Below are 57,671 nucleotides of genomic sequence, written 5' to 3'. Positions count from 1 at the left end.
CTCCTACAATCATTAACATACTTATGATCGCTACACCAATACACACAATTTTTTTAATGGATAATTGTTCCCGAAGTACAAAGGGAGAAAGAATCATCACAAACACAGGTGCAAAGTAATAACCTAGCGTTGCATTGGCAATTGTCGTATGGTCATACGATTGATAAAGAAAAATCCAATTTCCTCCCAATGCAATACCTGAAAGAATCAAAAATAAAGCATTAGATTTAACTAAATTCCATGATATTTTTTTCTTAATCATGAAGAATATTAGCAGTAAAAATAAGCATCCTAGAAAACTGCTTAGTAAAGCTCTTTCGCTCGATGATAGATCAATGTATCGAACAACTAAACCAATTGTACCGAAAATAATCATTGATAATATAAACTGAATTTTAGATTTCATCGTCTACTCCTCATTTCAATCACAGTCGGAATGTGCTTTGCGTAGACCCTTTCTTGTATCGGAGACTTATAGCTGTCTGGTACTTTTTCCATAATCTCACTCACAAAAAACATCTTTACATACCTTTTCCTTTCCTAACTTGAATTTTTAATAGTAAAAACATATCATGTTTACAAGTATTACAAAAACGAATATTTCTCATGATGTGTATGGTGAAATCAGATGTAAGGGGCAAGAGATATGAATATCCAAAAATATATGGCATTTGTCAAAGTAGCAGAATTTGGCAGCTTTACAAAAGCTGCCGAAGCATTGGACTATACACAGTCTGGGATCAGCCGTATGATTAACGATTTAGAAACGGAATGGAGGGTTTTCCTTTTCGAAAGAGGACGTGCCGGTATCAGTTTAACCTCGGATGGCTTAAAGTTACTGCCCCAATTAAAGCGAATCTGTAATGAGCATGAAATCTTAATGACGCAGATCGAAGACTTACACGATATGCAGTCTGGGATGATTCGTATTGGGACATTTTCCAGCGTAGCAACCCATTGGCTCCCTAACATTATTAGAATTTTTAAGAAGGATTACCCAAAGATAGATTTTGAACTTCTGCTTGGTGATTATACAGAAATTGAAAGCTGGATTCTAAATGGTCGTGTTGACTTCGGATTTGTGCGGCTGCCGTCAAAAGCAGAACTAGAAACGATCTTTTTGGAGCAAGACCGTTTGCTGGTAGTAATTCCGCAAAATCACCCGCTTGCTAATTGCGAAAAGTTTCCAATCAACGACTTACTGAACAGTCCGTTTATGCTATTAGAAAAGGGAGCAAAAGCAGAAATCTCTGAAATTTTTGAGAAGCATCGTATTTCACCGCAAGTTAATTTTACAACATGGGATGACTATGCCATTATGTCTATGGTGGAAAACGGGCTAGGAATCAGTATATTACCGGAATTGATTTTACAGCGTATTCCTCACAAAATTATAGCGAAAGAGCTTGAAATTCCTGCTTTTAGAAATATTGGTATTGCTATGAGAGAGCAAAAATCACTTTCTCTTGCGTCCAAGAGATTTTTAGAATATTTATCATATAGGAACAGGGAATGAAAAAGTGTCTTGCACTAATCTGCACCGTTTGTTCAATAAGCGCAACAACTCCCATTCTTAAACGTAAGCCCCCTTAGTTTAGGTGCAACTCTTCATACTAAATGAAACAAACGTAACGATTCCATTAAGAAAAATGACAGCCTAACAGGGTTTCAGCGTCTTTATAAAATAATAGTCTAAATGAAATAAGAACAAGTGAAGGAAGGTCGGGAGGGTTGTATATGTTTTCTAATCTACAATTACGAGATTTAATTGCAGGGAAAATAGTTGGTAACAAGTTCCCATATGATACAGATAATGAGCAAGAAATTGAAGCTCATATACGACGATTATTTTATCGAATTAATCGTATTCCCAATTTAATATGTGAAGCTGAGTGGAATCATTTTGGAAGCGGCTATGCCTCTTTTGTTGAATTCTTTTGCTATCTGAAAGAAGATGTGACAGTCGTTGAAGAAAAGTACGGTCGTCGAGAGGAAAAGACGGAAGGCATTATTATTGACATCTGCCGTTTAGCACCTGTAGCGATAATGGGCGAAGATGACAGATATAAAACAATTCGTATCGAAACAAATGAAGAAGTTGGTGGGGCTTATGGTTCCTTACTTGATGGCCCAAAACGATTGTATATAAGCGAGAAATTCCAAACAATTGCGGAAAAATTGAAACAAGCATTAAAAGAGTTTGATTATGAACTCTTAGAAGTAGAAAGAATTAATAAACTTTTGCCCTTTCAAGCGAAAATTCCAACGTTTTATCGTGAACCGGGAGATTATTTAATAATGGATGCTATTTTTTATTGGGAGGATTAATTTAATGATTTTAATACAGTTTCCGTATGGAGCTATTCTACCCTTTAATTGAGGAAGAAAAAAGACCGGCTTGAACAGCAGCCGGTTCTTAAACTCTTGCCCCCGTTAGTTAAAGAATATTAAAATTGAGTTCCGTCACACCCGCACTCATATTCCTTGAAGTTATATTCTTTGTACAGTCTAAAATCTTTAAAATCACTTGTATCCGATTCGTAAACCTTAACCAAAGGGGCAACATCTACCTTTGCCAATTCCCTTATTTGTTTATCCAAGTCCTTAGTTGAGTCTATATTATATTCGTTCATATCCAAATAAATATTATTGTGTTCACAAACCTCGTACGTCACTGCAAAATAATTTTTTTTCATAAGTCTACTCCCTAAATTTTTTGTAGCCCTATTATACCTAATTCTTGTTGAACTATCCTGCACCGTTTGTTCAATAAGAAAAGGAGGTGCCGCAGCTACCCCCATTTTTCACCTCAAGCCCCCGTTAGTTCAATAACCATTTCTTCTAAAGGTGTAATTTTAATCCTTCATGCGATGCCTTAAAACCTAACTTTTCATAGAACTGAAGTGCTTCGGGCCTCTTTTTATCTGTTGTTAGTTGAACCATATGACATCCACGCTCTTTGGCACGTTGAATTGCCCATCTAATTAACATAGATCCTACACCTTTCCCACGTACTAAAGATGCAGTACGAACACCTTCAATTGTGGCTCTCCATCCTCCTTGATGAGTAATGTATGGAGCAAACGTAATCTGTTGAACACCTACTACCTCTTCACCATAACAAGCCACAATCAATTCATTGTTTGGGTCAGAATTAATAGATTGAAATGCTTTTAAGTAGCTTTCTGGCAAAGGCTGTTTATAAAGCTCTCTTTTGCTTCCTAAAACATCATCTGAAAGCATATACACAATCCTGTCGAGGTCTTGTATTGTTGCTTCCCTAAATGTAACTTGATTTATATTCATTAGAATCTCCCCTCCAATGTAACCACGATAAGTTTTTGTTCCATTAGACAGTCGAGATATTAAACAAAAGCCCCATTAGTCTAAGTGTGCGTACTCAAACACTTTAGTATTTCATTCTTAATCTAATGGGAACTGAATTATTTAAAATACCATTTTAAAGCGTTTGTATACAAGATTTTATCAGCAGCTTTTTCATCAAACAGATGCTGAATCAATTCAATATCTTCATATTCAAAAGGTCTTTTCGCTCTTGTTGACGGCAAATCTGTACCAAACATAAGTGCATCAGGATTTGTTTCGTATATGGATTTTAAAGCGTTTTCAACGTTGAGTTCCACACGCCCAAAACCTGTTGCTTTTACATGTATACCTTTATCCACTAATTTTAACAAATGCGTTAGTCCTTCTTCGGACAATCCTAAATGGTCAATTGAAACAGCAGGTAATTTTTCAATCGTCGATGCAATTTCAGGCAACTCTTTTGCATCAATATAAAGTTCACTATGCCACCCGGCCAAATCATAAACTCTTCTTGCAAAGTAATCGAGCTTTGATAAATCCTCTGAACCGCCTCGTTTGATATTAAATCGCAATGCTCTTACCCCATTGTGATGTAAGCTTACAATTTCATCATCCGTCACGGTAAAGGGCAATTGCGTCACACCGCAAAATGCTGGACCCATTTGTTTAAGTGCCTTTAATAAGTATTCCTGGTCAAATCCTTGAAAAGACCCAGACACAATCGCCCCGCCTAATACATTCAAATCAGCAGTTTCATTTTGATAATCTGTTACCACATAGCTCGGTGGTGTATATCCCTGGTTTTCGATAATCGGAAAATTAAAATCAATAATATGGAAGTGTGCATCAAACATTCTCATGATCATTCCCCTTTCTTTTCTTTAACATATCAAATAGGATACATAAGTGGAATTATGAATTATCAATTAAAACTCATAACTATATCTTATTGATTAAACTACTTTTTTAGTTGAGGAAGAAAAAAGACCGGCTCTGCTGTTCCAGCCGGTTCTTAAACTCTTGCCCCCGATAGTTCAAGTGTAATTTTTCACAATCTTGTAAGGGAATAAAAAAGGGAAACGACTATTTTGAGAATCAGCTCGTTAAGCAAAGACATTAAGCGTGAGATTCGGCTTTAGAGGAAACTTTAACTTTTAATGAAAGCATAGCCCCTAATAAACCGGCAACCAGCATAATTAAGAAAACCCCTTTAAAGTGAATATACTCAACTAGAGAACTTAAGACAGATAGTCCAATAGTTCCTCCAGTAAAAGTTAACATATTAAAAATTCCCACTCCGACATTTAACAAGTTTTTTGGTAACACCATTGTCACCGCAGCCATTGATGATGACTGCATCATGGCAAATCCAATCCCTAACAGAATAAGATTAATTGTCATATTTATACTCCAAATTGATCCCGGTATTAATACCAATCCAAGAGAACCTAGAGATGTAAAAGACATTCCAAGTATCATGAAAATTTTGCTCCCGAGCCGGTCAATAAAACTACCTACAATTGGAGAAACAATCATCATAGTAATTGGAAGTAAAAATAACGCCAAACCTGTTTCTTTTGGACTTAAGCTATACAATTTACTCCAATATAAAGGAATTAAAAATAATGAACCATATAACATTGCCATCTGTAACGCCCTACTTATGGAAGTGCTATTAAAAGAAACATTTTGAAACAACTGCAAGGGTATGAAAGGAGCATCTACTCGTTTTTCTGTGAAAATAAAAGCAGCAAAGGTTACAATACATAACAATGCCAAAATACCATTAGATATGGAAAAAATTCCATACTTGCCTGCATTTGAGATAAGGAGCATTAAAAAGATTGTAAATGCCGAAAAGTAAATAGCTCCTTTTAGATCGAAGGACGCTTTATTCCTTGTAAGTTCTTCATCTTTCGGTATAACGTACAAACTAAAAAGGAAACCCAGAATAGAAACAGGAGCAACAATATAAAAGATTGAATGCCAGCCTAAATAGTCAGTCAGAATGCCCCCTAAAGGCGCACCTATTGCTGTTGAACTGGCTACAACCATCCCTAAAATCCCCATCGCTTTTCCTCGTTCTTTTGCAGGAAAGTGTTGAGAAATAATGACCATCGCACATGGAAGACAAGCAGAAATGGAAATCCCTTGAAAAGCTCTAAATATAATAAGCCATGTTAAGTTATATGTAAGTCCGCATAAAATAGAAAAAACTGAAAAGAGCGCTAAACTCCATATATACAGTTTGCGGTTACCGATTATCCCGCCAATTTTGCTAGAGAGTGGCATGAATGTCGCAAACAATAGTGTGTATATTGTAAGAATCCAAGTGGAAATCTCTACAGAAGTTCCAAGACTTTGAGTGATAACACTCACTGCAGTATTTGGCAATGCAGCTTCTAAATTTCCAACAAAAGCGCCGATAACAACAGTAAATAAAATTAAATATTTATTATTCATTATTTAACCTACTTTCTAATAAAACCATTAGTTCTCTTTCAAATGTATAACTAGCCGGCCAAGTAACTCGTTTAAAACCATTATTTCTTGGTCATTGTAAATACTGTAAGTTTTGTCATTGAAATCATTGCGTGATGATTTCAATTGTTCGTAAACACGGCGTCCTTCCTCTGTAACCTTCACCCGAATTCGTCTTTTATCTTCGGAATCTGGATACAAAATAACTAAATTTGATTCCTGAAGACGGTTAATCATCCCCGTCATATTTTGTTTTGTTACAAGAGTTTCTTCCTTTAATTCACCAATTGAAATATCTCCTCTATTAATGATTGTTCTAAGGATAACCCATTGCTGAATGCTATTAAGCCCAACATCCGCAACCATCTTTGCCCCATATCTACTTAAAAGATTGGAGATTTTAAAGAAGTCTAAAGTAATGTCTGTTTTTAAATTTTCCATATAACCCTCCTGATTTAGTCAACTAGTTGACCATTTATACAATTGTAACCTAGAACCCAATTACAATATTAGAGGGTTCAATAAATTTAGTCAAGTTGTTGACTAAATTTATTGAATGATTATTTTCTTGTTGAGCTAAACTGCCCCGTTGGTTTAGGAAGACACATTACAATAATAATTGCATTTATGTCGCATTTTATTTCACTGCTCAACGGTAGACCTATACTGTTAAGTTATGAATACTAAAACTGAAAAGGGTCATAATTACGCACGAAGTAATCATGACCCTTTTTCTTATTTATTTTAGCTACTGGTCAATGCATATCTCTAACTTTTTTCTTTGTGTAAAAAGCGAGTGAGAAGGGGATTAAGGGAACAAGAGTAAGTAACTTAAACCAATTCTCGGCACCCCGAAAATAAAGCATTGGTAATAGAAAAGCTATTACGCTAATAATTAGAGACTGCCAAGATTTCTTGCACAATCCATAAGAATAGAAGCTCATTTGATTACCTCCTATTTTCAACTTAAAGGCGTTTTATTTGCCTCACTCTATGGGATCAGTCCCTAAGCGCTCTTTTTGAATTGATTTTTTGCTGATTTGTAGTTAGTCAGATATTCTCATTCAAATAACTTACGATCAGAGCTTTTCTGCTTGCTTCATCTACTGATGGCTCACCAGTTCTTTTATCATACTGGATCGTTGCTTCCAACTTCTCAATGTATGCTCCCGTAGTAAACCCAATATTATCAGCTACGGCATATATAACTTTTTTTAAAGTCTCGTGATACTTTTTTTCATCACCTTCACATAAACTTTCAACGCCAATATAATCAATCAACGCCTTTATTCCAGATAACAAAATATCTATTTCTTCGGTCTCTTTACTTTTAATTTTAACTTGGACATTATATTGTCCATCCTCTTGAATATGAGTTTCAAGTTGCATTTCGTTGTACTTGGCCATTTAATTTCCTCCAGTGCATTTTTTATTTCTTATCTTAGATAGTAGTTGAGCGAAACTGTTAAGTAAAAAGCTTTTTCGGTAACCGGGTTAAAGAAAAGCTCGTCAAAGGATACTGTAGATTTTTACGTTAAACTGTTGGGCAGGTAAGTTGAACAAGAAGTAGTTAATACTAACTGCGACAAATTATAATTTTGGGTGTGTTAGTAAGTGCTTTTGGAAGGAGAATAAAAAATGCCTGTTATTGAGCATCAGCAGTTTATTAAAGCACCTGCCGAAGTATGTTTTGACCTTGCAAGAAATGTGGATATCCATACCCAAACGACCTTTAAAACAAAGGAAAGAGTCGTTGGTGGAGTGACAGAAGGGTTATTAGAACAGGGAGATACTGTTACCTGGGAAGCCATTCACTTTGGTATTAAACAAAGACTGACAGCCAAAGTGACATTAATGGAAAAGCCTCATAAGTTTGTAGATATTATGGTGAAGGGAGCTTTCCAATCTTTTGTTCATACCCATCAGTTTATTGAAGAAGCAGGCGGAACCCTCATGATAGATACATTTCAATATAAGTCGCCATTTGGTCTAATTGGCGTTGCAGCCGATAAGTTGTTTTTGGAAGAATATATGAGAGCATTTATTATTTCTCGTGCAAAAGAACTGAAAAAGATTGCCGAAAATATGGATTAGTCTTCTGCAACCGGGGTTTAAGTGCATAATGGATAAAGTAACGCTGCTCTTAGTTTAAGCAGTAGTTGACCGATACTGTTGATTAAGAAATTCAGTTGAATTAGTCGACTAGACGAAAAAGCTGTTTTAGGAAATCATCAAAGGTATCTGCCATTTTGATGTAATACCAATTCATTTCTCCTGTTGAATAATCTTCGCAAACAAATTGAATTGAAGGGTTTTCTTTTGTATAACGATAATCCATGACAAGCCAATTATGAAAATCAGTCCAAAGGACAATCATAGACTTTGGAAGTCCTGCTTCTTGTAATGAATCACCTGAAGACAGGATGCTTACATCATCGTCTTTAAAGTGAATGGGGTCGATATCTAAATGATACTTTATCGGGCTGTCAGGTAACGTGAAATACGGATAAGTGAGCTCGCCGCCATTTTGTCCTTTCATTAGCTGCTTAAATGTTTCAGGAAGCGTAATACCTAACAAGAATTCTGCCTTCAGTATAATATAATCGTTGATTGGATACTGAATACGCCAGGTTTTTTCCTTGTCCCAAAAGTTTTTGCCGTTATAATACTCCTTCATATGTGTAGCCTCCTATGGTTACGGCAGATTTCGTTTATTTTCATATTATTAATTTATAGTAGAACAGCAGCACCTATTTAATCAACAGTCCGTCTATGCTGGTTAGTTTTGGTAGAAACAATGTATTAATAGTAGGCGTTTTGGATGATAAAATTTTGTTGTTAGGAAAGCAATGACCATTTTTGATGGTGGCACAATGATTTAAATGATTTCTTGTTAACCTGACGCACCCGAAAGTGTACTGTTATTACCTTTTAAGGAGTGAAGATATTGCTGAGTATGGAGGTGGTGAAATCATTTAACACAAGTTATTCTTTTGCCGTGTCGCATGATTTCAACTTTATATCCCGTGTATCAAATAAAACGTTTATTTACTTAAATAAAAACTGGGAAGATCCTATTGTTTTAAATAAGCCTAGTCATCCTGGTACTTTAGAATACAACGATGGTTCTAAGTTATTATTAATTCAAAACACTACTGGAAGTACCTATATTTATGAAACTCAACAGTTTAATCTTGTAAAAACAATTCGAAGTAAAAAAAATTTAAAATTAAACGAAGATCAGATTTCTTTCTTGAAGGAGAAAACCGGATTATTATTTGTGGCAAGTACTAGTTCAAGTGATCAAATTTTTGTATTTGATCTAGATTTAGATCAATATGAGGCAATTTCAGATTTTGAGGATTCTAGCATTTCGTATATTCAATACTTGGAAGAGGAAAATGCTCATTTGTTTACAATCCGTACCAATAATGAAATGGCTGGGGTCACTGAATTTTCTATTGTGAAAATTGTGGAGAAAGATTTTTCTTTTATTAAGATTGACAATAGTAAGGGGTTTGTCTGGGGGGGAGTACTTTTTAATGCTGCATTGAATAGTTACATTCTAGTTGATGGGTATAACGTTGTAATGTTAGACTCGAAATTTGAGAATGTACTAAAAGATGTTAAACTCTCTCTTCAAGAAGTTCATGGATTTGACCAACAATTTCAACATATAAGTTTATCGAACGATGGAAAATTTATATTAATTACTTTTAGCGAGTGTGTAGTCATCTTAGACAGCGAGAGTCTAAACGCTATTAATATTCAGGACCTGCCTAATGCATGCTATGCTAGTTTCAGTAAAGACGACAAGTATCTCCTAATAGGTACTTGGAATAAAGGTTATATTCTTTTGAATAGTTTATAGGAAAAAGCAAAAAAACCTATTTTTAAATCCTGAATACATACAAAACAGCCATTCTTATTTTATCGGTAGGAAAGGCTGTTTCTTGTATTTATTAAACGAATGTAACAACGGGTTCTGCTTCATCAATAGTTGACCGATACTGTTGATCGAAACCAGAGATTAAAACATTATTTCTCCAGTGAGTAAGCCAAATAAAAGAAATGCTAAAACAAAAGCTAGGAACGAAAGTAAAAGTTTATTTCTTAGTCTTATTGCACTCACTTGGTTATTAAGTTTATCCATCGAGCCAAAGGCTGACACAGCGAGCAAAACAGTTATTACTGTTGCAAGTATGCTGACAAAGCTGAATGTTTTGCGCATGGGTTCAACAAAGTAAAAGTTGAGAGCAATAAGTGCATTAAACAAGAAGAATTGATAAATAAAAAACTTAAGGTAGAGCATGTATAAATAACCCCTATTCTTCAGATACCTTGTGTCTAATTTATAGTTTTTCTTGAAAGATAACATGGAAATTATTACTCAACCGTTCGTCCAGACTGTATATTAAAAGCCCCGGCTGTTTTTGACAGCCGGGGCTTTTCTAACACAACATAATTACATTTTTGTTGCATTAAGGAGCGAGTTTTATAGTTGACTTTTTCAATTAAAGCCCCCTATAGTTTAAGTACAATTCTTCACATTATAATTTTTCTCTTTTTTTGTTTCTTGGACCTTTTGGTTACTAAGGACAAAACTAATAATTGCTGCAATGCTGCAAACATATGGCAGGAACGGATAACCCCAGTTAGATATGACATAACCACCAATGATTGAACCAATGGTAATACCAATATACAGAGCCGTATTATTCCACGCCATAACAATTCCTCGTTCCTTGGGATATTCCACTGTTAATCGTGCTTGGTATGATGTAAATCCTGCATACCCAACCAAAGCCCATATGAACAGAAAGAAATAGATCCAATCCCCAGATGAGAAGAATATTCCTAAACAAACGAGTATAAGGGTCAATAAAATTAGCGTAGCTTTAGAAATCTTCTTTTCCCCAAACCTGTCTGTGAATTGTCCGCTAATAAGACTTCCTAAAACAGCGCCAATACCATAAAAAGTAACAGCTAACGCAATTTCTGAAGATGTGAATCCATTTTCGGAATAAAGAGCCGCACCTAAGTAAACATAAAGAGCATACATTGAAATCGCCCAAACGGTGGTAACACTTACCGAACCAAGTATTCTTAGCAGATTTCCCCCTGATAGATTTCTTGTTACATCCCTTTCAGGAACATATCTCCACGTTTTGAAATTTACTACCGCCAATAAAGTCCCTATCATAGCCATTACAACAAATACTGAACGCCAACCAAGAAAATGTTCTAGTAACGTACCGATTGGTGCTCCTGCCCAAAGAGCTGTTAAATGTCCTGAAACAACAATAGAAAGCCAAGTTCCCCTCCGGTTTGATGGTGCAATATCCCCGATAATGGCATAAATTAAAGGGGTGACTGCAGCAACCGACAAACCAGCTAAAATACGACTAATGATTAACGAGGTAAAAGAAGGTGAAAAAGCAGTTAAGGCATTAGAGAAGGAAAATAACAATAACCCAAATGTAATAAAAATCCCTTTTCCATTTTTATCTGAAGCCCAACCAAAGAAAGGGGCTGCAATAGCATATGTTACAGCAAAAACAGTTACCATCCACCCTGTCATCGCTGAACTAACACTATACGCTTCGGAAATGAACGGTAGTAACGGAGATACTACAAATAAATCTGTACCCATTAGAAACAAGGTTATCCAAGCAACACTTAAACTGACTCTCCCTTGCAAGCCCATTACACCCCCATTTACAATTATTATATGTATATTTTTTAGAGTCGTAATTGTTCAAGTAAACTGCTCCGTTTGTGCAATAAGAAAAGGAGGTGCCGCAGCTACCTCCTTTGTTAAGTTAAAGCACTCTTTCGTTTAATAAGCAACACTCCAAAAATACAGGATTATTGTAGCATACTCTCCAATTTGTCCTTCACTAGCACCCATTCTTGGTCGATTACACTGTAAAAAACAGAGTCTCTTAGGTAACCGTCAGGCATAACCACATGATTCCGAAGCACTCCTTCTTTTACTGCACCCAGCCGTTCAATTGCCTGCTGAGACCGCACATTTCGACTATCTGTTTTTAACTGAACACGAATTGTCCCAAGTGTCTCAAAGCAGTATTTCAAAAGAAGATACTTACATTCTGTATTTATTCTAGTTCGCCAAACAGTTGGAGACAGCCATGTCCAACCAATTTCCAAGTTACGGTTTGGTATGGATATATTAAGAAAACGAGTGCTTCCCACAATTTTCCCCGAATCCTTATCGAAGATAACAAAAGGAAATTCGCTTCCTTGCTCTCTCGCTTGAAGTGCTTCATTCACAAGGTACTTCATATCTTCAATCGATTGAACTTTCATTGGCATATGTGCCCATATATCTGGATTGTTTCCCGCATCAAATAATTCCTGTACGTGATACTCCTCCATAGGTTGTATCTTTACTCTATCTCCTATTAATACTACTGTTGTTATCTCCATAATTCTTCTCTCCTTTCTTTGGCATGATTATATAAACAAACTGTCCTGCATTAAAGTAACAGTTTTTTGTTTTTTATAAGGTACAGATAAATGAGGAAGGTTAAGCAACCCATCCTTCACTAATCTGCTTCTTTAGTTGAGAAAAAAAGACCGGCTGATGCAGTAACCGGTTCTTAAACTCTTGCCCCCGTTAGCCTAATAAGGAAAAGGTTTACTTGAACAACAATTGTTTAATGTTTATTGATTACCTTTCCTAAAATTTTAAATCTATTATGTCTATTTTTTAGAAATTACAGTAAACATCCCTGTCATGTTGGGTGAGAAATCTTTAAAATCATATTTTTCATAGAACGGTTCTTTACCTTGTGATGCAAACAAACCAACAAACGCTTTATCTGGGGCATTCGTATTTAAGTATTCAACCAAAAGATTCATTATTTCCTTCCCAACACCATTTTTCTGATAATCTGGATGGACCACTATATCTTGGATATAGAAATAAATAGCCCCATCGCCAACAATTCTCCCCATACCAACAATTTGATTATTATCTTTGACTGTGATGCAGTGAATAGACTTACTTAGTGATGTTTCCACCACTTCAAAATTCATATAATTAGTCCATCCCACAGACTCACACAAATATTTGTATTCTTCCAATGTTGGAATATTATTTTCAATCTTATATTTTTTCAAAATGTTTCCTCAGGTACCTTAAATTTCATCATAAATATATTCGACATCGTTTTATTTACCCCTCTTCCTCAACTAACCTGCACCTTTAGTTGAGGAAGAAAAAAGACCGGCTGGAACAGCAGCCGGTTCTTAAACTCTTGCCCCCCGTTAGTTTAAGTTCATCATTTCACAATAAGCTTCGTTGTCTTAATGATAATTTCAAACTACGATTCTTGCACCTTGGTAGCTGAAGAAAAACTGTTAATAACCCTAATAATTGCCTATTATATTACCATCTTTATCAAAATACTTGTATTTATATGTAAGTGTTTTACCCGCCGGTAAATCAATCCAAGAAACAGAATTCTGATTTACTTTAAACTCCTGTTTTATTGCCTGTTTATTTACATCTAATTCTATTTTAGCAATATTATTTTCTTGATTAGTAACAATCATAAATTTTAATACATTAGATTCTTCGTTCGATACGTGAATCAAGTATGGAGCAAATGATTGACCTTCACTTTTTTCTATATGTTTCCATTTATAATCACCTTTTTTATTTCTATAAAATTGAATATAACCTGGATTATTATTAGATAAAAAAGCAACTACCCTTTCATTATAAATATCTTTAATCTCCAAGATATCAATTGACTCGTTTTCGTAACCTTCAATCGATTGAATAACTTTTTCTATGGATTCTTTATCGTTCCCATACGGTTTACCTATACTATCCGAAATATAAAAAACAAATATTGTAATTAATATGACGGCAGTTAAAAGGTTGACTTTACTAATTTTCTTTATTGGCATTAAGATACTCCCCCTTTAAAATAAAATTATAACATCTAGTTCTTCGGCTAATCTGCTGCGTTAGTTTAATAAGACGCATTACAGAAATCTCCTCGTGATTACACTCAAATCGAAAAAACGCCCCAAATTCTAAAGATCCAAGGCGTTCTCAATACAACATAATATCATTTATGTTCTATTAATTATTTTAAATCTTACTTTCTAAAAGCACTGACTCGTAGATGTTTGCTATTCAAACAAATTTTTAAAATTCAGTTGCTGGTTTAATCATTTTAAAATCTTCATCTTTGTTAATATCTTCTGAACTGATATACACTTTCCATTCCCCAGACTTCTTCACGAGATGCAGAGGCACCTGAAGAACTTCTCCATATTTTCTAGTTAATTCGACCACCACTGTTGCTGTTTCTTCTGTCACATCTTTTACTTCTTTAATTTCATACTCTTCTAACGCTGTATGCTTGTCCGATTCCTTATACATCGTAACTCTTTCTTTCAAATCAGGAAAACGTTCATCAATGACCATCTCTGCCATTCGTTCATATTTTTTTGCCTTGTGTGACTCCAGATACTCTGTTGCGAACTCTTCTGGAGAAGAACTTTGTTCATTTTGTGTAATATCCGGTTTTTTTATTATTTTAAAATCCTCATCATCAAAAGCATCACCCGTATCGATATGTAGTTTCCAGTTACCCTCTTTTTTAACTAAATGCATCGGTATTTGCTCTATACTACCATCTTTAAACTCTACCACTGCAACAACAGTTGCTTTATCTTCTGTAACGTCCTTTACTTCTTTGATCTCATACTTTTTGAAATCATTAGAGTCGCCTTCAAACATTTTGTAGTTATCAATTTTAGTCTGACGGTCATTATTAAAACGATCATCAATCATTAAATCAACTATATTTTCATAGTCTCTTGCTTTTACTAATTCAAGATATTCTCTTACAAACCCCTCCGGGGAAGGGCTTTCCTGCGCTTCAGAATTTCCTAAAAATGAAGCAGCTAAAATACCGATTGCTGCAATAACTAAAACGGCTATAAACCAAATTCTTTTCACTTTTCCACCAACCCCCATTCTAACTTAATGGTAACATTTTTTGGATAAATATTTAATGTATTCCATTTTAACTTAAATAAGAGCAGCCAGCAAAATTTATTAATTCTGCTGGCTGCTCTTATAAATACAACATAATTGCATTTATGTTGAATTAGGAAATTTTTATTTATTGTTATTAAACTAAACTGTACCGTTAGCAGAATAAGAAAAGGCTGCCGAAATGACAGCCGAGATATTAAACAAAAGCTCCCTTTAGTTGAATAAGCACCTTCTTATATTATTGTGACCGCTTTTCCCTCTCAATAGCTGTAATAAAGATTAATCAATATAATTAAACATGTAATATAGACCCCAATCCTGGTCATTTGCCCATGGATCATAGAATCCCGCTTTTATTCCATTAACTGTGTGGGGTGTAAGCTTTGCACAAGATGCGCTGCCATCTTCATTGAACAAATTTAATACTCCGCGATAAGAGGCTTCTGCTTTCTTATAATACTCAGTATCTTTAGTTATCTCTGCTACGTTTTGATAAACACGTCCAGTTAAGGAACTCCAATAATGTGGGAATGTATCACCATACAATCTATGTTTACCAAACCAGTATCCATCCCAGTGTCTTATTGCCGTTTCGTACAGGTGATAATCAGGCTGAAGACCATTGAAAAGTTCTAAGATTTTTATATGCTTTTTTGCTTCATCAAGATACTTACTATCTTCCGTTAACTTATACATTTCTAGTAAACAGCCTGCAGCCGGGGCAACAATAGTCTGTTCAAAATTCACTTCTGATTTAGGATAACTTACTCCATAACTCATAATAGTATTCACATGCTTTTCAAAGTGACTGAAAATTTCGTCTTTTTCCACGTTAAAATTTGCTTCTTTCAGTAATGCAAGCATTTCAAACATTGGCAGCTCAATAGGATAAAAATCAGCTCCACCTTGCTTGTAATAGGACAACAATACTTTAGACATTTCCTTTAAAAAAGCTTCGCTCTTATACGTAAGATATAACTCTTTAAACAGGACGGCCAGCCAAGAATAGTTATATAAACGGTGAATATCGTTATTTCTTTTTATATCATTAAAGACCATGCCGGTATCTTCATCGTAAAGCTCTCTTCTGATATAACCCACATACTTTTTTAAACTTTTTTCTATTTTTTCATCCTTATTATTTCTAAGAAAACGAGCAAGTAATACGCCCATTCCGAACCTTTCCCTGCCCCCATTATGATCGTGATAATGGGAATAATATATATGTTGATCTTCATTATCATAAATTAAGAAAGCACCGTCTAAGTGACTGTCCCTATTATGATACTGTTGTTTATTAACAATAAAATCACATCTGCTTCTCACGAGTTTTGATATAATAGGCAGGACAAAAATTTTTACCTCAGTAGAAATTTCACCTATGTGTACTATATAGCTATACTCTCCAATAACTAAATCCACTTCATTGATCTTCACGATATTTTCTTCCTTAGTGTATGAAATTGCTTGTGAATTTCTTGTAATATTTATTTGTTTGTCAATCAAGCTATTATGAAGAGAAATCTCAATATTAATTTCCTCGTCTTCAAACACCGTGTAATTTTCTGCTTTTATGTTTAAATAATTTGGATATGTTTCTAACTTTTTATAAAAGTCCTCTTTACCATCATGCCAAAATAGTTCCCATTCAATTACATAAGACTCGCCTGGAGCCAATGCTAATGGGGCTGCATGTACTAAAAAATCCCCGCGATCATTACTTATTAATGATAAATCACGTTCAATACTATAAGATTTTAAGCTTCCTTTAGTTAAAAATAACCCTAAATGCGGACCTTCTCCTCCCATTCTTAGCCCCATAATATAACTAACAGTTCCACCACACCAAATATGTGCATGACATTTATTTGTTATACAGACATCGGCTGATTCATAATCATCATTAAATGTTGTGTATATTGAGATGTCTCCTAATTTTGAAAAAATATCAAATTCTGTTTTGTTTGTAAACGTGTAAACCTCTCGAAGAGTATTGTTATTAGTAAAACTCCGGGTAACCTCTGTATCTATTCCTTTTGGAGCTCTAATTGTTCCCCAGAGTTGAGTCCCTTCTACCCAATTCATTTTATATGGATCATCCTTATGCAATAATGAACTTATATATAGGTCTTCCTTATATTCAATGTTAAAAGAACTTTCCTTCATCTCATTCCTATTTTTTGTTTGCATGTAAGTACCCCCAATTAGAATTCATCGTTAACAGTAATCTTAGATCCCTTCAATATTCTAATGATTAAATATTTTTCGCTGTTGGGTTTGGAACTAGATGAAATATTCTATTTGATTATATTAAAACTCTTGTGCGCATTTAATTTAAAATTCAGTTTTTTTAAATTGAATAACAGTAAATTTCTATACCTCCTTTAAAGGAATAGCTGATTCTCCAGAAGAACCGATTGAAGAATTACCCGATTTATGGAAGTTCGTTGCATTTGGCAATTAAAAATGCTGTTTATGGCATTATGTTTTTTTTGAATATAAAAAGCCGAAAACATGCAAGAAATGAATAAAAATTTGCATATTTTCGGCTTATTAATAATTTTGGAGATTGAATAAAAGCCCTCGTTACTTTAAGTACATTATTTTACAAACTTTTTAGGGTAGAGTATCTTCAGATCGGGTCCACGCTGTTTTACCCTTGTCTGGCACTCATAAAAACCCCTCATTTTTCATTCACTTTGTTGCATTAAATATAACTATATTATAGAGGTTGTTGTATTAAAAATATCGTGTCATATAGGCTTGTTATTTACATTAATGATTTCAAAAACTGCCTGTTCCGCTGACTGGAGTGCCCCTTCAAGATGTCCACCATATTGTGAATTAGTCTCAGTACCGGCAAAAATAATTTTCTTTTCCCATACACCTGCTTTTGGTGGCTGACCATAGCTTGGAAAATCTCTAAGCGGATCGAGGTCTTCCTCAACAGCCGTTTCGGAATCTCTGGACCAGTCTTTGTAAAGGATCGCACTTACGTTTTGGGCGGAAGTTCCAAAGAGCCTAACCAATTGATCAATAACCAATTTTGAAACTTTATCCTGCCCCAGTTCCCGGCGCATTTTTGCTGGTATTCCAAAGAAACCAAATAATGCACCAGAGCCTGTTTCAGGAGAAGCATCATGGATTTCTTGTAAGGGTCCAACCCGGCTCGATACGAATCCGGAGAGTCCTGATTCTCTCCAAAAGGGCCGATCATAGATTGCTACTGCTTTGGCCTGTCCGGCCATCCATGTAGGTTTATTTACAAGGTCAACCATAAGAGCTGGTGGGAGCGCAGGAGAGAATTCAATATGACGCGCCACAATCCGAGGAGGCAATGCCAGGATAACAGCACTTGCAGAAACGTTTTTTCGCTTTCCATCAGCAAGAACTGCTTCAACAGTAATAGCACCAGCTTTATCTAATCGAATAGCCGTAACTTGTGTTTCTAACTCAACTATTCCTAAAGGGATAGTATCTGCGACAGCCTTAATAAGAGACTGCACACCTCCCCTGAATCGAACTGATATTGGATTGGAGTTTTCCGGCAGTTCATAACGCTCTGGTGGTTCGTTTGGGGATCGTTCTGAAAGCATTGCTCCTTTGGTGTACTGAACGAAAGTGTCTAAATTGAGTTCTTTAACAAGGTTGGCAATCGTACTCTCATACTGCGGCCAAAACCATGTTGGCCCGAGGTCAAATCTGCCTAAATCGGGTTTGTTCGGATCAGCAGCGGTCAAGACCCTGCCGCCAGTCCTGTCTCTTGCCTCTAGAACTTTACAATTGATGCCACGTGCAGTAAGTAAAGACGCAGCCCGCAGGCCACTCAAACCAGCTCCAACAATGACTACAGGATTATTCATATTTTTTCCTCATTACCTATTTCCTTAGATTTGGTGAAGTGAACATAAAGTAGTTTTCTCCAACAGCGGCTTCTCTATCTTAGATCTTAGCCCATTTTGTTAGCCGGTGAGCGTTAAAGGTGTTAGTTGGTTTCATCTTGTCAAAACCAAAATTTAATCCTACAGTTTCTGCTTGCGCAAACCGGACTAACACTTCGCGTTTTCCGATATAACAAAACGTGCATGCTATATAAGACCAGACATCAATTTTCATACTAAAACTCTTTAGTTCTATAAATGTTTCCCCTATTTAAACGCACGTTAAAAAATTAAATTGACTCATCGAATGCGATTAACGCATTTACTCCATGGGCAAGAGCAGAACCTGCTTTTAGTACTGTAGCTACCATAATAGATTCAGCTGCTTCTTTCTTCGTCACATTTGCTTTTTTTTGCTCCTTACTCTAAAAATACCTTGGATTTTTAGTTATCCTTACTTTATTACACCTTATTCTGATTGCTAGTGGCCCAAACAACGATTGGAATAAGCAGTAATGAAAGCACGGAACCAGCAATTGAAAGGGCTGCATAACTAGAATGTGCTACAATCATTCCAGATAAGCCGCCTCCTAATGCTCCTGACAAAGCAATCCAAACATCTACAGAACCCTGCGTCTTAGCCCGGATAGATGGCGGGGTTGCATCTACAAGAATGGCTGTGCCACTAATTAAACCAAAATTCCAGCCAAGCCCAAGTAAAACAAGTGCTGCGATGAGTACTGCCATCGAATCAGCAGGCCCCATAGCGGCTAGAATGCCAGAAACAAGCAGCGTAATGGCAGATGCAATAGCCATAACAGCACGGCCAACTTTATCAACAAGAAAACCCGTTACTAACGAAGGCAAAAACATAGCCCCTATATGAAATCCAATGACAAGCCCCGCTTCATTCAAACCATGTCCATGGTGCCCCATATGTATAGGTGTCATCGTCATAATGGCAGTCATAACAAATTGAGTTAGAATCATGACTGCAGCTCCTGCAAAAATGCCTCGCTTGTTTATCGATAGCAAATGAGAGTTTCCCTCTAAAGGTACATTACTGGTTGTTCTTTGAGCGTCTGCTATCGCTTTTGCTACTATATAGGGATCGGGACGAAGTAAAATGAATAGAACTAAACCAGCAAGCAGATAAGCTGCAGCGGCTAATATAAATGGACCCGCTAAAGCAGGAATTCCGATGGATACAGCAAACTCACCCATTACACCCACCAGGTTTGGCCCTGCAACAGCACCGAATGTAGTGGAAACCATGGCCATACTAACAGCCTTTGCCCTTTGTGTTGAGCTGGCCAAATCAGTTCCTGCATAGCGTGCTTGTAAATTTGTAGCCGATCCAGCCCCGTAGATAAGAAGTGAAGCAAATAAAAGCAGAATACTATTTGTTAATGCTGAAACGATTACTCCAATGGCACCGATCCCCCCAGCTAAAAATCCAGCCGCAAGTCCAGAACGGCGTCCAAATCGCTGAGAAAGTCTTCCCACAATCAGTGCAGCTGCTGCTGATCCTAAAGTAAATAACGCCGTAGGAATTCCGGTTACACTATCTGTACCTAACATATCCTGGGCTAGAAGTGCTCCCACTGTTATTCCTGCTGCAAGTCCTGCTCCTCCAAAAATTTGGGATATGACGATAACCATTAATGTTCTTTTGTATAATTGTTGTTGTTTTTCCGAAGAGCCAATGTAGCTTTGTAACCGGGCTGATTGAGTGTCTACTGCTTTTACATTCTCTTTATGCAACATCATTTAACCTCCTTTTTTAAAATCTAATCCTATTTCTTATACTCCTCCAACTAGGTTTGAATTATCATAACACGCACAAAAAAGCCATACAATATTATAATTGTATGGCAAACAATATCAGGTAAGATCGTTTAGCAAACGTTTAAGGATCATCAGTCCCTGCTCAAGCTCTTCGAGCGTTTCTGGTGCACAAACAGCAACCCTTACAGCCCGCTCCGGACAGCTATTCCCAACTACAAAACGTTCAGCCGCGTAGATTTGTACCCCCTGCTGTGCAGCTAACTTTTCAAATTCAGCACCTGTAATCTGGCCTGGTAATAGCAGCCAACGAAAGATGCCTGTTTCAACACCTAAACACGTATAGTCACCCAAATATTGATTTACGAATTGGTTTCTGCGAATGGTTTGTTCCCGATGACCCTCAATTAAGACTTCAAATTGATTCGATACAATTGTACGTGCTGTCAGTTCTGCTAATAACGGGGATACTGTTATATTCAAGTTATAAAGTGCCTTTGAAATTGGCTCTTTGAATTGACTCGGCACTGCTACATAGGCTAGTCGTAAGCCTGGTGCTAATGACTTAGACAAGCTTGCGATGTAGATAACCTGTTCCGATGCAAATGATGCGACTGCGGGAAGAGGTTTCTTGCACAGAAGATGGTACGATGCATCCTCAATAATGAACTGGTTATATTTTTTGGCTATTGCTGCAATCTTTTTTCGATTCTCAACAGACATAAAGGAAGCTGTCGGATTATGATAATCTGGGATCAAGTAGAGACCTTTAATATTATCATTTTTACAGGCATCTTCAAAAGACGTTGGACTCATTTCATCGTTCTCTGATTTTATCGGCACTATTTGCACATTAAGCATCGCTGCAACAGTTTTTAAGCCAGGGTACGTATGCTGGTCAACACCAATGCGATCTCCAGGCTGACAAAGACTTGCCAGTGTGGCAGCAATCGCATTTTGACCCCCATTTGCAAATAAAATGTGATCAACTGTTGTTTCAAACCCGCTTCTTCTGATTAGCTTTACAGCTGCATCCTTTTGCCAAAGGCTTTCTCCTGCCCGGCCATAACCAAACCATTTTTCAAATTCAGTCTCTTGCAGCATACTTTTTAGCTGGAGTAACAGCGGCTCGTAAGAAGCATTATCCGGAAGTGTGGCTCCCATTTCAATTAAATGCTTTGGCTTTGTATCTTCAAGTAAATACGCATTCGATAACGCGTCATACGATACAAATGTGCCGCTTCCAACAGTTGCACTTAACAAGCCCTTTAACTCACATACTTTAAACGCTTTTGAAATGGTACTCAAATTTAAATCTAAATAATCGGCCAGTTCTCGCTGTGGAGGAAGTTTTGTTCCAGGCAGCAAAACTCCATTTAAAATATCCTGTTCCAATTGCCCTGCGAGTGCCTGATAAATAGGCTTTTCAGTTTTATCAATCGATGGCTTCCAGCTCATTGGATAGTTTTCAAAAGAATTAATCGGCATGGATAACACCTTTTTTAAACAAATTATATGATTACTTTATTTATAAAAGCAATTGTGATTCTCGTACAATATATAGATACTACACTTATTGAACTAACCTGCTCCTTTAGTTGAGGAAGAAAAAAGACCGGCTGGAACAGCAGCCGGTTCTTAAACTCTTGCATCCGTTAGTTGAAGAAAGTAATAATTTACTTTAGTCTTTAACAGTTATTTCAAATGTCTCACCATCAAGTTCTAGCTCCACATGGTTGTCCCAGTTCGAAAATTCATCACATGTTATTGATAATTTATTGTTAGACCAACCATGAAACTTAATCATATCCATCTCGACAGGACTATCCACTTGTATCTTATTAATTAAGGTTGATTTTATAATTTCAATACTATAATAATCAGCTATTATAAAATCGCCAGAAGGGCTTACTGTTAAACTTTGATATTGAGGCTGGGACTCATATTCAGCTACTTCTCCACTGAAGCAATCAAGCTTAAATAAATAATCTGAAGTAAGAACAAGGACACAATTATATTTTTCTGATACGGCAACTTCTCGTGGAAAGCCTCTGAAACTTCCACACCATTCAGTTAAGTCATCGTTTGTGAATTTTATCCAAGTCCAATTTTGAGAGTTCCATGGACTCGAGATATCATAAATCTTTTCCTTGTATTCTCCTGAATATGGTTGAGTTATTAGCTCTGCTTTGGCTATCATTCGTTTGCCCTCCATAAAACATCTTCCTTAAACAAAACTGCCCTTTAATTCAATAAAAAAAGAGATGCCGCAGCACCTTCCGTTCTTAAACATAAGCCCTCGTTAGTTGAACAGAGAATAAAGCCTATTTCATGTTAGGCTTTATTCTCTGTTCAAATTCGTCTTTAGTAATTACCCACACTTCATACTCTTCCCCAAACTTATCTCGAACATCTTGAGCCATTAAATCAGAAATGATTTCATAATCATTTATTATGTCTTCATTGAGAGTTCCCTCAACTGTATCCCCTTTAATAAATTTTTCATCATATGGACTGACAATATAAAAATATCTGGTTTCAAATTCGGTTATCATAATAGCCACCTCTTAAAAATTGTACTATTATAAGCATTTTACAATATGTTGCTTCAATTAAATTGCCGTTAGCTGAATAAGAAAAGGCTGCCGAAATGACAGCCGAGATATTAAACAAAAGCCCCGTTAGCGAAAGAAGACGGAATATATTATAAATCCTAATATTATTACAAGAATAAGTATTCCAGCACCTTTCCATCCTAAGCTACCTACAAATCGATAAGATTGCCGTTGTTGGCTCTGTTAAAAGAATCATTTATGTTGGTTGCCTGTTGGATTGTTTTTTAATTCTTGTTGCCTTAATCTTTCTCTTTGTTGCTCTGGAGTTTCTTTGTCGCTCATCAAATCCCCCTTTAATAAAAGTTACCACATATGTCCAATTTGTTGTTAAGCTATTCTGCCCATTTGTTCAATAAAAAAAGGAGGTGCCGCAGCTACCTCCGTTGTTAAGCTAAAGCCCCGTTACTTTAAGTACATTATTTCACAAACTTTTTAGGGTAGAGAACCTTCAAATTGGATCCATATATTTTTTATTTCTGCTTACTTTCCCCAAAAAGTGCAGAGGTAAAGTAGGTGAGTATCCCCATTAGAAAGCCAGCACTAAATAATACAGATCCGATAATAACGAAATTTTTAGTATACGTTTCAACAATGATGTTGTATTGGCTAGTATCTGCCTCCATATTTTCACTCAATTGTTTCTGGAGCCAAGATTCTCCTAAAGCTGTTCCGAAAGAAATACTTGAAAACATCAACACTAATCCTGCTATTACTGATAAAACTGAAATAATGCTTAATGCTTTAACATGGTCATTTAACACTCAAATTCCTCCAGATCAGTAGATTCACCTTTACCGTTTTTTAGCTTTATATTAACACTAAAAATCAAAACTAATGTTTGCTTCTTTATATATCTAGTTTCTTAGGGCTCAAAATGTTGAGGGTTAATTCTATTAGTATCAACAGTGTCACCGGATGCAGCCCAGAAATTGATTTGCTTTACAGATTTATCATTTACAGAGTATTCATAAATAACGTTCTGCTCGCTATTAAATCTAACGTGAAGAATAACTTCAGACTGTATTCGATATTCGTCTGTATCAGTAATTCTCCATGAATCTTCTAGATATTTCTCTTTAAGATGGTTTTCTAATTCCAGGATGGCTTCTACTGTTTGATGCTCCGCAACATGAGGTCTTATAGCAAAGAAACCTATTCCTGCAATAAAAGTGACACCGGTTATAATCAACAGGGTTCTTCTTATTTTACGTGGAAATAAAAGCGATAATAAAGAAGCGCTTATAGTTACACCAATGAAAAGAAGAAAAGAAACTACTGTATGTGGATCCATATATTATCACCCCTCTTCTTATTCTACCATTAATTGGTTAGTGAGTTTATAAATAAAGTTAGTCAACAGTTCGTCCATACTATACATTAAACGCCCCGGCTGTCAGGGGAAGCCGAGGCGTTTTCAACATAAAAAATCGTATTCATGTTGCATTTGATGGCTAATTTATAAAATCAGTCAGACCAATAAAATATGGCATCGAAAATAGTGTATTCCTCGCCAAAATCTGGCATGGTTAATATTGTTGGAATAGCTGCTTTAAATGGCAAGGGTTGCTTGAGATATGTCTGGTCGCCTATCAAATAGCCTGCTTCAAATAATCGGTTTCTAATTTCCTCAACTACATGTTCAAATTTTTCTGGAACATGATTGATCTTATCTACTCCTAAATAACTTGTTCCGCTGTACATTTCCAGTTTTTCACCGTCCTCTTCTTGAATATATTTCAGACGGTTATCCATCCCAAAGACAGCAAGAGGAGCTAATCGGCTTACGTACACAACTACTCCTTCCAGGTCTAGTGAAGTAACACTATCTTTTTCATGATAACTTTCACTTAACACTGCACTGCCATCCTTTTTAACACAAAAGAATTCTACAAACGAAGCATAGCCACTTCCATAATGATTAAATTCTCCATCACAAATAAATTGATCCGATTCATTCAATTGATCAAATAGGCGATGAATATTTCTCTCAACCTCCTCTTTACTATTTAACTGATTCGGAAACTCCTTGAATAGGGGCTTTCCCTTGATCATTTTACGAAGCTGACTTTTTCTAAATTCCATATTTATTTCTCCATTTTATCTAATTAAATTCCGAAGATTTAAGTAAAACATTGCATTTATAGTGCATTCTATATTACTAATCAACAGTAGACCGATACTGTTGATCTAGAGATTTTCTCAAAAGAAAAGACTAAATTATATGTAGCCCTTCAAATCACTTCTCCAGTATTTTTAGTTGCGCTTTGGTATTAGACGATGTAACAAATAGGCCAGTCCTCCAAAAATAAGTGAGATAATGGCTACTTTATTTAAAGAAATTTGCTCCATAAGAGGGGTATGAGTAGAACGATTCGATGTGAAAATAGACCACCAGCTTGGTTCAGGATAAAGATGAGATAAGATGAGCCAAATGAAAAATAACGATAATACTAAGAACTAATATAGCTTCATAAAATCCCTCCTAATAGTTGACCGAAACTGTTGATTACGAAGCCTATGAAAGCCTATAGTAATTTTCGGCAGTATGTATAAACCACGACCAAAATTTTTCACCTTGGCTCATAACAAATCGGTCCAGCCATAGCTCAAAGTTCATCTGTAACGGCTCAGCTTCTGTAAATTGTTCTGTGTGGTCTTTCCATAGAAGATAATTTTTTTGGTTTTCTGAATAAAGTTTAGAATTAATCACAATGTTATCCTGGTAAATATATGCTATGTCATAACAACCATCCAGTTCGTCGTAATGCTCATTTAATTCGAGAATTTGTTCCAAGCTATAAAGCTCAATCTCACCACCATGCTCAATATCATTAAATAACCGGCAGCCATTTGTTATTCTTAGAAACGCTTTGTAATCTGGCGGCAATATTAAGCCCGTTTTGTTTTCAAAATCATTTATTTCCTCGTCGCTTGCCGGGTGATTAAATGTGCATGTCGCTTTATATACATGCCCCTGTTCGCTTTGGACATCAATAACGTTATCGTTTTGTTCAAGGCGCGTTTTTAAGGCATTCAAAGTTTTTTGGACTATACTTCCTTCTGTTAACATTTGATATCCCCCGTTCTCTAATCTTCTTCCTTTTCTTAACAATAGCATGTATTTACTCCGGAGAGTACGTTAATCAACAGTTCGTCCATACTATACCTTAAACGCCCCGGCTGTTAAAGGTAGCCGGGGTGTTTTTAACACAACAAAATTGCATTTATGTTGCATTAGGAAATTTTTATTTATTGTTATTAAACTAAACTGCTTCTATAGTTGAAGAAGAAAAAAGCCCGGCTGGAACAGCAGCCGGTTCTTAAACTCTTGCCCCCGTTAGTGGAACAAGAATAAAATTGATAAAAATCAACATTACTTATATTTTAAGCTTTTCACTAGGGGGTTCCGATAGAGGAAATTGTAAAACTATAACAATTCTAAATCCCATCGTTCTTCCACAAGCCTCTGCCCCCACAATAATTGTTCCTCTTTTGTTTCAGTAATCTTAAATCCGAATTTTTCATATAATCGTCGAGCTGTCGTCATGTTGCTTACAGTCCATAAAAGTACTCGTTCATATTGTTGCTTCTTGCAGTAATCAAGTAATGTTTGAACTAATTGTGTACCTACCCCTTTTCCACGCATGGACGATTCAACAATGAACCACCTTAACTGAGCCGTTTTTTTAGTTCCTTCGATTAATCCTACACAACCCGCAAATTCTCCGTTATCTTCTGCAATCCAAATTTTTTCGATTTTCTCATTAAAGGTCTTATGAAGATGGTCTAGAAATGTTTCATCAAACCCATAGCTATCTGCATAAAAAGCTCTTTGTGTTTCAATGATAAGCTCTTTATCTTCGGCAATATTACCTTCTCTTATGGAAATAATTGATCCTTTTTGATCAAGATGTTCCGACAAAATCATTTCAATTGTTTTCATTGCTTTGATAAGCGTTTGTTGATTGTTGATATCTATATTTCTTAGTAAAAATTCAATTTGCTGATTGGATTCGTTATCTAAATCCTGGTATATTTTTTCTCCTGTTTCAGTTAAATGAATAAAACAAGTACGACCATCTTTCTCACATTTCTGTTTATAAATCATATTTTGTTCTTCAAAACGTTTTAGTATTCTACTCACATAACCACGATCTAAACCCAGTTCTTCTTGCAGTACCTTCGCTGTACAATTACTTTTACTTTTAATCTCAAATAAAATTCGTATTTCTGTCAAAGAAAGAGGGCTATCATATACTTTCTGCTTGAGTAAACCAAGAACGTTGGTATAAAAACGATTAAACTTTCTAACTTCAGATACGCTTGAAACAGTTGGTTGCGTCATACCTAAATAACTCCTTTAAACTGTTTTAATTGACTTTGTCAACTATTATAAAAACATAAAGTAATATAGTTGCTAAAGTCAATTATATTGCTTTATGTTTTTATAATGAACTTGTTAGTTAATATTAAAATTAATAAAATTTGACTTATGATAAATGTTCTTCTTCCACTAAACTGTTTCTGGATTTGAGTCAATAATTTGGACACAAGACTATACTAACTCCAGTTCAGAAAAGGATAAGTTTCTGTACATAACAGATGATTAATGAGACATAGGTTTTGAGCAATGTTTTGAGACAAAAAAAAACAACCTTCAAATTTTTTGAAAGGTGTTTTTTTAAAAGATTCTAAAGGTCACCAATCGATTCGTTTTCCATCCCTAAAGAAACGTCTGATTTGCGTGGGAGGTACAACCCTCTCTTTTATTGTTTAGCTTACAGAATATCCATCCATATTTTAATCGATGTACCCAAAATTAGTAACGCTAATATTACCTGGAGTATTTTTGTATTTACTTTTTGGCCAGCTTTGGCTCCTAGCGGTGAAGCCAGTAAACTGGCGATAATCATGATCGCTGCCGGCTCATATAAAACCTGTCCGGTTGTCATTTTACCAAAGGTTGCACCAATCGATGAAATAAACGTAATCGCAAGGGAAGTGGCAATCGTCATCCGGGTTGGAATCTTTAAGATAACGAGCATAATCGGTACAAGAACGAAAGCCCCGGCTGCGCCAACAATGCCTGCTCCAACTCCGACCACAAAAGCGAGCCCTGCAGCCAGCCACTTATTAAAAGACACCTGGCCCAGCGGAATATCATCGATCCCTTTCTTCGGAAGAAACATCAGAATGGCCGCAATGGCTGCGAGTATGCCATATACAATATTGATGCCGCCTTCGGACATCAAGCCAGAGCCGTAGCCGCCGATAAAGCTTCCGATCAGAATGCTGATTCCCATGTACAGAATTAGCGTTTTATTTAAGTATCCGCCTTTCCGGTATGCCCATACCCCGGCAATTGTGGCAAAAAAGACTTGAATGGCACTGATTCCGGATACTTCATGGGCACTAAGCGCTGTAAGACCTATTAAAGGAGGGATATATAAAAGCATTGGGTATTTAGTAATTGAGCCGCCGATTCCGACCATTCCAGAGATAAAGGAACCGGTAAAACCGATAAAAAAAATCGTTACAATAAATGTAAGATCCATTTGTGTCTTCTCCTTTCAAAAGAAGAAAAGGTATCAAACCGATACCTTTTCCCTTTCTTATCAGCCTTTTTTAATCCAGAATTTTAATACGTTGCCCTCTTCTGCCTGGTCCAGCAGTTCGTGGCCGCCTGATTTTGCCCAGGCTGCAAGGTCCGCTTTTGCGCCTTTATCGGTCGCGTGGATTTCCAGCACTTGTCCAGATTCCAGTTCATTCATTGCTTTTTTCGTTTTCACAACCGGCATTGGGCAGGCAAATCCCTTGGCGTCTAATACTTTGTTTGCGTTCATGTCAATCTCTCCATTTCTGTTTTTAATAGTTGATTTATGTTTTATCGAACCGCACAGCGGTTTGGCCCGATTTCCATTTCACGCTGCTGTTCTTCGTCCGGCGTGATTTTCCCCATGTTTGTCTGGCGGATCTCCTGGTAAGCGTTTGGCTGCGGCGGCAGGTCGCCGGTTACCAGCTCTCTAAATTCTGCTTCGTCTTCAATCTTCAAGCCGTGATTTTTCTCAAATAGGGTGCCAAGTTTCTCAGATACACTGCCATCCTCATTTAATTCTTCAATGATCATAAAGTGGGCAGGCAGTACGATCAGGTCATGGGATAGTTCTTTGTAGCGTTTATAAAGTGTCTCACGCAGATCCCCTACCCAGTCCTGTGCCAGTCCGGCTAAATCAGGACGACCAATCGAGTCGATGAAGAGAATATCTCCTGACAGCAGGTAAGCATCATCTACAATAAAGGATGTGGAACCAACGGTATGGCCTGGAGAATATAACGGCTGAATCGTAATGGTTGTGCGGCCAATCGTTACATCTTTTCCTTCTTCTAACGGCTCATAACTGAATGTAACTTCTTCGGCATCTTTTGGCGGAAGCCAGTATACAGCTCCTGTGGCTTCGGCAATTGCCCGGCCGCCTGAAATATGGTCGGCGTGAAGGTGTGTATCAAACACGTGTGTAATCTTGAGCCCCTTTTCTCTCGCAAAATCCAGGTACACATCTGTCATCCGAGTCGCATCAATTATTGCTGCTTCTCCGTTTGATACCACCATGTAAGAGAGGCAGCCTTTCCCGATACGGACAAACTGGTACATTTCGCCGCCATCTTTTAAATCGCCTGCTTTAACGGGCTCTAGATATTCGCTCCAGGCTTTCATGCCGCCTTTAAGGTAAGAAACCGTTAATCCTGCTTCAGAAAGCATATCGGCTACCATAATGGATGAGCCTTCCTTGGCACAGACCACCATGATTTCTTTGTCTTGTGGGAGCTGCGGCAGGATCTCTTCCACTCCATCCAAAAGATCAAAGTAAGGGGCATTTAAGTGCTGAATATTGTCCCCTTCCACTTTCCAATCCTGAAAGGCATCTTCGTTCCGGACATCTAAAATAAAGAAAGACTCTTTTTGAATCACTTTTCTTGCGACTTCTTTTGCTGTCATTGCATGTACTGACATTCCACAATTACCTCCCAGGGTATATTTTGATTTAAAAATTTTTAACTGTTTTATTTTTAGAACGTTAACGTTACATCCGCATCTTTTGCAAATTCTAAAAAGGTAACCGCTCCGCCCACTTCAATCCCGTCAATAAAAGCGTCTTTCTCAAGCCCCATGACATCCATCGTCATCTGGCAGCCGATAAAGGTAACGCCCATTTCCTTCGCCATCGCTGCCAATTCCGGTATAGAAGGCACATTTGACTTTTTAAAGCCTTCGGCAAAATATTCTTTTCCTTCCGGCATAGGAAGCTGTTGGTATGCTTCTTTGTGAATGAGGTTAAGCCCCTCAAAGGTAAAGAAAATTGCTACTTCCTGATCACTTGCAGCAGCTGCTGTTGCAATGTTGTACACCTTATAAGCATCAAATAATCCGCCGTTTGCGGCGATAATCGCTGTTTTTCCAGTCATGTTTTTTCCTCCCTTATTTAACCGTTTTTCCTGTCCAGTCACGCATGCCTGGTACTACGTTGATTAACTGTTTAAAGCCTTGTTTGCTCATTGTTTGGGCAGCCAGTTCACTTCTTCGTCCTGAGTGGCAGATGACATAAATAAGGTCATCTTTTTTTAATTCACCTGAACGCTGTTCAACCTCACCAAGAGGGATATGGATTGCGCCATCAATATGCCCTTCCTGGTATTCCTCTAATTCACGTACATCTAATACTGTCATATGTTCGCCGTTTTCAACTTTTTCTTTAAAGTCCTCTAATGAAATTTCAGGAATCACAACCGTTTCTGATGCCGCATCTGCGCCCCCCTTACGAAGGAAGTGCCGAAGAACACCTCCTTCAGTTTCGGTTCCCAAATATTCATGCCCTGTGCTTTTTGCCCATGCCTGCAGATCAGCCGTTGAACCTTTATCGGTTGCCTGGATTTCCAATACCAGGCCCGGTTCAACATCCTTCATCATTTTCTTCGTTTTCACAACCGGCATTGGACAAGCAAGTCCTTTTGCGTCTAATACATGGTTTGGTGTAATCATTCTTTTTCCTCCTACTCTTTTAAACCACCAGGGGTATATTTGAGAACAAAAAAATTATTCAGTAGGCCCTTGCCAATCATTCATACCGCCCGCCATATTGATCACTTTGTATCCCCGTTCTTCCAATAGATTAGCAGCCATTGAACTGCGGCCACCTGAACGGCAGACAACAATGTGTTCCTTTGACTTATCTAGATCCTGCAAACGGAACTCCAGCAGTCCTAAAGGAATATTGACTGCACCAGGAATCTTGCCTGCGGCTACTTCTTCTGCCTCACGGACGTCGATGACAGAAAGCTCTTTTCCTTGTTTTCTTAAACTTTCCACTTCATTTGGCGATATTTGTTTCATTACAATTCCTCCTCATATCCTGATCACCAGGCACTCATTCCGCCTTTAACATTCGTAATGTGCTCAAAGCCAAGCTTTTTCAAGATTTTGCTCGCCTTACTGCTTCTCATGCCGCTTTGACAGATTACGAAAACTTCTTTTTCTTTTGACAGTTCATTTGCCCGCTTTTGAAGCTCATGCAGGGGAATGTTTTTAAAACCATTAATCCGGTTCGCCTGAAATTCACTGGGCGTCCGTACATCGATAAACTGATGGTTCTTCGAGTTTAATTCTGATTTTAATTTGGTTGTTGTAATATGCTTAACGCCTCTAACCGGGGCAAACCTGCGATACAAAAACCATGCCAGGTATACACCTAATAATATATTGATGAACGTACTTGTCTCAAACACCGTGTTTGATACCCCCTTTTCTTTATCCACCATTTTAAATGAACAAGTTCACATTGCCGTCTTCTGCATCCGCTAAGTAAGCTGCTACTCCTGCATATTCAATGTTTTCCAGCAGTTCTTCCTGCTGAAGACCTAGAAGGTCCATCGTCATTGTGCAGGCAACCAGCTTTACATCTTGCTCCCGTGCTGTTTCAACCAACTGCGGAAGAGTCATCGCATTATGCTTTTTGATCACATGCTTAATCATTTTGGGCCCCATTCCTGCAAAATTCATGTTTGACAGACCCATTTTATCTGCACCGCGCGGCATCATCCTGGCAAACATTTTTTCAAGAAATCCTTTCTTCAATGCTAGAGGCTCATCTTTGCGCAGCGCATTTAATCCCCAAAAAGTGTGGAAGATGGTTACTTCGTGATCGTATGCTGCTGCTCCGTTTGCAATAATGTACGCAGCCATCGCCTTGTCATAATCTCCGCTAAACAAAATAATGTTTGTTGTTTTCTTTTGCTCAGTCATCTTAATCTCCTTTACTATTACCCGTATGGGTATATAAAAATTTAAAAATTTTTTTGTTTTGAATGAAGAAACAAATTATTCTTTTCTTCTCTTCGGTTAATAACTTATATTGACCCAACCCCATATACCTATATGGGTATATTAAAATAAAAAAATAACTTCGTCAACTGTTTAAATTGATTTTTTTAATTATCTGCTCTTTACCAGCAGCTCTACCGCTTCTTTCACCAGGGTATCTGTCCCTTCCCCTGCTTCAATGTTTTCCCTAATACACTGTTCCAGGTTTGTGCTAACAATGACTCCCATTGTCCGGTCAATAGCACTGCGTACAGCCGACAATTGCATCACGACTTCCTTGCAGTCTTTCCCTTCTTGCATCATGTTCATGACCCCTCGAATTTGTCCTTCAATACGCTTTAACCGGTTTTCGATTTTTTTATCGTATACCACAGCAAATTTCTCCTTTCTGTTTTTGGTTCCATTGCCGTTTTGTCAGTGAGTAACTGGCCACTTCAAAGCCTTTCGCTCTCAAATACCGTAAACCTAAATTTAACTCAAGCTGATCTGTGGCTATCACATGAATGCTGACAGGCGGAATTTCCCGATAGTTCCGCTTAAGATAGGCATACGGAATATTCATGTATTGCTTGTATCCTTTGTTTTTGGCATCACGGTAATCTCTAATATCTATTATCATTATATCATTCTTAACAAGATGTCTTTCATTTATAAAAGCAATCCCTCTGACAGGACAAAGACGTTTATATACTATAATGGCTATTGAAAAAAGAAACAAACTAATCAACAGAGAAATAATATCTCATCCTCCTTGCTATCAGTAGTGTATGGATACATAATATACCCCTATAGGTATGTTGTCAAGCGTAGAATTTTATTAAGAGTTGATATAATTTTTCTATCTTAATGATTCAACTATCAAGTAAGGGGAGAAGTTCAAACTTGGTGCTGTACTTAGACAGAAAAGACACCTGAATAGGCATCTTTTTCTTTGCGAGTATTAACGAATCGCACAACGATTTGGTCCAATTTCCATTTCTCTTTGCTGCTCCAAATCAGGCGTTATTTTACCCATATTCATTTCTCGAATTTCCTGATATGAATTTGGCTGCGGCGGTAAATTGTCCGTCACTGCATGCCTAAATTCTGCTTCATCATTTATATTTAAACCATGGTTTTCTTTATATAGCACGCCTAGTTTTTCCGATATACTGCCGTCCTCATTTATTTCCTTAATCCCCATATAGTGAGCAGGAAGAACCAGCAGGTCATCCCCAAGTTCTTTGTACCGTTTGTACAGCGTTTCCCTCAAATCCGCTACCCAATCGTCTGCTTTACCAGCTAAATCTGGGCGCCCAATTGAATCAATGAATAAGATATCTCCCGTCAACAGGTATTGGCCATCAATGATAAAGGAGGTGCTCCCAATCGTATGTCCAGGCGAATAAATGGCCTGAATAGTTGTATTTCCGATTTTAATCTTATCACCATCACGGATGGGGACATAATCAAATACAAGCTCTTCTGCATCTTTCGGTGGAAGATAATATGTTCCTCCAAGATTTTCAGCAAGTTTTCTTCCGCCCGAAATATGATCGGCATGAAGATGTGTATCTAACAGGTGAGTAATTTCAATGCCGTGTTCCTTTGCAAACTGCTCATATACATCAGCCATGCGGCTGGTATCAATAACAGCTCCTTTTCCTTCTGATTCAATCAGATAAGATAAACAGCCTTTTCCTAATCGTATGAACTGATAAATGGAACCTCCACTTTTTAAATCCCCTACTTTGATCGGCTCTAAGTATTCACCCCATGCCTTCATGCCGCCTTCAATAGAATAAACATGTTGAAACCCCTTCTCCACTAGATACTCAGCAGCTTTCTTAGAAGAATTGCCTTTTGCGCACATCGTATAAATTTCTTTGTCTTTCGGCAGCTGCTCCAAAATGGCATCGTCTTCTGTTAGCTGAGAGAAAGGTGCATTCAAGACTTTCGTGTTTTTCCCTTCTACTTTCCACTCATCAAAAGCGCCTGTATTCCGTACATCTAAAATAAATAAAGGTTCCTGATTTAGCACTTTTTTTGCGATTTCCTTCGTTGAAACAGTCTTAACGGTCATTTCTTTCCCTCCCATAAACTGATATTGTTAATGATTGTTCGGATAATATCTGTCGTCTCATCCTGTTAGTATCATTGAAATCATCATTTCTATTCGGCTCGTCGGCTGAAAAATACTATTACCAGCAAGGGTATATAATAAAGCAAAAAAGAAAGACCATTTATAGAAAATGTCCCTCCCTTTAAGCACTTATATAGACTGATCAATACAGCCGATTAACCGTTTTTCGATATCCGCTGCTAACGCTTTAATTTCATCATTCTGAAGCATTTCAATCATTGCAGTCGGTTTTGGCATTCCTATTTTTGTAACTTGATTGTCTTCATAAACTACTATTTTACATGGCAAAAAGTAACCAACCAGCAAGTTTTCAGAAAGGACACGCTGCGCTTCTTTTGGATTACAAACCTCTAATACCGTGTAAGGCGTATTAAACTTCATTCCCTTTTCCTGCAGCTTTGCCGTGAGGTCAAAATTCCACAATACACCGAACCCTTCACTTTTCAAATTTTCTTCTAAAGATGTAATTGCTTGTTCTGAACTTTTCTTTGTTGTTACCGTATAATCAAACATCATGCTTCCTCCTTATCTTTTTGGAAAATTATCAGGTTTTAAAGATATAGATTCCAACATATTTTCCATTCCCTAAAAGAGATCATAAAAAAAGTAACCATCACCAATACATATACCCACATTTTATAACCCTATACAGAATGAAAAGCTGCTACAAAAGTTTTTGGCTTCTACTAAGAATCCTGTTTGCGTAAAAGTGTCCATATTCGTACTGTCTGAAAACAGGCTCATTTGCAGCACATGTCCGCCACGCTTGCTCACTGATGTACCGACAGGGTCCGATAGGGTTTATCTTCCAGTAACAGCGGGTAAAAAAATACCATGCGACGATGCACAACACCTTGGATACCTCAACAGTCGTTGCATCATTAACTCATCTTTTCCCGCCGCGGGGTCGCGACCGCGGCCTTTTTTTGCGTATATAGGTTTATCTTCGCGTCGAAACGGGTAGATTGGCATTCAGAGTAGCCCCACGCTACCTTCTGCGAGTTTCAACCCTTTGCTGCGGCTCTTTCCGCGGCCTTTTTTATATAATCCGGTTTACATTAGCGCTCAAGTGGGTAAACGTTATCATGTGGCAACCACACCCGCCACACCATTCTCCTGAACTATACATAGTTCGTCTTGTTGGCTGCGGCTCTTTCCGCGGCCTTTTTTTGTGTGCTATTACAGACAACTGTCCAACGAGCCTACTTACGAAAACGCAAATCATCTTAGTGCCGGTTTTCCCGCATTTCAACACTTTCCACAGACGTCCACACGCATATTTGTGGCCCGGTGACCGGCGTTCCGTTTTCGATTAAACGTTTCATCAACCTATGTGTAATCTTTTGACAAACCTATGCAAAGCCTACCGGCGATTTCGTCTCTACATTATTGATAGCAACGTAGCTGAGATATTTGCTGAATGTAGCAAATGTAGTCGTTTTCTAATCGTGCGGTACGTTGATTTTAATGTTTGTAGGGATGATGTTAACTACTTCTTCAACTTATCCCAATACAGCTGATCTTTCCAGCACTAGACGCCAGAATTCTTTATTAAACAGGAATAGTAAGCCTACCTTTTTTACTTCTGTGTTCCTTGTTTAATTAAATCTTATATAACAGCATTATTTTTTAAATAGCTTATATTTAGAGCTTTTAACGATATATTCAAAAAGCGGGCATTTGTTGATTATCTTTATTTTCCTTATTAGATTGACACGCTGAATTTAAGCAACTTCGACTAATTATAGAAAGATACCAAATGATTAAGGAACTCAGCTTGTAGAAAGCACCTTTTCTGTTGATTATTTTTATATGAATAAAAATTCATTTATATATTTTTAGTCTTTAAAAGACTGACATAACAAGGTTTTCAAGATTCTTTATTTATATAATCCATTGTCTTGAATGGATAGCCAAGCCGCTTAAAAGCTATTACGATGTTATAAAAAAGCTTGAGCACGTGAATACCGAATTACCACCAATTATCCCTGTTGCAGCTTTTTTAAAATTTATTGTACCTTAACATAAAAAATGAGCAGGTTACTGAACATAGATTATTGAACAGGGTTTTGTTACATAAAAGCAAAAAAAAACGCCCTTTTGAGAACCGGGCGGCCGTATTCAGAAAAGGACGAGTTTTGGAACATAGATTGGCATTTGTAACACCTAAAAATCTACATTGTGAAAAGAAATAATAAAATTATTGAAGTTTACTAATAAAAATGTAAAGGAGGTACTACTGAAATTGGTACTTCCTTTTAAAATTCTTTAAAAATATAAAGTTCAGCTTTAATTCTGTAAGCTTCAATAAAAAATTTTACAGGTTCCTTATTTATTTTACTGGACCTTTAGTGATCTCAGTAAGTTTAGAATTGATAGTAAAGATCTTTGCGTTGACATCTATTATTCCAAAGCCAGCTAATCTTTTAGAGTGCATATCCATGTATTTCTCAGCTGTTTCTTTGGTTTCGAAAATATAAATTCCACCCGCTTCATTTGTTTCGGGGCTTTCTGTCCAGATTTTCCACATGAATCCATCTTCTTTATTGATACTTTTCGCTAAATCAGAAAAGGCCTCCGCCATTTCATCCCCGAATGGTCCATTCATTTTAAAATCTACTTGTAATACGTAAGCCATTTTCATTCTCCCTTATTTTGTAGTCGTTGTGAAATACAATTCTCCTAGAATTTCCTTCACTTGATAACTGTTTGGCGAAAGTTCTTTGTCCATAAAATTGTTAAGATCCGCTTCTTCAACATCATACATGACTTCAATTTCTTTAGCGAAAAGGAGTTTTTCTTCTTCAAGTAAAGCTGATAGTACCGGTTGTTGTTTCGGAGCAGGCTTTTCACCTAGAACTTGCGTTAATCCATCAACATAATTTTCGAAAGGGCGACCACCAACGATTTTAACCCCTTTATTTTCTTCATTAACCATAATAATAGTTGGAAACCCTCTAGCACCAAGTTTTCTGGTTAGTACGAAGTCTTCATTTAATAAATCGTGACCAGTTTGTTCGTCAGCTTCTTTTACAATCACTTCACCATCTAGTCGCATTTCATTAACGATTTCTACTAGTACAGATCCCTCGCCAATATTTTTATTGAAAATAAACAGAGCTTCTCTAGCACGGCGTAGGTATTCAAATGCTTTTTCCTCACCATAATGTTTTTGAATAATTTTATAAACACGAGATGGTGGAAAAGAGGACTGAACTGGATCATCAATCATGAGTGAACCATCAATCGGCATGCGATAATGTTTGCCTACTTCTCTCCAGTGGCCTGCAACATCAGCAGGACCGTGGATGCCGTTAGCAGGATCGACAGGACCGCCATGCCATTTTTCTAATAAACCACCCATGACAGTTTTGAAGTTGAAATAGTGTTCATACTGCTTCATAAACCGACGAAGTGTTGGTTCCAATGCCCAGCAATGAGAACAGATAGGATCAGTCACATAATAAAGATTGATTGATTTTTTTTGCTGATTAAAATCAATCATCTCCATTTCTTCCTCTTCGGCTGTCCCGCATACACCTGATTCTAGGTCACACATCATATTATTATTGTTCTTCAATGCCGTTTCCTTCTTTCCTATTTAAAAGTTATACCGAATAACGAGAAAAATACCTCGCTTTAAATCCTGTCTTACTATTAGTTTCTAATGGTTTTCAATGCAGTCGACCAAGATACAACCTCATTTAACATGTTTTGTACGGTTTCTTCATGAAACGGTGCCGGTTTAAAAGTTGTCATATTTTCAAAATCCGTAAAAAGACTTAGTCCTGGCTGTGTTCGTACGGTGGCAACTGCAGGTACCGTTAAAATTAAACGTAAGTTATTAGCTGCTGTAACCCCAAGGGAAGAACCATAGCTTACAATTCCAGCCGCCTTGTTGTTCCATTCGATATATAAGTAATCGATAGCATCTTTCAACCCAGATGTGATCGCCTTGTTGTATTCAGGAGTGATGAAAACAAATCCATCAAGTTCACTAATTTTCTTTGACCAAGGATGCGCTTCCGGCGTTTTATAATCCTGTGTCATAATAGCAGGCACCTCTTCGTTGTATCTTGGCAGGTTGTAATCTTTAATGTCGATCAACTCAAATTCAGCATCCGTTCTTTTGTCTGCGATCGATTTTACCCATTCTGCTACTTGAATATTTACTCTTGAATCTCTCGTACTCCCAGTAATAATACCGATTTTAACCATATTTTCTCCTCCTAAAAGTTTTTTAATAAAATGTCTTATTTTCGATTCCTTTTGCAAAGACACAATATTTATCCCTCCCAAAATTGTTTATCTTATTTTCAACTTACTTTTCAAAGAAACGATTGATTATTTGCTTTACAATTGAATTTTAAGTCATAATAAAAAGCATCAACACCAATAGTTCTGTGGATTTGTCGTTTATACATCACATGTAAGAAATTGTTGAAAAAATAGGAGTGACACCAAAATGACGCAACCAAAGACGGACCCTCGGGTTCTGCGTACCCGCAAATTAATTATGGATTCCTTTATTAAACTTTCAGAAGGAAAGGAGTTTAAGGATATTACGATCAAGGATATAACGACAGAGGCCACAATTAATCGTGCAACCTTTTATTATCATTTTGAAGATATATACGACTTATTAGAGAAAGTATTGTCAGAAGTATTATTAGTTAATTTTGATTACAATATTTACCAACATGACGAACTGAATGAGGAGGTTTTCACTAGTATCTTTAAAGCTATAACAAATTTTCAAAAGTCATTATCCAATCGTTGCCATAGAGGATACGAGGATACCATCGCCCGTATTATTAGGGAACAACTCGAAATCATTTTTTACAAAATGTTGTTAAAACAAAGTGCAACTGAAGAGGTTGAAGCTCTAAAAATTACTGCTGTCATGTTAAGCTGGGGAATCTACGGAGCATCTGTAGAATGGAGAAGGAATAGCAAGATACCCCCAGAAGAATTTATCAAATTAGTCATCCCTTCTATCATGTATGGGATTGATTCTAGGTCTAAAAACTAACAGGTATATAAGTTGACAATTAAAATAATTTGGTTCAACATACATGCTATAGCATATATTTATTAGTATCGATAAACTCACTGTGGAAGATTTAATTGTATGCTTACCCTTTAACTTATATCTTGATTAATAGAGGTGATATATGGACTTACATGATTTAATAGGGTATCTCATTCATCGTACTGATGTAAAAATGACCAATTATTTTACCAAGAGGTTAAAACCTTATGGAGTCACTCCAGAACAATGGAGTATTGTTAGTATTCTTTGCAGCCAAAAAGGCACTACCCAAAAAGAGTTAGCAGAAGCCATTGATAAGAATCAAACTACTGTTGTAAGAATGATACATTCAATGGAGAGAAAAGGAATTGTAAAAAAGACTTTTAATGACGAAGACAGACGTTCACATTATCTCTTCTTAACTGAAAAGGGTGAAGACATAAAAAAAACGATCCTGCCTGTAGTTAAGGATGCTCATCATTTCGTTACGATTAATTTAAGCAAGGAAGAGCTAGAACAACTAAAATCGTTATTAAACAAATTATATGATACACGCTATTAATATCTGTTCCTTATAAAGACTATGATGTTTATAAGGAACAAACTTAAATTTTTTGTCTTATATATGCTATAGCATATAATTTTCAACTGTTTAATAGATAGCTGGTAAAGTCCATTATTTTAATTCCAAAAGACACATTAAGGAGTAGATAGATGATGCTGAATGGAAAAGTAGCAATTATAACAGGAGCAAGCCGAGGGATTGGAGCGGCTACAGCAAAATTATTTGCGCAATATGGGGCAAATGTAGTTGTAAACTATGCCAATAATATGAGCGCAGCAGAGGAAGTAGTAGAATCCATCCGTGAAAATGGTGGACAGTCCATTGCTATTCAAGCAGACGTTAGAAGTCAAGAACAAATGAATTCTCTAGTAAATCAAACTATTTCATACTTTGGAAAAGTGGATATTCTGGTAAACAATGCAGCAATTAACTTTGCTATGAAATCCTTCTCCGACATGGAATGGGATGAATTTAGACCCAAAATCGAAGAAGAGGTAAAAGCAGCTTTCATTTCAACAAAATCAGTATTACCTATTATGAAAGAACAGAAATATGGGAAGTTAGTTTACATTTCAAGTGGCTTAAGTCATCAGCCTATGTCTGGCTTTATTGCACACGGAACAGCAAAGGCAGCAATTAATTCCTTTGTACGTTATCTGGCTCAAGAGCTAGGGCCATACAATATCACAGCAAATACTCTTTCACCTGGTATGGTCGAAACAGATGCCACTAAACATACTTCTCTAGAAGAAAAAGAAAAAGCAGCAATGTTTACTCCACTAGGAAGAATTGCAAACCCTGAGGATATTGCTCATGCTGCCTTATTTTTCGCAAGTGATCAAAGTGCCTTTATGACAGGAACTTATGCCCCGGTATCGGGTGGTATGGAAATGAATTAACAAATAAAAATCTAGTCTAATTGAGATGAGATAAATTACGGAGGTTTTAGTCGTGAAAAAGATTATATTAGCATTTGATAGAGAACTTGTGATTGCGGAAAAAAATAGTGCAGGATGGAATGTTTCTTCCCATTTTAGAGGCGCAAACCCAATCACATTAGCTTGTGATCCAAACAACCAAGAAAGAATGTACTGCGGCACTTTTGATAGAGGATTGTGGAGAAGTGTAGATAAAGGAGATTCATGGGAAGCAATTGGAATGCTGCCTTCTTTTGGCGATGTATTTACGCACGATACTTCCACTATTCGCTCGGTAACAGCCTTGGCCGTATCACCACTTACAGGGGAGGACGGTAACGGAATAGTCTATGTAGGAACTGAGCCGAGTGCCTTGTTTGTTTCGAAGAACGGCGGGGATAGTTTTGAACTATTGACTAATTATAGTCAAATTCCTTCTCGCTCTTCTTGGTTTTTTCCGCAAAGAACGTATACACATCACGTGAAATTGATTGAAATGGATTGTACTAATCCTAAAACAATTTATACAACGATTGAAGTAGGGGGATTAATTAAAAGTTTGGATGAAGGAAAAACTTGGGGTGAATATAAAGAAGGAAATTATCCTCAAGATATACACATTTTGAAATCGCATAAGTATGTGCCCAATCGATTATATGCGGTGTTAGGGGATTCATTTCTAAAAGAGCCAGGTCATGGATATGCAGAAAGCTATAATGGTGGCAAGACATGGAGCTATCTTACTGACGGACTAAATCACCATTACGCATATCATATGGCAGTTAATCCAAATGATCCAGATAATGTGATCATTTCCACAGCCCAAAACCCACATGTAGCACATATGTATGAAGGTGGACAATGCGAATCGAATATTTATAGAAAAGCAGCAAACGGAATTTGGGAAGAGGTAACTCTAGGTTTACCCGAACCAAGAGGTACGCTGATACCGGTATTAAAAACATCTCAAGAAGGACAGTTTTACTTATTTAGTAATAAGGGTGTTTTTTATTCTTCCGATAAAGGCATAAGTTGGTCATCTATCGAGATTCCGTGGAAGCAGCGTTTTATGGAACAACATCCGTATGACATGTTAATTATTGACTAATGTAAAAATAGCCCGTAATAATAATTGAGCCACTTTCATTTTGAATGATCTCTAATTCAGGATAATTTTTTATTCTTTGACCTGGTACCACTCAATTTTTTTGCATCATATATGCTATAGCATATACTTCCCAATAATTTAATATGGGAAAGGGCAGCTTAAATTGAAGCTACTAGAGTAAGGTTATTCTCAGGAAATCGAGCAAAGGTAGTGGCAAACTACACGAACAATGCTGAGATTTTTACCCAATCAAAAGAAAGATGTGATTAGTATTTTAATTTTAATAGATATTATACAAGTTGTATTGTTTGTGTTCTTTTTAATGACAGGAACAAAAATTATGTCAGGGAAACTGGCAGATGAGTTCAAACGATTTGGTTTTCCCTCTTTTTTTAATTTTTTGACTGGTTTTTTTGAGATTATTGGAGCAATTGGAATATTAATTGGAATTTGGATTCCAATTTCGGCTCTTCTGGCGGGGTTGTTACTGGGATGTACTATGCTTGTGGCAGCTTTTACTCTTATCGTGTTGGTGAGAGATCCCTTTAAGAAAGCAGTACCTGCTCTTATCTTATGTGTCTTAAGTCTAGGGATAGTCATTTATCATACTATCTATAATATAGGCGCACTTTAGCATAACATAAATAATTAAGGAACTATTTTTGCTGCTTTTTGGTGTTTTTTAATAATCTGCAATCAGGCGCTTTAAGAATAACGATAAAAGTCCAATTTCCCAATTTTAGTGCTGAGAAATTGGACTTTTTAAATACGTGGTCCTGACGCTACCTCTCTGTTGAAAGATAGCTTTTTTATATTTTACTTACAATGCAAAATAACGCTTAAAATGACAACCTTGATAATACAGCATCCAAAAAAATAGTGTAAAAAACTTATAAGTTTACACATTACCCCACACAAAAAAAGACTGTCATCAAACAGGCCGGATATTCATAAATAAAGTTTTTAAAGAATCCATCAATAATCAAACTAAATTCCTCTGACAGATTGGTGCTCAAAGTAAATTCTGCGTAAAAGTGTACTTATGTAGAAGATCGGCTTATGCGTAAAGATTCAGAGGACTGGTACTTCATTGTGCCGAGGTAGATGATACTTCCAGCTATATGGAAGGGGACGGGGACCTACACACCTAGGTCAATACCTGGCTATTCCATTGAAATGGACAGACACGGTTTAACTTTTACAGAATAAGTTTCTTTTTCTCCCCATACAAAAATCCCCTTCAAGTAAATAGTAGCGTTACTTTCTTACAATTGTCTACTTAAAGGAGAACATATCATACATTTTTGTTGCATTCAGAATGAACTGTATGTTCCACTTTTTCCATTAACACCCTCGTTAGTTGAAAAACATGCTATTCACTTGTTAATATTAACTTTCGTGTTTCGACATCATATATTTTATAATCCATTTCAAACATATGATCTTTTGTAACTGTCACCTCACAATGATAAGGGATTGACCTCCCGTAAGCTTCAAGTTTAGGGATATCATTGAAAATAAATATTTCGTCTGTATCGAACATTTTAAAGTCTGCTGTAGAAGAACGACCTGTTGAATCTATTTCGATGACACATTTCCCGCTGACAACATCATATTCCTTTAGCACAACATATTTTAGGCTTGGGAGAGTAAACGCTAAAATTAAAACACCCATTGAAAAAACCCCAAAGCTTTTACCTACTTTTAATAATGGATAAGCTTTATCACGATACATAATAATAAAAGCAAATAATGCGACTATTACTAACCAAGTGCCAAGTATGAGCATAAAATAATAAAAGAACACTTTTTCACTTCCTATAACAATTGAATGGAATATCTTATAATTCTTATTTCAACTAACCCGCACGTTAGCACAATATCACGACAGCCAGAATCTTAAACTCTTGAATCTATTACTTGTGTTAATCCCCCCATTTCCTCTTTATACGCTTCCCGAACAAATAATGTTTCAATTAATTTGTTTCCAAATTAACTCTCAAAACTGTTTAACTCTTCTTCAACAAAACTGCCGGTTAGCACAATAAGAAAAAGAGGTGCCGCAGCAACCTCCTTTCTTCAACTTAAGCACCCGTTAGCTTAAGTGTATCACTTCACAATTTTGATAGAGTAAAGGCTATTAAAACACAGGCTTATTTCCATAAGAAATAACTGTTATAGCGTCTCATAAAGCTTGTATTAAAAGCCTTAACGCTGTAAACCCGCGCTTTCCTAACGGCCCCTCAATAGGAAAATCAACATTGCTCTTTAACTGAGCTTTAATTCTACCTATTTAAATGCAACATAAGATGATTTGCGTCATTGAGACAATTGAGTTTTGGTAAGTAGGCTTGTTGGAAAGTCGTCTGTAATAACGCAAAAAAAAGCCGCAGAAGCAATTCCGCGGCAACAGTGTGAAGTATGTAGAGTCCAGGAGAATGTGGCGGGTGTGTGCCACATGATAGTGTTTACCCACTTCTGCGCTAATATAAACCAAGTTACATAAATAAAAAAGGCTGCGGTGAACGCCGCAGCAATAAAAAACGTCAGGGGGTTAATGTGGAACATATTTCTAACGTTACCCGCTCTGCAGAATGATAAACACAAAGGCATAACACCGCGATTGGCGCCACATATTACGTATAAAAAAGGCCGTGGAAGATCCAAAGCAAAGAGTAGGGTTAGTTATGTACATGAGTGAGTTGAATATTAGGAAGTGGTGGGTTACCAATATTACTTTCTTATCCGCTATGACCAGAAGATAAATCATAAAAGTATAAAAATGCCTATAAAAAAAGCGGCCCTGCCTATCGGCTAGGACGCTGGAGGGCCGGCATAGACAATCCCTATCGTCTTATGATTTTATCGTATGCCTTACAGTGAAAATGTTGAGGGCCGTCTACCCGGCGCGCCGCCATTTTCCGAAAACCGGGCGGCTTTTTTGTTTAAAAATATGCCCCGAGACTAAAACAGGCGTCTTTTTTTAGTTATCAGACAATGACACCTGTTTTTCTATCTATTCATTCCTGAATGAAAGATAATATTATGATGTTGTATTGATAATCGGCATTTAATACCAGGATTTGTTTTAATGCGGAGTCCTTTTAATTATGAAAAGTTTTTACTTGCTGAAATACCCACTCTATCATTTCCTCATTTTCATAAGCGGGTACCCAGGATGCATGGTCATAATTCATTTCTGTCCCGTATTCTGTATATATTGGCTTTCCTCCCGCGTTTTCAATAGCATTTATAATATTTCTTGAATATGAAACAGGTATAACTGAATCATCTTCTGCATGAAATGCCCAGATCGGCTTGTGATCGATTAGATGAGCCTTAGCTGGATCAGCTCCTCCCGCGATCGGAACCATCGCTGCAAATAGATCAGGGTGTTCCATATTCATATTGAATGTCCCAAACCCTCCTTGTGATAATCCTGTAGAATAAAGCCGGTTTGAATCAATATTGTATTCTCCTCTCACATGCTGTAATACTTCGTATGCCGTTTTAAGATCCTCCGATACTTCAAATACTCTGCTCAAATTAACATTATTATCAGCATCTCTTGTCACCGTGAACCCGCCGTCAGGAACATTGCGTGATTGGGGAGCCAGAACAAAAGCTGGATGTTTGGCTTGATTTTCAGGCGCCGCCCAAATAATGGCACCATCACTGCCCATCAACTGCTTCTGATTATCCATTCCGCGTTCTCCACCCCCATGTAAGAATAAAACAAGTGGATAGGATTTAGCTGGATCATAATTTTCAGGTACATAAAGACGGTACGGCATCGATTTATAAGTGAACCCTAAAAATTTTGCAGCAATAGAACTTCTTGTTTCAAACGTATAAGTAAACTCAGCGACATTGCTCTGCTGTTTCTCATTCTTTGCAGCTGGCCCTTTACTTTTTTCATTACCTCTTATGGCGATAGCTTTAATTGTCACATCTTTATTGACAGGGATGGCTGCTGTATACAATGTGCTTTCAGCTGTCGGAATGCTTCCATCTGTTGTGTAGTAAATCTTTGCTCCCGGTGATGCCGAATTCAAGGCTACTTTTTGTTCTCTATAGTAGCTACCGGGTGGGGAAGAAGCCGTCGGTTCAGCCACTTTTCCGTTAATATGATGATTTTTTGCAAGAGATGGCACAGTAGATAAGGATAAAATAAGCACCACCAGCAATATACCGTTTATGAATTTTCCCATTCTCTTATTTCCCTCCTATCACGGCTTCTTTTACCTCTATTTCCATCTCCAATAAAGCAAAGCTTAAACTTTTCCCATGCGTATCCATACCGAGTGATGTCGTGACTCCTCCAAGCAGCGCCTGGTGACAAACAAATTGAAGAGCTGCAATATTTGAAACTTCATACCGGATAATTTCACCATCAACAATGTCTTTTAAATGTTGTTTTACTTTCTCTGCCGTCACTTCTTTGCATAACAGGGAATAATCCTTTTCCTGGTATGGAATAAGTGAGAGCATTAAAATATTTCCTTTGTCGCCGGCACGGCTGTGAGCCAGTTCATACAGTTTTCTCTTCAACCAGTCCACTCTCCTTTACTACAACACTCACTCCGATTTCTTCACGGGGAATTAAAGACGAAACAATGCCCACCACTTCATGTGTATACTTTCTTGCTCCCCCTCCTCCAGCTGGTCCATTTGTATACAGTGATTCAACCTCTTCACCGATTTTGGCAGCTTCGCCCAGGCTATCGGCTTTTGCGGCAACTCTAAGCCGAACTTCATAAGGTTTGTTCCATTCTCCAAAGGTGTTCCGATGGGTCGATGAAACACCGATGTAATCAATCCGCAATTCATCAAAACTTTCCTCAAGCCTCTTTCTCATTATTTCTCCGGCCAGCTGTGCGCGGCCCAAAGCATTTGAACCGGCATAGGAAATTTCGCCTTCTCCGATAAAGCCTGCGTGGTAACCCACGCTTACTTTTAATGTTTTTGGGCGCTCTTTTCCTTTCCCCCCTGTGACTTCTACTTGGTCCGGCCCTACCTCACGAAGCCTTGCTGATGTAAAATCCGCTATTACATCAGGAGTAATGTATTCGTGTGGATTTATCACTTCGTATAAAAGCTGTTCTTTTGCGGTCATCAAATTAATGACCCCGCCCGTATCTGGAATTTTTGTAATAATGGCGGAACCGTCTGCTTTTATTTCGGCGTATGGAAATCCTAAGTTTGCTAAGTTTGGCACTTCTTTTTTGCCCGGGTCTGCATAATAACCGCCTGCAATTTGTCCGCCACATTCCAAAAGGTGCCCGATAATGGTTCCCCGTGCAAGCAAATCGGTATCATCAGCCGACCAGCCGAAGTGGTGTATCATTGGAGCTAAAAATAAGGATGGGTCTGCCACACGGCCTGTTAGAATGATATCCGCTTCTTTTTCTAGCGCAGGCAAAATCGCTTCCACACCGAGATAGGCATTGGCAGATAAAACACGGCCGTGTGAGTTTAGAGGCTTACCCGTTTCTGTAGCAGGGGCATCGGTATCCAGAAATGCCAATACATCATCCCCTGTCACAGCCGCCACTTTAACAGAAAGGCCTAATCTACGGGCAATTTCAACTACTTTTTGGGCGCCGCCGACAGGGTTGGCTGCTCCCATATTTGTAATTAACCGCACACCATTTTGAAGGAGTGCTGGAAGCAATAACTCCATCCGCTTTTCAAGCAGCGGATCATAGCCTAACGAAGAATTTTCTTTTTTCCGTTTTTGTGCCAGTGCAATTGTCCGTTCAGCCAAACATTCTAATACTAAATAATCTAAGTTTCCTTTTTCAGCAAGGATTAGTGCTGGTTCCAACCGATCACCTGAAAATCCCGCACCTGAACCGATTCTAATCAATATACTCACCTCAAATAGTAATAGCGCCTGTTAGAAGGGCTATGATAGTCATGACAATTGTTGTTCCAAACGCCCATTTAAAAATAAAACGCTGATGGTCCCCTAAATCGACTCCTGCCATCCCTATTAGAATAAATGTGGAAGCCGTTAATGGACTTAATGGGAAGCCGGTTGTCATCTGGCCTAATATAGCCGCCCGGCCAATTTCAATAGGATCTACGCCAAAAGCAGAAGCAGTTTGGCTAATAACAGGTAAAACGCCAAAATAATAAGCATCCGGTGTAAAAACTAAACTAAGCGGCATGCTTGTAACCGCTACCAATAATGGCAGGTAGCCAGCCATCGATTCAGGAATAATAGAAACCATTGAGAGTGCCATTTCATCAATCATTTTTGTGCCGGTCAGAATACCCGTGAAAATTCCTGCCGCAAAAATCATTGTAGAAACCATCACAACGCTGTTTGCGTGGCTGGTGATGCGTTCCATCTGCTGTTTATGGTTCGGATAATTAACCAATAAAGCAATGGCAAAAGCAATAATAAATAAAGTAGGAAGCGGCAGCCATACTTTGATTAATGCGATAAGAAGGAGTACGGTTAAAACAAGGTTAAACCAGAAAAGTTTAGGACGCTTAAAGTCTGCGGCAGTCGTTGCTGCCAACTCTTCAAATACTTTGTTGTCTTTTTCATCTATTTTGATTATTCCCAACCTGTTCCTCTCTCTTTTTCCCAGCACATAGGCTGAAAACAACACCCATAGAACACCTACAAGCATAGCAGGGAGAACGGGATTAAATAATTGGGCAGAATTCACATCTAATGTGGCCATTGCTCTAGCTGTTGGCCCGCCCCATGGTGCAAGGTTCATAACACCAGCGCCCAGAGCAACTACACCTGACAAAATGAGAGGGTTCATCTTCAGTCTCTTATAAAGAGGCAGCAAAGCAGATACCGTGATCATAAAAGTAGAAGCACCGTCACCATCCAGAGCTACAAGCATCGTGATAACAGCCGTGCCGATCACCACTTTCAAGGGGTCACCTTTTACGATAAGAAGCATTTTAGACACCATTGGATCAAATAAACCGGCATCCATCATCAAACCAAAATATAAAACGGCGAAAGCCACCATAATCCCCGTAGGGGCAACTTTTTCAATACCCTCCAGCATCATGGCTCCTATTTCTAAACCAAAGCCGCCAATCAAAGCGAAGACAATTGGCACTAACACTAAAGCGATTAAAACCGACAAACGCTTTGTCATAATGAGGTAAAGAAAAACGCCAATAGTCAAAAACCCTAAAACAGCTAACATATACTCCCCCCTCGATTTGTTAAAGGTTCTTTTTTTCTTTTTCCAAAAATTCTTTTACATACTTTAACTTTGCAAAGATCGTGCCAAAAATGAAAAAGCTGTCTTTAATTAATGGCTGAAAGCTCATTCATTGCGACGTTTTTCCTGTTAGATTACTGACAAATCAATATGTACAGTGTTCATTAAGAGACAATTGATAAATAAAAAAGAAAGCACTTTGTTTGTTAGCGCTTTCTTTTTTGAAAGGATTAATTTCTAAATTTTTAGAAAAAAACAGCCATTCATTTTTCATAGCAGAGTTTTATGCCTCTGCATGAATCGTTCTCGAAGGTTTTCTAATTTATTAGAAATATACCGACGTTTTTCTAACAAATTAGAAATTCATTACTGATGGACACGGTATTTTTTCATTTTATTGTATAAAGTGGCCAAAGATATCCCTAAGGATTTTGCTGCCTTTTTTCTCCCTTCCATATCATCCCCGAATTTCCCTAAGACTTCTTTGATATATTTTAATTCTGCTTCTTCCGTTATGTCTTTTAATGTTTGGCCTCTCGGTTTTGGCATGGAATCTAAGCGGTGCATCTCATGCTTCGTTATCACACTTGGTAAATGGTGTAATTTAATTTCTGTTCCTTCCGTTATACACGTTGCATAGTCAATGACATTTTTTAATTCTCGGACATTGCCAGGCCAGTCATATGATCGCATAAATTCTAAAGTTTGTTTATCAATCGTGTAGGCGGAACGGTTTGTAACTGCAAGCGTTCGTGATGAATAAAGCAATGAATGAATAAGTTCGGGGATATCTTCTCTCCGCTCCCGAAGTGGCGCTATATGTAAACATATAACATTAAGTCTATAGAATAAATCATCACGAAATCGGTTTTTATTTACTAGCTGTTGCAAATCCTGGTGCGTAGCTGCAATAATCCTCACATTGATATTTCGCTCTTCTGTTTCTCCTACTCTACGGACCTTACTCTCTTGTAGCACTCTGAGCAATTTGGCTTGGAGATCATAAGGCATATCACCAATTTCATCCAAAAAGAGTGTACCTTGATCCGCCATTTCAAACAAACCAACTTTGCCTCCTTTTTTCGCATTTGTGAAGGCCCCTTCTCCATAACCAAACAGCTCACTTTCCAACAAAGAAGGTGGTATAGACGCACAATTTACTGGAATAAAAGGTTTATTGCCTCGAAAGCTATTATGATGAATCGCCTGTGCAAATAACTCTTTTCCTGTTCCGCTTTCACCGGTAATTAAAATGGGCAGGTTCGAGTCAGACACTCGTTTTGCCACGTATACAACATCCTTCAGCCCGCCATCTTTTCCGATAATGTCATCAAAAGTGTATTTCACTTTGTAAAGAGCATTCATCTGTTTTTCGAGCTGCCGCACTTTCTCGTTTTGTTTTTGGAGCTCCAGTGACAATTTATGAACCTCCGTCAAGCTTTTGCAGACAGATACAGCGCCAATTACCTGTTCATTAACAATAATTGGGGCCATATCTACTACGTACTCCCGGTCTTCTGTTTTTCGGTAGACCCCCACACGGCACTGGCGGTCTTTTAATGTCTTTGGAAGCTGGGAACCAGGACGATACTCCGTCAGCGGTTTTCCGATGATGTCAGGTGTAACACCGGTAATGCGTGTATATTCGGGATTAATCATCCGCACATACCCATCATGATCAATAACTAGAACTCCATCATTGATTGACTCTACGATCGCTTTCCACCAAAATACGCTGTTTTCATCAATTAAAGCGAGGTTGTGGTTATTTGATTGCTCTTTCAATGATATTAGCTCCTTTCAGCCCTATATTTCTTATTTTAAAAGATAATTGCTTAAGGAGGCTAAAGAAAAATACCATTAGAACAAGAAAAACATGACGAAATCTGATCTCAGTGCCCTGTTAATCCTGTCTAAGAAACACCATCTATATCTTTCTCAGTCCCCTCAGGAAACACTGGACAGGCTGGGAAAAGCGTTTGATAAATTCTACAAAAAAGAAGCCCGCTACCCTAAGGTAAAAAATATAAAGACCACTATTCTATTACATTCACACAGTTTGGCTGAGTAAACAGAAAGATAAAATCGGAAACAAGTGGTTTTCACTCCAGGCATTTACCGCTCTACTGCTTTAATAAACTGGTGAAGGTTGTATTAATGCTGTACAAACTAAAAAAGGAAAAGGCTATAAAAAGCCTTCTCCTTTATAGCGATTTTATTTAGTTTTTGATTTGCTTAAGCTGGATGTGAACTCGTAACTGCCGGAATGTAGTTTATAAACGGCCTTGCCATCTTTAGATTCAACAAATTCGATTCCGCTCACTTCCTGAATTGGTTTTTTTCCTTCCTTAATTGAACTTACATCATTGGTAGGAATATAAACAGTTGCTGTTGTATTTGCTGGAACTGTTGCTTTGTACGTAAGTGTATCGCCTTCAACACTCCAGGCGCTGTTAATTCTGCCGTACACGGAATCATAGTGTCCCTCCGCCCAAGTCATGACACCATCCGGATCAGGAGTCGGCTGGAGAATAAAATGTTTAAATCCAGGAGATTCAGGATCCCGTTCAATTCCTAACGAATAGTTGTACATCCATGCTCCAACCGCTCCGAATGAATAATGGTTAAAGGAGTTCATGCTGTTGTTGCCGCCAAACCCATTTTCAACCGTATAAGAATTAAGCCTTTCCCAAATAGTAGTTGCTCCGTTTTCAACGGAATATAGCCAAGACGGGTATGATGTTTGCTGTAATAAGCGGTATGCAACGTCACTATAACCGTTGTCTGATAAAGCTTTGCTAATAGCTGCAGTGCCAATAAACCCTGTCATAAGTGAATACGACGGACGAGTTCCTCCAGTATCGTCCACATTTTCTCTCTTAACAGCTTCAGCTAAATGGGCAGCAGCATATGGCGTATTCTCTTCGTTGAAAATGCCAAGTGCCAGCGGCACAGCATAAGAGGCTTGACTGTCAGATAATGCACCAGTGGATTTTATCGTCTTTTTCGTTTCAGGATCGACAAATTTTGTGTTGAACAGTGCTTTTCGTTCTTCGTATTTTTCCCAGTAGGTGTCAGCTTCAGCTTGACGACCCAGTGCTTCCGCAGCTTTCGCCATAATCTCTAAGTCGTATGCATGATAAGCAGACCATAATAGCGTGTTCTCTGTTTTGTTGTTCTCTGGGCTCAGCCAATCCCCCAGCGGGCCTTCGTTTATTAAACCTGTTGTTGGACTCACTCTTGTATCTAAGTAACTCATGTATTTCTTCATGGAGTCATAGTGCTCTTCTAAAATGGATAGATCCCCATATTGCTGGTACGTTTCCCAAGGCACCGTTAATCCCGCACTGCCCCAGAGAATTCCGCCAAATCCATTTCCAACAGGGGCAACGTCTGCATAACGCCCGCTTTCAGCTTGCATGTCACGATTCGCCAGATTATGGCGTCTCATAAATTGGTTCACATCGCTTAAATAAGTGGATGTACGTGCGAAAACGGAAATATCTCCATTCCAGCCCATGCGTTCATTTCTCGCCGGGGTGTCTGTGGGGATAGAAAGGAAGTTTCCTCTCATGGACCAGGTGATATTTTCCCAAAGCTTATTCACTGACTCATTTGAAGTCTCATAGCTAGAGCTTAAATCCTTTACTGAACTAATAACGTTTCCTTGTACAGCTTTTAAAGGCAGTGCCTCATCAATTCCTGTAATTTCAACGTAACGGTAGCCGTGGAAGGTAAAATGGGGTTCAATGACTTGTTTGCCTTCCTTAGCAGTATACGTATCTTGAACCAGTGCCGCACGCAGGTTTTCCTGCATGATCATCCCGACGTTATCGCCAGATTCCGGAAGGTCCGGATATAACACTTCCGCGAACCTCATCGTGATTTTCTGGCCTTCTTTGCCATCTGCCAAAGTGATTTTTGGCACGCCCACCATGTTTTGTCCCATATCATAAACAAACACACCAGGGCGAACCTCTTTCACATCCACCGCGGTCAGTGTGTCAACAACGGTCGCATTTTCCCCTACCTGACCAGTTAATTTCATATCTTTGTAATCAAGATTTCCGGCGGTTGTTGTTTTGTTAAGGGGTACTGCATCTGCTTCTTCCCAATCGGCGTCATTAAATTCGGAAGTAGTCCATCCCTGAATTTCCGATTCCTTCGTAGCATCGTATGCTTCCCCTTGGAAAAAGCTGCTGTATTGAATTGGACCGTCATCATTGTATTTCCAATCTGGATTTGTGGTTATAACCTCTTCTGTTCCATCAGAGTACGTGATGACAAGTTTAGCAAGCAGAGATTGGCGGTCTCCAAAGAAGTTCCAGTTCGATGTGTTAAACGTGATGGCTCCGCTCCACCAGCCTTCTCCTAACATAGCACCGAACGCGTTGGTCTTATTTGACTTGAGCATATCGGTAACATCATATGTTTGATACATGTGGTTTTTATTGTATTGGGTTAATCCAGGATTGAAGTAATCGTTACCAACTCTTTTTCCGTTAAGGTACAGCTCATAAATACCGCGAGCCGTTGCATAAACGCGAGCGCTTTCAATTTTTTTCTTTTGAGTAGTAAATTCTGTTCGAAGCATTGGCATAGAGTTTCTGCTTGGATCAGCAACCACGAATGCTCCATCCATATCTCCCTCAAGTACATAAGAATGATCTTCTATACTGAGACCGGAATTTCCACTTGCAACAGCCTCCCGGTAAATCCCTGTGTACTCTGCCGGCGCTAAATCCTCGGTAAATAATGTGTTTGAAGGCGCGCGGTGATTTTTAACTTCTACATTTTTATATGAAGCTTTCTGGTTGGCTTCTACCGAGAAGCCTATATCGCCCACCATCGGAAAGCTGATGTAATTGCCCCCTGAGCCGATGGGATTCAAGTTATCATTTTGTGCAATTCTGTTTGCAGCCCCTGTCCCATCTACATACACAGTAAATACCCCGGAATTCCCCCAAAGATGAAAATCATGTTTTTCGTATTTGTTTTCATTATTAATAAGCGTTAAAGGTACATTATAGGATTTAAGGGGAATGGTTGATGAGTCGCCTTGCTTATAACCGGCTCGATAAACATTTAGCTTTGCTAACCCATTTGTACTTCCATCGACCTTTGTTACATCCAGCTCAAACTTCATGTAGCTTTCATTCTTGCCATTTTCAATTCCATAAATGTTTTTATTTTTGTCCATCAAACGCGGGTCGTTTGCCCCGAGAATAAAACTAGCTTTATTGGTCTTCGTTGCTTGATCCAGCTGGAGTGAATAATTAATTTTAAAAACGTTAAGGGATTGAGAATGCAAGACCAGGTCGTCATTGTCTCCGCCAATCCATTCTGCTCCATCCCAGGCAGAAAGGTCCGAATCGGGATTCATTAACCCTGTTTCAAACCAGGATGTTTCAGTTGAAGCTTTTCCGTTTTGATCCCATACCGTAACAGCCCAACTGTATTTTGTAGTTGCCTGTAATTCTTTTCCTTTATACATAATACCTGCGGAACTGTCACTTTTCACCTTTTCGGAGTCCCAAACAATCTTGCCATTTTCATCTTTTACCACGATTTGATAAGCGGTTTGTGAATAGCCGCGTTTCCCCTTAGGCATATTCATTTGCCAGCTAAAAACGGGTTTTTCCACATCTATTCCAAGTGGAGTTGGCATACTGTCCACTTCAAGATTGGTTGCATATACTGGCTTGTTCGTTTCAGCAGCACTTGCCGAAGCGTCACCGTTAGCCATCGTGCCAGAGGCTACAAGAAGGGACATAACAACAGGCAGCAGTTTAACTTTCTCTCTTTTACTTTTCATCATTTCCTCCCCCTATTTTCATTGCTTCCGTGTATAACGGTTACTTTTCCTCCTTTTTTTCAATAAGCTTATTTACAAAACAGTACATTACTGTGTTGTATCTTAAAGAAAAAAGTACAGCAAGGCTTTGCTTTGGAGCTGTTAGTAAATAAAATTTGAGAGTAGGATCTAGAAGAAATGTGAGATTTTGTGAAGAACGCTTTTAGTGCTAGAGGTATCTATTGAATGCGCTTACAAACAAATATTACATAACTTCTTATTTTGGCAAAAGGGGAGAATTTTCTGGTTTAGGGGGTCATTATTCGGAATATTTAAATTACTTTAAATTGTTTTCGACTAAACGAAAGGCTATCGTTAACGTTAACTAATCTACCGATTTCAGACTCATATCATATTGTCTAAAAAGTTTAGACATACCGTTAATGAAGCAAGTTAGCACGAATTCTTTTGAGTTCGATCCTCATTTAAGAGGATACATGACCCAAGCAAAGGGATGTATAGGCTTCCCACTCCTTGATGCGCCCCAGTTTCAAGGATCTCTTAACAAAGAAATGGCTAGTCCTCTTCCTTTTGCTTATTCATAGCCCTAACTATTGCTTGAAAAGAATTAGTTATGAGATCCCATCTTACTGGAATACAAATAAGTAAAAACTATATAGGGAGGGCTATTAATGGCTTTAGTTTCTATCTATACCGTTGGCAGGCTGCAACATCCTTATGACCACCCTTCCTCCCGTGATTTTTTCGAAGTTGGAAATAAAGTCTTTCGTCAGGCAACTAGATCAGGGCAGCTTGTGGAGGCTTTTTCATCTGATGGAATCCCGTTGCCTGAAGAGGCCCTACAGGGAGATGGTTTTCCTATTGTTACACTGACGGTATGGAAAAACTTACAATCCTTATATCGTTTCACTTATTCGGGCCAGCATAGAGACGCGTTGAGAGATAGGAGCAAATGGATGGAGCCTTATCAGGAGAAACACCTTTCATATGTAGTATGGTGGACAGAAAAGCTGAAGGATGTCTCGTGGGAGGAGGCGTTCAAGAGATACAGCTATTTTATTCAGCATGGGCCTACCCCTTTTGCGTTTGATTTTAAGCATGCATTTGATGAAAGAGGAGATACGTGCCTGATTAAGTAGAAGTTAGAAGAGGCTATTTAACGAATTTGAACTAATAATTTGGACATAAAACAGTTAAGCCTTAAGCTGAACTTGAGGCCTAGGCCTCAATAGCTTGTGGTGTTCAATAGCCGATGTATGGGTTCAGTTTCGGTTAAACCGGTCTTCTATAAACTGAAACATAGCCAGCTTTGCTGCCCTGTAGCCTGTGTACTGCCTAAGTATGATAAGTTTCTTCTTTCTTTAATATGGCGTGCGTAGATCTCCAAAATAACAAAAGTGCACCTAACCAAAAGTATATATTTGATCAGGTACACTTTTGGTTAGGTATACTTCCGCTTACTATGTTTTCATTATTCTCCTTACACAAATTTGTCTATTAATAGATTGAATGCATAAATCGTTAACTAAAAAGGGATTTGCAAAATTTGTCGAACAAAAAGCATATTGATCTGACTTTTTTCACGGGTATCTTGTAACTGAAGACTGTATTATGGAGGAATAAGAAAGCTACAGCATTATCATTAAAGTAGGTCTGTTTGGAAATTATTAATCTTTTATTTTAGAAAATCAGATGGAGGCACAACTTTGAGAAAACTATCATTTGACTTTATTAAAAGAAAAAGAGAATCTCGGCTTATTGACCCGGAGCAGCTACATTGTGTCGTTTCATTTGCAATGAAACCAAGAAGTGAACCAAAGAATCTATTCCATCATAATAAAATCACAAAAAAGTGGGCTTTTCGTATGGTTCAGGGATTAAAATAATAGAAAACCAAGGCACATTGTTTATAACAGATATGTTTTATTGATTAACACGGCCTGTCCCGGTGTGGGATACAAACGAAACTCATAGCCCTTATAGACATTTTCCACCTCCCAGAATTCTTTTCAATATTTTGATTATGGATTCATCGTACCAAACCGGTGTTTGATGGATAATCAAAAGCATGTTTAAAAGAAAAAAATCGAACCTTTGATATGTTCGAAGACATGCCCGGTTCAATCTTACTTTCAGCCCACCCCTTAAGAAGTGGGCTTTCCCGCTCGGAAAGTCTGTAAGTTTATCATCTTCGGCGAGAACACCCCCACTTCAAGCTTGCTAAGTGGGGGATGAATCGCTGCTCTTTCAGTCATTCTTTTTCCTTGAACGCTCTATTGCCAAAATGGTATAATTAGGTATAGAACAAACGTTCAGGGGTGGGGGAAATGATGAAAACCAAAACAGATGAAACAAAGAACCTTCATTTTAAAGCCTTTCGGTTTAAAATCCATCCAAGTGAC

At 37.8% G+C, this 57,671-nt stretch carries 57 protein-coding genes and 1 pseudogene (1 of these 58 running past the window's edge); 10 read left to right on the top strand and 48 right to left on the bottom strand.

The annotated features are described in order from the left end of the window. On the bottom strand, positions 1-406 hold the start of the coding sequence (locus tag L2D08_RS17770) for a DMT family transporter (protein WP_242235763.1). It extends 488 nt beyond the left edge of the window; only the first 406 of its 894 coding nucleotides appear in the window; its start codon is at positions 404-406; its stop codon lies off the left edge, out of view. A 240-nt stretch (positions 407-646) separates the two neighbouring features. Between L2D08_RS17770 and L2D08_RS17765 the strand changes: the two genes are divergently transcribed. Both L2D08_RS17765 and L2D08_RS17760 read left to right on the top strand, forming a co-directional pair. Next, positions 647-1,516, top strand: coding sequence for a LysR family transcriptional regulator (locus L2D08_RS17765; protein ID WP_242235761.1), 870 nt, complete (start codon positions 647-649; stop codon positions 1,514-1,516). A 221-nt stretch (positions 1,517-1,737) separates the two neighbouring features. Then, the gene (locus L2D08_RS17760; protein ID WP_242235759.1) at positions 1,738-2,328 is read left to right on the top strand and encodes a hypothetical protein; all 591 of its coding nucleotides are present in this window, start codon (positions 1,738-1,740) and stop codon (positions 2,326-2,328) included. 119 nt (positions 2,329-2,447) lie between these two features. Here the strand turns inward: L2D08_RS17760 and L2D08_RS17755 are convergent, their stop codons facing one another. The 6 genes from L2D08_RS17755 to L2D08_RS17730 all read right to left on the bottom strand — a co-directional run bounded on the left by L2D08_RS17755 (position 2,448) and on the right by L2D08_RS17730 (position 7,215). Beyond that, positions 2,448-2,801 (bottom strand): hypothetical protein, encoded by a 354-nt coding sequence (locus tag L2D08_RS17755; protein ID WP_242235757.1) that lies wholly within the window; start codon positions 2,799-2,801, stop codon positions 2,448-2,450. A 40-nt stretch (positions 2,802-2,841) separates the two neighbouring features. After that, positions 2,842-3,306 (bottom strand): GNAT family N-acetyltransferase, encoded by a 465-nt coding sequence (locus L2D08_RS17750; protein ID WP_242235756.1) that lies wholly within the window; start codon positions 3,304-3,306, stop codon positions 2,842-2,844. Positions 3,307-3,443: 137 nt separating this feature from the next. Next, on the bottom strand, positions 3,444-4,187 hold the full coding sequence (locus L2D08_RS17745) for an amidohydrolase family protein (RefSeq protein ID WP_242235753.1): 744 nt from the start codon (positions 4,185-4,187) through the stop codon (positions 3,444-3,446). A gap of 256 nt (positions 4,188-4,443) precedes the next feature. Beyond that, positions 4,444-5,790, bottom strand: coding sequence for an MFS transporter (locus L2D08_RS17740; RefSeq protein WP_242235751.1), 1,347 nt, complete (start codon positions 5,788-5,790; stop codon positions 4,444-4,446). Between the two features lie 27 nt (positions 5,791-5,817). Next, positions 5,818-6,249: a MarR family winged helix-turn-helix transcriptional regulator gene (locus tag L2D08_RS17735; protein ID WP_242235749.1), complete on the bottom strand. Its 432-nt coding sequence runs from the start codon at positions 6,247-6,249 to the stop codon at positions 5,818-5,820. A gap of 609 nt (positions 6,250-6,858) precedes the next feature. Beyond that, positions 6,859-7,215 (bottom strand): hypothetical protein, encoded by a 357-nt coding sequence (locus L2D08_RS17730; protein ID WP_242235747.1) that lies wholly within the window; start codon positions 7,213-7,215, stop codon positions 6,859-6,861. Positions 7,216-7,446: 231 nt separating this feature from the next. Between L2D08_RS17730 and L2D08_RS17725 the strand changes: the two genes are divergently transcribed. Then, positions 7,447-7,902: an SRPBCC family protein gene (locus tag L2D08_RS17725; RefSeq protein ID WP_242235745.1), complete on the top strand. Its 456-nt coding sequence runs from the start codon at positions 7,447-7,449 to the stop codon at positions 7,900-7,902. Between the two features lie 100 nt (positions 7,903-8,002). On the opposite strand, the gene L2D08_RS17720 is transcribed toward L2D08_RS17725, so the two are convergent. Further along, on the bottom strand, positions 8,003-8,485 hold the full coding sequence (locus L2D08_RS17720) for an SMI1/KNR4 family protein (protein ID WP_242235743.1): 483 nt from the start codon (positions 8,483-8,485) through the stop codon (positions 8,003-8,005). A gap of 270 nt (positions 8,486-8,755) precedes the next feature. Here L2D08_RS17720 and L2D08_RS17715 point away from each other — a divergent pair, with 270 nt between their 5' ends. Further along, on the top strand, positions 8,756-9,679 hold the full coding sequence (locus L2D08_RS17715) for a hypothetical protein (protein WP_242235741.1): 924 nt from the start codon (positions 8,756-8,758) through the stop codon (positions 9,677-9,679). A gap of 660 nt (positions 9,680-10,339) precedes the next feature. Here the strand turns inward: L2D08_RS17715 and L2D08_RS17710 are convergent. From L2D08_RS17710 to L2D08_RS17550, 32 genes and pseudogenes are all read right to left on the bottom strand, one after another. Next, positions 10,340-11,515, bottom strand: a complete 1,176-nt coding sequence (locus L2D08_RS17710; RefSeq protein WP_242235740.1) for an MFS transporter — start codon at positions 11,513-11,515, stop codon at positions 10,340-10,342. 161 nt (positions 11,516-11,676) lie between these two features. Continuing rightward, positions 11,677-12,258: a GNAT family N-acetyltransferase gene (locus tag L2D08_RS17705; protein WP_242235738.1), complete on the bottom strand. Its 582-nt coding sequence runs from the start codon at positions 12,256-12,258 to the stop codon at positions 11,677-11,679. A 276-nt stretch (positions 12,259-12,534) separates the two neighbouring features. Then, the gene (locus tag L2D08_RS17700; RefSeq protein ID WP_242235736.1) at positions 12,535-12,954 is read right to left on the bottom strand and encodes a GNAT family N-acetyltransferase; all 420 of its coding nucleotides are present in this window, start codon (positions 12,952-12,954) and stop codon (positions 12,535-12,537) included. Between the two features lie 249 nt (positions 12,955-13,203). Next, positions 13,204-13,749, bottom strand: a complete 546-nt coding sequence (locus L2D08_RS17695; RefSeq protein WP_242235733.1) for a hypothetical protein — start codon at positions 13,747-13,749, stop codon at positions 13,204-13,206. 244 nt (positions 13,750-13,993) lie between these two features. Beyond that, positions 13,994-14,812, bottom strand: a complete 819-nt coding sequence (locus L2D08_RS17690) for a DUF4878 domain-containing protein (protein WP_242235731.1) — start codon at positions 14,810-14,812, stop codon at positions 13,994-13,996. 318 nt (positions 14,813-15,130) lie between these two features. Then, positions 15,131-17,041, bottom strand: coding sequence for a hypothetical protein (locus L2D08_RS17685; protein WP_242235729.1), 1,911 nt, complete (start codon positions 17,039-17,041; stop codon positions 15,131-15,133). A gap of 563 nt (positions 17,042-17,604) precedes the next feature. Continuing rightward, positions 17,605-18,714 (bottom strand): flavin monoamine oxidase family protein, encoded by a 1,110-nt coding sequence (locus tag L2D08_RS17680; protein ID WP_242235728.1) that lies wholly within the window; start codon positions 18,712-18,714, stop codon positions 17,605-17,607. Positions 18,715-19,194: 480 nt separating this feature from the next. Next, positions 19,195-20,499 (bottom strand): MFS transporter, encoded by a 1,305-nt coding sequence (locus L2D08_RS17670; protein ID WP_242235727.1) that lies wholly within the window; start codon positions 20,497-20,499, stop codon positions 19,195-19,197. A 117-nt stretch (positions 20,500-20,616) separates the two neighbouring features. Next, positions 20,617-22,005, bottom strand: coding sequence for an aminotransferase-like domain-containing protein (locus tag L2D08_RS17665; RefSeq protein WP_242235725.1), 1,389 nt, complete (start codon positions 22,003-22,005; stop codon positions 20,617-20,619). Positions 22,006-22,198: 193 nt separating this feature from the next. Next, positions 22,199-22,717, bottom strand: coding sequence for a hypothetical protein (locus tag L2D08_RS17660; protein ID WP_242235724.1), 519 nt, complete (start codon positions 22,715-22,717; stop codon positions 22,199-22,201). Between the two features lie 124 nt (positions 22,718-22,841). Next, positions 22,842-23,072 (bottom strand): hypothetical protein, encoded by a 231-nt coding sequence (locus L2D08_RS17655; protein ID WP_242235721.1) that lies wholly within the window; start codon positions 23,070-23,072, stop codon positions 22,842-22,844. Positions 23,073-23,198: 126 nt separating this feature from the next. Next, positions 23,199-23,414 (bottom strand): annotated as a pseudogene (locus L2D08_RS17650) (DUF6366 family protein). A 188-nt stretch (positions 23,415-23,602) separates the two neighbouring features. After that, positions 23,603-23,893 carry a hypothetical protein gene (locus L2D08_RS17645; RefSeq protein WP_242235719.1) on the bottom strand — a complete coding sequence of 97 codons (291 nt, stop codon included), beginning with the start codon at positions 23,891-23,893 and terminating at the stop codon, positions 23,603-23,605. Positions 23,894-23,994: 101 nt separating this feature from the next. Further along, on the bottom strand, positions 23,995-24,423 hold the full coding sequence (locus L2D08_RS17640) for a DUF998 domain-containing protein (protein ID WP_242235717.1): 429 nt from the start codon (positions 24,421-24,423) through the stop codon (positions 23,995-23,997). A gap of 173 nt (positions 24,424-24,596) precedes the next feature. After that, on the bottom strand, positions 24,597-25,214 hold the full coding sequence (locus L2D08_RS17635) for a hypothetical protein (protein WP_242235715.1): 618 nt from the start codon (positions 25,212-25,214) through the stop codon (positions 24,597-24,599). A 433-nt stretch (positions 25,215-25,647) separates the two neighbouring features. Then, positions 25,648-26,202, bottom strand: a complete 555-nt coding sequence (locus L2D08_RS17630) for an SMI1/KNR4 family protein (RefSeq protein ID WP_242235713.1) — start codon at positions 26,200-26,202, stop codon at positions 25,648-25,650. A 357-nt stretch (positions 26,203-26,559) separates the two neighbouring features. Further along, on the bottom strand, positions 26,560-27,477 hold the full coding sequence (locus L2D08_RS17625; protein WP_242235711.1) for a bifunctional helix-turn-helix transcriptional regulator/GNAT family N-acetyltransferase: 918 nt from the start codon (positions 27,475-27,477) through the stop codon (positions 26,560-26,562). A gap of 433 nt (positions 27,478-27,910) precedes the next feature. Next, positions 27,911-28,687 (bottom strand): sulfite exporter TauE/SafE family protein, encoded by a 777-nt coding sequence (locus L2D08_RS17620; protein ID WP_242235709.1) that lies wholly within the window; start codon positions 28,685-28,687, stop codon positions 27,911-27,913. Between the two features lie 60 nt (positions 28,688-28,747). Continuing rightward, positions 28,748-28,975, bottom strand: coding sequence for a sulfurtransferase TusA family protein (locus L2D08_RS17615; RefSeq protein ID WP_242235708.1), 228 nt, complete (start codon positions 28,973-28,975; stop codon positions 28,748-28,750). A gap of 41 nt (positions 28,976-29,016) precedes the next feature. Continuing rightward, positions 29,017-30,144, bottom strand: a complete 1,128-nt coding sequence (locus L2D08_RS17610; protein WP_242235706.1) for an MBL fold metallo-hydrolase — start codon at positions 30,142-30,144, stop codon at positions 29,017-29,019. 56 nt (positions 30,145-30,200) lie between these two features. Further along, positions 30,201-30,596, bottom strand: a complete 396-nt coding sequence (locus L2D08_RS17605; RefSeq protein ID WP_242235704.1) for a DsrE/DsrF/DrsH-like family protein — start codon at positions 30,594-30,596, stop codon at positions 30,201-30,203. Between the two features lie 13 nt (positions 30,597-30,609). Further along, positions 30,610-31,170, bottom strand: a complete 561-nt coding sequence (locus tag L2D08_RS17600) for a sulfurtransferase TusA family protein (protein ID WP_242235702.1) — start codon at positions 31,168-31,170, stop codon at positions 30,610-30,612. 54 nt (positions 31,171-31,224) lie between these two features. Then, the gene (locus L2D08_RS17595; RefSeq protein ID WP_242235700.1) at positions 31,225-31,521 is read right to left on the bottom strand and encodes a rhodanese-like domain-containing protein; all 297 of its coding nucleotides are present in this window, start codon (positions 31,519-31,521) and stop codon (positions 31,225-31,227) included. A gap of 23 nt (positions 31,522-31,544) precedes the next feature. Then, entirely contained in the window at positions 31,545-31,946 is a 402-nt protein-coding gene (locus L2D08_RS17590; protein WP_242235698.1) for a rhodanese-like domain-containing protein, read from the bottom strand. Between the two features lies 1 nt (position 31,947). Beyond that, positions 31,948-32,430 (bottom strand): DsrE/DsrF/DrsH-like family protein, encoded by a 483-nt coding sequence (locus tag L2D08_RS17585; protein ID WP_242235696.1) that lies wholly within the window; start codon positions 32,428-32,430, stop codon positions 31,948-31,950. Between the two features lie 189 nt (positions 32,431-32,619). Continuing rightward, a complete protein-coding gene (locus L2D08_RS17580; RefSeq protein ID WP_242235694.1) occupies positions 32,620-32,880 on the bottom strand; it encodes a metal-sensitive transcriptional regulator in 261 nt (86 codons plus the stop codon). Beyond that, complete coding sequence (locus L2D08_RS17575; RefSeq protein WP_242235692.1) at positions 32,867-33,127, bottom strand: hypothetical protein; 261 nt, start codon at positions 33,125-33,127, stop codon at positions 32,867-32,869. Before L2D08_RS17575 ends, L2D08_RS17580 begins: the two co-directional genes overlap by 14 nt. 321 nt (positions 33,128-33,448) lie before the next feature. Further along, positions 33,449-34,570, bottom strand: a complete 1,122-nt coding sequence (locus L2D08_RS17570; protein ID WP_242235691.1) for an MBL fold metallo-hydrolase — start codon at positions 34,568-34,570, stop codon at positions 33,449-33,451. A gap of 189 nt (positions 34,571-34,759) precedes the next feature. Further along, the gene (locus L2D08_RS17565) at positions 34,760-35,143 is read right to left on the bottom strand and encodes a DUF302 domain-containing protein (RefSeq protein ID WP_242235689.1); all 384 of its coding nucleotides are present in this window, start codon (positions 35,141-35,143) and stop codon (positions 34,760-34,762) included. A gap of 1,819 nt (positions 35,144-36,962) precedes the next feature. Continuing rightward, entirely contained in the window at positions 36,963-37,268 is a 306-nt protein-coding gene (locus tag L2D08_RS17560) for a monooxygenase (protein WP_242235687.1), read from the bottom strand. 12 nt (positions 37,269-37,280) lie between these two features. After that, positions 37,281-38,192 carry a DsbA family protein gene (locus tag L2D08_RS17555; protein ID WP_242235805.1) on the bottom strand — a complete coding sequence of 304 codons (912 nt, stop codon included), beginning with the start codon at positions 38,190-38,192 and terminating at the stop codon, positions 37,281-37,283. A 95-nt stretch (positions 38,193-38,287) separates the two neighbouring features. Next, positions 38,288-38,848: an NADPH-dependent FMN reductase gene (locus tag L2D08_RS17550; protein WP_242235685.1), complete on the bottom strand. Its 561-nt coding sequence runs from the start codon at positions 38,846-38,848 to the stop codon at positions 38,288-38,290. A gap of 247 nt (positions 38,849-39,095) precedes the next feature. Between L2D08_RS17550 and L2D08_RS17545 the strand changes: the two genes are divergently transcribed. The 5 genes from L2D08_RS17545 to L2D08_RS17525 all read left to right on the top strand — a co-directional run bounded on the left by L2D08_RS17545 (position 39,096) and on the right by L2D08_RS17525 (position 42,886). After that, the gene (locus tag L2D08_RS17545; protein ID WP_242235683.1) at positions 39,096-39,662 is read left to right on the top strand and encodes a TetR/AcrR family transcriptional regulator; all 567 of its coding nucleotides are present in this window, start codon (positions 39,096-39,098) and stop codon (positions 39,660-39,662) included. A gap of 142 nt (positions 39,663-39,804) precedes the next feature. Further along, positions 39,805-40,224, top strand: coding sequence for a MarR family winged helix-turn-helix transcriptional regulator (locus L2D08_RS17540; protein WP_242235681.1), 420 nt, complete (start codon positions 39,805-39,807; stop codon positions 40,222-40,224). A gap of 155 nt (positions 40,225-40,379) precedes the next feature. After that, entirely contained in the window at positions 40,380-41,126 is a 747-nt protein-coding gene (locus L2D08_RS17535; protein ID WP_242235680.1) for an SDR family NAD(P)-dependent oxidoreductase, read from the top strand. 52 nt (positions 41,127-41,178) lie between these two features. After that, positions 41,179-42,252 (top strand): WD40/YVTN/BNR-like repeat-containing protein, encoded by a 1,074-nt coding sequence (locus L2D08_RS17530; RefSeq protein ID WP_242235677.1) that lies wholly within the window; start codon positions 41,179-41,181, stop codon positions 42,250-42,252. 265 nt (positions 42,253-42,517) lie between these two features. Continuing rightward, the gene (locus L2D08_RS17525) at positions 42,518-42,886 is read left to right on the top strand and encodes a DoxX family protein (RefSeq protein WP_242235803.1); all 369 of its coding nucleotides are present in this window, start codon (positions 42,518-42,520) and stop codon (positions 42,884-42,886) included. 738 nt (positions 42,887-43,624) lie between these two features. Here the strand turns inward: L2D08_RS17525 and L2D08_RS17520 are convergent. The 7 genes from L2D08_RS17520 to L2D08_RS17490 form a co-directional block, all read right to left on the bottom strand. Beyond that, the gene (locus L2D08_RS17520) at positions 43,625-44,059 is read right to left on the bottom strand and encodes a hypothetical protein (RefSeq protein WP_242235675.1); all 435 of its coding nucleotides are present in this window, start codon (positions 44,057-44,059) and stop codon (positions 43,625-43,627) included. Between the two features lie 1,297 nt (positions 44,060-45,356). Continuing rightward, positions 45,357-46,463, bottom strand: coding sequence for a chitobiase/beta-hexosaminidase C-terminal domain-containing protein (locus L2D08_RS17515; RefSeq protein WP_242235673.1), 1,107 nt, complete (start codon positions 46,461-46,463; stop codon positions 45,357-45,359). Positions 46,464-46,467: 4 nt separating this feature from the next. Beyond that, a complete protein-coding gene (locus L2D08_RS17510; RefSeq protein ID WP_255822019.1) occupies positions 46,468-46,803 on the bottom strand; it encodes an AtuA-related protein in 336 nt (111 codons plus the stop codon). After that, entirely contained in the window at positions 46,784-48,130 is a 1,347-nt protein-coding gene (locus L2D08_RS17505; RefSeq protein ID WP_309241404.1) for an acyclic terpene utilization AtuA family protein, read from the bottom strand. The genes L2D08_RS17510 and L2D08_RS17505 overlap by 20 nt, the downstream gene beginning before the upstream one ends. A gap of 1 nt (position 48,131) precedes the next feature. Further along, positions 48,132-49,436 carry a CitMHS family transporter gene (locus tag L2D08_RS17500; RefSeq protein ID WP_242235669.1) on the bottom strand — a complete coding sequence of 435 codons (1,305 nt, stop codon included), beginning with the start codon at positions 49,434-49,436 and terminating at the stop codon, positions 48,132-48,134. 384 nt (positions 49,437-49,820) lie between these two features. Continuing rightward, the gene (locus L2D08_RS17495; RefSeq protein ID WP_242235667.1) at positions 49,821-51,239 is read right to left on the bottom strand and encodes a sigma-54 interaction domain-containing protein; all 1,419 of its coding nucleotides are present in this window, start codon (positions 51,237-51,239) and stop codon (positions 49,821-49,823) included. A gap of 430 nt (positions 51,240-51,669) precedes the next feature. Further along, positions 51,670-55,269 (bottom strand): family 78 glycoside hydrolase catalytic domain, encoded by a 3,600-nt coding sequence (locus tag L2D08_RS17490; RefSeq protein WP_242235666.1) that lies wholly within the window; start codon positions 55,267-55,269, stop codon positions 51,670-51,672. Positions 55,270-55,940: 671 nt separating this feature from the next. On the opposite strand from L2D08_RS17490, the gene L2D08_RS17485 reads away from it, so the two are divergent. Then, positions 55,941-56,408, top strand: a complete 468-nt coding sequence (locus tag L2D08_RS17485) for a DUF3291 domain-containing protein (protein ID WP_242235664.1) — start codon at positions 55,941-55,943, stop codon at positions 56,406-56,408. Positions 56,409-57,176: 768 nt separating this feature from the next. Here the strand turns inward: L2D08_RS17485 and L2D08_RS24550 are convergent. Further along, entirely contained in the window at positions 57,177-57,263 is an 87-nt protein-coding gene (locus tag L2D08_RS24550; RefSeq protein WP_375337612.1) for a helix-turn-helix domain-containing protein, read from the bottom strand. Between the last annotated feature and the right edge of the window lie 408 nt (positions 57,264-57,671).

The sequence above is a fragment of the Domibacillus sp. PGB-M46 genome (assembly GCF_022668875.1).
Taxonomy (GTDB): domain Bacteria; phylum Bacillota; class Bacilli; order Bacillales; family Domibacillaceae; genus Domibacillus.
The sequence above is the reverse complement of the archived record's forward strand: the minus strand, read 5'-3'. Positions and strand labels throughout refer to the sequence as shown.

Excerpts from the sequence above, each read along its gene's own strand:
- L2D08_RS17765 (WP_242235761.1), top strand. The coding sequence starts at position 647 with ATGAATATCCAAAAATATATGGCATTTGTCAAAGTAGCAGAATTTGGC.
- L2D08_RS17760 (WP_242235759.1), top strand. The coding sequence starts at position 1,738 with ATGTTTTCTAATCTACAATTACGAGATTTAATTGCAGGGAAAATAGTT.
- L2D08_RS17755 (WP_242235757.1), bottom strand. The coding sequence starts at position 2,801 with ATGGGGGTAGCTGCGGCACCTCCTTTTCTTATTGAACAAACGGTGCAG.
- L2D08_RS17750 (WP_242235756.1), bottom strand. The coding sequence starts at position 3,306 with ATGAATATAAATCAAGTTACATTTAGGGAAGCAACAATACAAGACCTC.
- L2D08_RS17745 (WP_242235753.1), bottom strand. The coding sequence starts at position 4,187 with ATGAGAATGTTTGATGCACACTTCCATATTATTGATTTTAATTTTCCG.
- L2D08_RS17740 (WP_242235751.1), bottom strand. The coding sequence starts at position 5,790 with ATGAATAATAAATATTTAATTTTATTTACTGTTGTTATCGGCGCTTTT.
- L2D08_RS17735 (WP_242235749.1), bottom strand. The coding sequence starts at position 6,249 with ATGGAAAATTTAAAAACAGACATTACTTTAGACTTCTTTAAAATCTCC.
- L2D08_RS17730 (WP_242235747.1), bottom strand. The coding sequence starts at position 7,215 with ATGGCCAAGTACAACGAAATGCAACTTGAAACTCATATTCAAGAGGAT.
- L2D08_RS17725 (WP_242235745.1), top strand. The coding sequence starts at position 7,447 with ATGCCTGTTATTGAGCATCAGCAGTTTATTAAAGCACCTGCCGAAGTA.
- L2D08_RS17720 (WP_242235743.1), bottom strand. The coding sequence starts at position 8,485 with ATGAAGGAGTATTATAACGGCAAAAACTTTTGGGACAAGGAAAAAACC.
- L2D08_RS17710 (WP_242235740.1), bottom strand. The coding sequence starts at position 11,515 with ATGGGCTTGCAAGGGAGAGTCAGTTTAAGTGTTGCTTGGATAACCTTG.
- L2D08_RS17705 (WP_242235738.1), bottom strand. The coding sequence starts at position 12,258 with ATGGAGATAACAACAGTAGTATTAATAGGAGATAGAGTAAAGATACAA.
- L2D08_RS17695 (WP_242235733.1), bottom strand. The coding sequence starts at position 13,749 with ATGCCAATAAAGAAAATTAGTAAAGTCAACCTTTTAACTGCCGTCATA.
- L2D08_RS17685 (WP_242235729.1), bottom strand. The coding sequence starts at position 17,041 with ATGCAAACAAAAAATAGGAATGAGATGAAGGAAAGTTCTTTTAACATT.
- L2D08_RS17680 (WP_242235728.1), bottom strand. The coding sequence starts at position 18,714 with ATGAATAATCCTGTAGTCATTGTTGGAGCTGGTTTGAGTGGCCTGCGG.
- L2D08_RS17670 (WP_242235727.1), bottom strand. The coding sequence starts at position 20,499 with ATGTTGCATAAAGAGAATGTAAAAGCAGTAGACACTCAATCAGCCCGG.
- L2D08_RS17665 (WP_242235725.1), bottom strand. The coding sequence starts at position 22,005 with ATGCCGATTAATTCTTTTGAAAACTATCCAATGAGCTGGAAGCCATCG.
- L2D08_RS17660 (WP_242235724.1), bottom strand. The coding sequence starts at position 22,717 with ATGATAGCCAAAGCAGAGCTAATAACTCAACCATATTCAGGAGAATAC.
- L2D08_RS17655 (WP_242235721.1), bottom strand. The coding sequence starts at position 23,072 with ATGATAACCGAATTTGAAACCAGATATTTTTATATTGTCAGTCCATAT.
- L2D08_RS17640 (WP_242235717.1), bottom strand. The coding sequence starts at position 24,423 with ATGGATCCACATACAGTAGTTTCTTTTCTTCTTTTCATTGGTGTAACT.
- L2D08_RS17635 (WP_242235715.1), bottom strand. The coding sequence starts at position 25,214 with ATGGAATTTAGAAAAAGTCAGCTTCGTAAAATGATCAAGGGAAAGCCC.
- L2D08_RS17630 (WP_242235713.1), bottom strand. The coding sequence starts at position 26,202 with ATGTTAACAGAAGGAAGTATAGTCCAAAAAACTTTGAATGCCTTAAAA.
- L2D08_RS17625 (WP_242235711.1), bottom strand. The coding sequence starts at position 27,477 with ATGACGCAACCAACTGTTTCAAGCGTATCTGAAGTTAGAAAGTTTAAT.
- L2D08_RS17620 (WP_242235709.1), bottom strand. The coding sequence starts at position 28,687 with ATGGATCTTACATTTATTGTAACGATTTTTTTTATCGGTTTTACCGGT.
- L2D08_RS17615 (WP_242235708.1), bottom strand. The coding sequence starts at position 28,975 with ATGAACGCAAACAAAGTATTAGACGCCAAGGGATTTGCCTGCCCAATG.
- L2D08_RS17610 (WP_242235706.1), bottom strand. The coding sequence starts at position 30,144 with ATGTCAGTACATGCAATGACAGCAAAAGAAGTCGCAAGAAAAGTGATT.
- L2D08_RS17605 (WP_242235704.1), bottom strand. The coding sequence starts at position 30,596 with ATGACTGGAAAAACAGCGATTATCGCCGCAAACGGCGGATTATTTGAT.
- L2D08_RS17600 (WP_242235702.1), bottom strand. The coding sequence starts at position 31,170 with ATGATTACACCAAACCATGTATTAGACGCAAAAGGACTTGCTTGTCCA.
- L2D08_RS17595 (WP_242235700.1), bottom strand. The coding sequence starts at position 31,521 with ATGAAACAAATATCGCCAAATGAAGTGGAAAGTTTAAGAAAACAAGGA.
- L2D08_RS17590 (WP_242235698.1), bottom strand. The coding sequence starts at position 31,946 with ATGGTGGATAAAGAAAAGGGGGTATCAAACACGGTGTTTGAGACAAGT.
- L2D08_RS17585 (WP_242235696.1), bottom strand. The coding sequence starts at position 32,430 with ATGACTGAGCAAAAGAAAACAACAAACATTATTTTGTTTAGCGGAGAT.
- L2D08_RS17575 (WP_242235692.1), bottom strand. The coding sequence starts at position 33,127 with ATGATAATAGATATTAGAGATTACCGTGATGCCAAAAACAAAGGATAC.
- L2D08_RS17570 (WP_242235691.1), bottom strand. The coding sequence starts at position 34,570 with ATGACCGTTAAGACTGTTTCAACGAAGGAAATCGCAAAAAAAGTGCTA.
- L2D08_RS17565 (WP_242235689.1), bottom strand. The coding sequence starts at position 35,143 with ATGTTTGATTATACGGTAACAACAAAGAAAAGTTCAGAACAAGCAATT.
- L2D08_RS17560 (WP_242235687.1), bottom strand. The coding sequence starts at position 37,268 with ATGGCTTACGTATTACAAGTAGATTTTAAAATGAATGGACCATTCGGG.
- L2D08_RS17555 (WP_242235805.1), bottom strand. The coding sequence starts at position 38,192 with ATGATGTGTGACCTAGAATCAGGTGTATGCGGGACAGCCGAAGAGGAA.
- L2D08_RS17550 (WP_242235685.1), bottom strand. The coding sequence starts at position 38,848 with ATGGTTAAAATCGGTATTATTACTGGGAGTACGAGAGATTCAAGAGTA.
- L2D08_RS17545 (WP_242235683.1), top strand. The coding sequence starts at position 39,096 with ATGACGCAACCAAAGACGGACCCTCGGGTTCTGCGTACCCGCAAATTA.
- L2D08_RS17540 (WP_242235681.1), top strand. The coding sequence starts at position 39,805 with ATGGACTTACATGATTTAATAGGGTATCTCATTCATCGTACTGATGTA.
- L2D08_RS17535 (WP_242235680.1), top strand. The coding sequence starts at position 40,380 with ATGCTGAATGGAAAAGTAGCAATTATAACAGGAGCAAGCCGAGGGATT.
- L2D08_RS17515 (WP_242235673.1), bottom strand. The coding sequence starts at position 46,463 with ATGGGAAAATTCATAAACGGTATATTGCTGGTGGTGCTTATTTTATCC.
- L2D08_RS17500 (WP_242235669.1), bottom strand. The coding sequence starts at position 49,436 with ATGTTAGCTGTTTTAGGGTTTTTGACTATTGGCGTTTTTCTTTACCTC.
- L2D08_RS17490 (WP_242235666.1), bottom strand. The coding sequence starts at position 55,269 with ATGAAAAGTAAAAGAGAGAAAGTTAAACTGCTGCCTGTTGTTATGTCC.
- L2D08_RS17485 (WP_242235664.1), top strand. The coding sequence starts at position 55,941 with ATGGCTTTAGTTTCTATCTATACCGTTGGCAGGCTGCAACATCCTTAT.